The sequence below is a fragment of the Bacillus sp. IBL03825 genome, assembly GCF_024712505.1.
Lineage (GTDB): Bacteria > Bacillota > Bacilli > Bacillales > Bacillaceae_G > Bacillus_A > Bacillus_A wiedmannii.
The window spans coordinates 57,672-115,342 of sequence record NZ_JAMXKE010000003.1; the positions used below are offsets into that span (position 1 = coordinate 57,672).

51 protein-coding genes and 7 pseudogenes (2 of these 58 cut by a window edge) are annotated in these 57,671 nt (G+C 33.6%); 39 read left to right on the forward strand and 19 right to left on the reverse strand.

The features are described from left to right. The 8 genes and pseudogenes from tnpB to NHG49_RS29835 all read right to left on the reverse strand — a co-directional run. Positions 1 to 1,043, reverse strand: partial view of an IS200/IS605 family element RNA-guided endonuclease TnpB gene (gene tnpB, locus NHG49_RS29800; RefSeq protein WP_258127063.1) — the 5' portion only. Its footprint begins 79 nt before the window's first position; 1,043 of the gene's 1,122 nt are visible here — the first part of the coding sequence; the start codon lies at positions 1,041 to 1,043; its stop codon lies beyond the left edge, outside the window. 659 nt (positions 1,044 to 1,702) lie between these two features. Continuing rightward, positions 1,703 to 4,045, reverse strand: a complete 2,343-nt coding sequence (locus NHG49_RS29805; RefSeq protein ID WP_258127064.1) for a hypothetical protein — start codon at positions 4,043 to 4,045, stop codon at positions 1,703 to 1,705. A gap of 139 nt (positions 4,046 to 4,184) precedes the next feature. Further along, on the reverse strand, positions 4,185 to 5,639 hold the full coding sequence (locus NHG49_RS29810) for an S-layer homology domain-containing protein (RefSeq protein WP_258127206.1): 1,455 nt from the start codon (positions 5,637 to 5,639) through the stop codon (positions 4,185 to 4,187). 195 nt (positions 5,640 to 5,834) lie between these two features. Beyond that, positions 5,835 to 6,233: a DUF4320 family protein gene (locus NHG49_RS29815; protein WP_002166817.1), complete on the reverse strand. Its 399-nt coding sequence runs from the start codon at positions 6,231 to 6,233 to the stop codon at positions 5,835 to 5,837. A gap of 31 nt (positions 6,234 to 6,264) precedes the next feature. Further along, positions 6,265 to 6,714 (reverse strand): hypothetical protein, encoded by a 450-nt coding sequence (locus NHG49_RS29820; RefSeq protein ID WP_016102700.1) that lies wholly within the window; start codon positions 6,712 to 6,714, stop codon positions 6,265 to 6,267. A gap of 16 nt (positions 6,715 to 6,730) precedes the next feature. Continuing rightward, positions 6,731 to 8,224, reverse strand: coding sequence for a CpaE/TadZ family protein (locus NHG49_RS29825; protein ID WP_258127065.1), 1,494 nt, complete (start codon positions 8,222 to 8,224; stop codon positions 6,731 to 6,733). Between the two features lie 19 nt (positions 8,225 to 8,243). Continuing rightward, a complete protein-coding gene (locus NHG49_RS29830; protein ID WP_258127066.1) occupies positions 8,244 to 9,197 on the reverse strand; it encodes a hypothetical protein in 954 nt (317 codons plus the stop codon). 706 nt (positions 9,198 to 9,903) lie between these two features. Then, a pseudogene (locus NHG49_RS29835) lies at positions 9,904 to 11,046 on the reverse strand (hypothetical protein). A 1,007-nt stretch (positions 11,047 to 12,053) separates the two neighbouring features. Here NHG49_RS29835 and NHG49_RS29840 point away from each other — a divergent pair. Further along, positions 12,054 to 12,362 (forward strand): hypothetical protein, encoded by a 309-nt coding sequence (locus NHG49_RS29840; protein ID WP_002166822.1) that lies wholly within the window; start codon positions 12,054 to 12,056, stop codon positions 12,360 to 12,362. A 65-nt stretch (positions 12,363 to 12,427) separates the two neighbouring features. Here NHG49_RS29840 and NHG49_RS29845 read toward each other — a convergent pair whose 3' ends face one another. The 4 genes from NHG49_RS29845 to NHG49_RS29860 form a co-directional block, all read right to left on the reverse strand. Then, positions 12,428 to 12,649, reverse strand: a complete 222-nt coding sequence (locus tag NHG49_RS29845; RefSeq protein WP_002139742.1) for a hypothetical protein — start codon at positions 12,647 to 12,649, stop codon at positions 12,428 to 12,430. Positions 12,650 to 12,863: 214 nt separating this feature from the next. Continuing rightward, positions 12,864 to 13,745, reverse strand: a complete 882-nt coding sequence (locus tag NHG49_RS29850) for an IS3 family transposase (RefSeq protein WP_258127067.1) — start codon at positions 13,743 to 13,745, stop codon at positions 12,864 to 12,866. An 8-nt stretch (positions 13,746 to 13,753) separates the two neighbouring features. Beyond that, complete coding sequence (locus tag NHG49_RS29855) at positions 13,754 to 14,050, reverse strand: transposase (protein ID WP_002135468.1); 297 nt, start codon at positions 14,048 to 14,050, stop codon at positions 13,754 to 13,756. A gap of 87 nt (positions 14,051 to 14,137) precedes the next feature. Next, positions 14,138 to 14,743 carry a MerR family transcriptional regulator gene (locus NHG49_RS29860; protein ID WP_002166823.1) on the reverse strand — a complete coding sequence of 202 codons (606 nt, stop codon included), beginning with the start codon at positions 14,741 to 14,743 and terminating at the stop codon, positions 14,138 to 14,140. Positions 14,744 to 15,355: 612 nt separating this feature from the next. Here NHG49_RS29860 and NHG49_RS29865 point away from each other — a divergent pair. From NHG49_RS29865 to NHG49_RS29915, 11 genes and pseudogenes are all read left to right on the forward strand, one after another. Beyond that, complete coding sequence (locus NHG49_RS29865) at positions 15,356 to 15,691, forward strand: hypothetical protein (RefSeq protein WP_043314595.1); 336 nt, start codon at positions 15,356 to 15,358, stop codon at positions 15,689 to 15,691. 19 nt (positions 15,692 to 15,710) lie between these two features. Further along, the gene (repX, locus tag NHG49_RS29870) at positions 15,711 to 17,018 is read left to right on the forward strand and encodes a plasmid replication protein RepX (RefSeq protein ID WP_258127068.1); all 1,308 of its coding nucleotides are present in this window, start codon (positions 15,711 to 15,713) and stop codon (positions 17,016 to 17,018) included. 436 nt (positions 17,019 to 17,454) lie between these two features. Then, positions 17,455 to 18,741 carry a replication-relaxation family protein gene (locus tag NHG49_RS29875; protein WP_258127069.1) on the forward strand — a complete coding sequence of 429 codons (1,287 nt, stop codon included), beginning with the start codon at positions 17,455 to 17,457 and terminating at the stop codon, positions 18,739 to 18,741. Positions 18,742 to 18,930: 189 nt separating this feature from the next. Then, positions 18,931 to 19,322: pseudogene (locus tag NHG49_RS29880) on the forward strand (hypothetical protein). Positions 19,323 to 19,339: 17 nt separating this feature from the next. Beyond that, positions 19,340 to 21,019, forward strand: coding sequence for a type IV secretory system conjugative DNA transfer family protein (locus tag NHG49_RS29885; RefSeq protein ID WP_308665782.1), 1,680 nt, complete (start codon positions 19,340 to 19,342; stop codon positions 21,017 to 21,019). A gap of 671 nt (positions 21,020 to 21,690) precedes the next feature. Continuing rightward, entirely contained in the window at positions 21,691 to 23,565 is a 1,875-nt protein-coding gene (ltrA, locus tag NHG49_RS29890; RefSeq protein ID WP_258127070.1) for a group II intron reverse transcriptase/maturase, read from the forward strand. Between the two features lie 232 nt (positions 23,566 to 23,797). Further along, a pseudogene (locus NHG49_RS29895) lies at positions 23,798 to 25,654 on the forward strand (DNA translocase FtsK); the annotation flags it as partial. A 494-nt stretch (positions 25,655 to 26,148) separates the two neighbouring features. Then, positions 26,149 to 26,466, forward strand: coding sequence for a PadR family transcriptional regulator (locus tag NHG49_RS29900; RefSeq protein ID WP_002139689.1), 318 nt, complete (start codon positions 26,149 to 26,151; stop codon positions 26,464 to 26,466). After that, the gene (locus NHG49_RS29905; RefSeq protein ID WP_258127071.1) at positions 26,453 to 27,019 is read left to right on the forward strand and encodes a DUF2812 domain-containing protein; all 567 of its coding nucleotides are present in this window, start codon (positions 26,453 to 26,455) and stop codon (positions 27,017 to 27,019) included. The genes NHG49_RS29900 and NHG49_RS29905 overlap by 14 nt, the downstream gene beginning before the upstream one ends. Before the next feature lie 256 nt (positions 27,020 to 27,275). Next, the gene (locus NHG49_RS29910; protein WP_258127072.1) at positions 27,276 to 28,259 is read left to right on the forward strand and encodes an RNA-binding protein; all 984 of its coding nucleotides are present in this window, start codon (positions 27,276 to 27,278) and stop codon (positions 28,257 to 28,259) included. A gap of 9 nt (positions 28,260 to 28,268) precedes the next feature. Further along, a complete protein-coding gene (locus tag NHG49_RS29915) occupies positions 28,269 to 29,195 on the forward strand; it encodes a hypothetical protein (RefSeq protein ID WP_258127073.1) in 927 nt (308 codons plus the stop codon). Between the two features lie 65 nt (positions 29,196 to 29,260). Here NHG49_RS29915 and NHG49_RS29920 read toward each other — a convergent pair whose 3' ends face one another. After that, on the reverse strand, positions 29,261 to 30,655 hold the full coding sequence (locus NHG49_RS29920) for an RNA-binding domain-containing protein (RefSeq protein ID WP_258127075.1): 1,395 nt from the start codon (positions 30,653 to 30,655) through the stop codon (positions 29,261 to 29,263). A 318-nt stretch (positions 30,656 to 30,973) separates the two neighbouring features. Here NHG49_RS29920 and NHG49_RS29925 point away from each other — a divergent pair, with 318 nt between their 5' ends. The 23 genes and pseudogenes from NHG49_RS29925 (at position 30,974) to NHG49_RS30030 (ending at position 44,774) form a co-directional block, all read left to right on the forward strand. After that, positions 30,974 to 31,261: a hypothetical protein gene (locus NHG49_RS29925; RefSeq protein WP_258127076.1), complete on the forward strand. Its 288-nt coding sequence runs from the start codon at positions 30,974 to 30,976 to the stop codon at positions 31,259 to 31,261. A 439-nt stretch (positions 31,262 to 31,700) separates the two neighbouring features. Then, a complete protein-coding gene (locus NHG49_RS29930; protein WP_258127077.1) occupies positions 31,701 to 31,967 on the forward strand; it encodes a hypothetical protein in 267 nt (88 codons plus the stop codon). Positions 31,968 to 31,990: 23 nt separating this feature from the next. Then, positions 31,991 to 32,215: a hypothetical protein gene (locus NHG49_RS29935; RefSeq protein WP_258127078.1), complete on the forward strand. Its 225-nt coding sequence runs from the start codon at positions 31,991 to 31,993 to the stop codon at positions 32,213 to 32,215. 314 nt (positions 32,216 to 32,529) lie between these two features. After that, a pseudogene (locus NHG49_RS29940) lies at positions 32,530 to 32,946 on the forward strand (IS607 family transposase); the annotation flags it as partial. Positions 32,947 to 32,960: 14 nt separating this feature from the next. Continuing rightward, positions 32,961 to 33,065: pseudogene (locus NHG49_RS31780) on the forward strand (IS607 family transposase); the annotation flags it as partial. Beyond that, the gene (locus NHG49_RS29945) at positions 33,062 to 34,219 is read left to right on the forward strand and encodes an RNA-guided endonuclease InsQ/TnpB family protein (RefSeq protein WP_374987937.1); all 1,158 of its coding nucleotides are present in this window, start codon (positions 33,062 to 33,064) and stop codon (positions 34,217 to 34,219) included. The pseudogene NHG49_RS31780 and the gene NHG49_RS29945, both read left to right, overlap by 4 nt. A gap of 158 nt (positions 34,220 to 34,377) precedes the next feature. After that, entirely contained in the window at positions 34,378 to 34,662 is a 285-nt protein-coding gene (locus tag NHG49_RS29950; protein ID WP_258127080.1) for a hypothetical protein, read from the forward strand. Between the two features lie 66 nt (positions 34,663 to 34,728). Beyond that, a complete protein-coding gene (locus NHG49_RS29955; protein WP_258127081.1) occupies positions 34,729 to 34,980 on the forward strand; it encodes a hypothetical protein in 252 nt (83 codons plus the stop codon). A gap of 329 nt (positions 34,981 to 35,309) precedes the next feature. Then, a complete protein-coding gene (locus tag NHG49_RS29960) occupies positions 35,310 to 35,705 on the forward strand; it encodes a hypothetical protein (protein ID WP_258127082.1) in 396 nt (131 codons plus the stop codon). 22 nt (positions 35,706 to 35,727) lie between these two features. Further along, a complete protein-coding gene (locus NHG49_RS29965) occupies positions 35,728 to 36,576 on the forward strand; it encodes a Rad52/Rad22 family DNA repair protein (RefSeq protein ID WP_258127083.1) in 849 nt (282 codons plus the stop codon). 81 nt (positions 36,577 to 36,657) lie between these two features. Continuing rightward, entirely contained in the window at positions 36,658 to 37,770 is a 1,113-nt protein-coding gene (dnaN, locus tag NHG49_RS29970) for a DNA polymerase III subunit beta (protein ID WP_258127084.1), read from the forward strand. Between the two features lie 12 nt (positions 37,771 to 37,782). Continuing rightward, complete coding sequence (locus NHG49_RS29975; RefSeq protein ID WP_258127085.1) at positions 37,783 to 38,112, forward strand: hypothetical protein; 330 nt, start codon at positions 37,783 to 37,785, stop codon at positions 38,110 to 38,112. After that, a pseudogene (locus NHG49_RS29980) lies at positions 38,096 to 38,653 on the forward strand (hypothetical protein). Before NHG49_RS29975 ends, NHG49_RS29980 begins: the two are co-directional and overlap by 17 nt. Beyond that, entirely contained in the window at positions 38,650 to 39,462 is an 813-nt protein-coding gene (locus tag NHG49_RS29985; protein ID WP_258127086.1) for a hypothetical protein, read from the forward strand. The pseudogene NHG49_RS29980 and the gene NHG49_RS29985 overlap by 4 nt, the downstream one beginning before the upstream one ends. A 29-nt stretch (positions 39,463 to 39,491) precedes the next feature. Then, entirely contained in the window at positions 39,492 to 40,316 is an 825-nt protein-coding gene (locus NHG49_RS29990) for a hypothetical protein (protein WP_258127087.1), read from the forward strand. Beyond that, the gene (locus NHG49_RS29995; RefSeq protein WP_258127088.1) at positions 40,294 to 40,938 is read left to right on the forward strand and encodes a prokaryotic E2 ligase family D protein; all 645 of its coding nucleotides are present in this window, start codon (positions 40,294 to 40,296) and stop codon (positions 40,936 to 40,938) included. Before NHG49_RS29990 ends, NHG49_RS29995 begins: the two co-directional genes overlap by 23 nt. A gap of 116 nt (positions 40,939 to 41,054) precedes the next feature. After that, the gene (locus tag NHG49_RS30000) at positions 41,055 to 41,225 is read left to right on the forward strand and encodes a hypothetical protein (RefSeq protein WP_016102718.1); all 171 of its coding nucleotides are present in this window, start codon (positions 41,055 to 41,057) and stop codon (positions 41,223 to 41,225) included. Between the two features lie 65 nt (positions 41,226 to 41,290). Beyond that, positions 41,291 to 42,256, forward strand: coding sequence for a Mov34/MPN/PAD-1 family protein (locus tag NHG49_RS30005; RefSeq protein WP_258127089.1), 966 nt, complete (start codon positions 41,291 to 41,293; stop codon positions 42,254 to 42,256). Positions 42,257 to 42,307: 51 nt separating this feature from the next. After that, positions 42,308 to 42,709 (forward strand): hypothetical protein, encoded by a 402-nt coding sequence (locus NHG49_RS30010; RefSeq protein WP_258127090.1) that lies wholly within the window; start codon positions 42,308 to 42,310, stop codon positions 42,707 to 42,709. Positions 42,710 to 42,721: 12 nt separating this feature from the next. Next, positions 42,722 to 43,570, forward strand: a complete 849-nt coding sequence (locus NHG49_RS30015; RefSeq protein WP_215591489.1) for a ThiF family adenylyltransferase — start codon at positions 42,722 to 42,724, stop codon at positions 43,568 to 43,570. An 18-nt stretch (positions 43,571 to 43,588) separates the two neighbouring features. Then, positions 43,589 to 43,966, forward strand: a complete 378-nt coding sequence (locus tag NHG49_RS30020; RefSeq protein ID WP_258127092.1) for a hypothetical protein — start codon at positions 43,589 to 43,591, stop codon at positions 43,964 to 43,966. A 21-nt stretch (positions 43,967 to 43,987) separates the two neighbouring features. Beyond that, on the forward strand, positions 43,988 to 44,374 hold the full coding sequence (locus tag NHG49_RS30025) for a nucleotidyltransferase domain-containing protein (RefSeq protein WP_016102723.1): 387 nt from the start codon (positions 43,988 to 43,990) through the stop codon (positions 44,372 to 44,374). Beyond that, positions 44,361 to 44,774: a HEPN domain-containing protein gene (locus tag NHG49_RS30030; RefSeq protein ID WP_258127093.1), complete on the forward strand. Its 414-nt coding sequence runs from the start codon at positions 44,361 to 44,363 to the stop codon at positions 44,772 to 44,774. Before NHG49_RS30025 ends, NHG49_RS30030 begins: the two co-directional genes overlap by 14 nt. 262 nt (positions 44,775 to 45,036) lie before the next feature. Here NHG49_RS30030 and NHG49_RS30035 read toward each other — a convergent pair whose 3' ends face one another. The 5 genes and pseudogenes from NHG49_RS30035 to NHG49_RS30055 form a co-directional block, all read right to left on the reverse strand. Continuing rightward, positions 45,037 to 45,630: a hypothetical protein gene (locus tag NHG49_RS30035; protein WP_258127094.1), complete on the reverse strand. Its 594-nt coding sequence runs from the start codon at positions 45,628 to 45,630 to the stop codon at positions 45,037 to 45,039. A 26-nt stretch (positions 45,631 to 45,656) separates the two neighbouring features. After that, entirely contained in the window at positions 45,657 to 46,391 is a 735-nt protein-coding gene (locus tag NHG49_RS30040; protein ID WP_258127095.1) for an SAR2788 family putative toxin, read from the reverse strand. Between the two features lie 16 nt (positions 46,392 to 46,407). Next, positions 46,408 to 47,385 carry a S8 family peptidase gene (locus NHG49_RS30045; RefSeq protein ID WP_258127096.1) on the reverse strand — a complete coding sequence of 326 codons (978 nt, stop codon included), beginning with the start codon at positions 47,383 to 47,385 and terminating at the stop codon, positions 46,408 to 46,410. A 385-nt stretch (positions 47,386 to 47,770) separates the two neighbouring features. Next, positions 47,771 to 48,721: a tyrosine-type recombinase/integrase gene (locus tag NHG49_RS30050; protein WP_258127097.1), complete on the reverse strand. Its 951-nt coding sequence runs from the start codon at positions 48,719 to 48,721 to the stop codon at positions 47,771 to 47,773. A gap of 1,225 nt (positions 48,722 to 49,946) precedes the next feature. Then, positions 49,947 to 51,610, reverse strand: a pseudogene (locus NHG49_RS30055) (hypothetical protein). Positions 51,611 to 52,523: 913 nt separating this feature from the next. Here NHG49_RS30055 and NHG49_RS30060 point away from each other — a divergent pair. From NHG49_RS30060 to NHG49_RS30070, 4 genes are all read left to right on the forward strand, one after another. Beyond that, on the forward strand, positions 52,524 to 53,306 hold the full coding sequence (locus tag NHG49_RS30060; RefSeq protein ID WP_258127098.1) for a hypothetical protein: 783 nt from the start codon (positions 52,524 to 52,526) through the stop codon (positions 53,304 to 53,306). Between the two features lie 461 nt (positions 53,307 to 53,767). Further along, the gene (locus NHG49_RS31565; RefSeq protein ID WP_308665788.1) at positions 53,768 to 54,154 is read left to right on the forward strand and encodes a hypothetical protein; all 387 of its coding nucleotides are present in this window, start codon (positions 53,768 to 53,770) and stop codon (positions 54,152 to 54,154) included. Positions 54,155 to 54,202: 48 nt separating this feature from the next. Continuing rightward, on the forward strand, positions 54,203 to 55,228 hold the full coding sequence (locus tag NHG49_RS30065; protein ID WP_308665790.1) for a hypothetical protein: 1,026 nt from the start codon (positions 54,203 to 54,205) through the stop codon (positions 55,226 to 55,228). A 34-nt stretch (positions 55,229 to 55,262) separates the two neighbouring features. Beyond that, positions 55,263 to 56,987, forward strand: coding sequence for a helix-turn-helix domain-containing protein (locus tag NHG49_RS30070; RefSeq protein WP_258127099.1), 1,725 nt, complete (start codon positions 55,263 to 55,265; stop codon positions 56,985 to 56,987). Positions 56,988 to 57,115: 128 nt separating this feature from the next. Here NHG49_RS30070 and NHG49_RS31570 read toward each other — a convergent pair whose 3' ends face one another. Further along, positions 57,116 to 57,671: the 3' portion of a hypothetical protein gene (locus NHG49_RS31570; protein ID WP_308665792.1), read on the reverse strand. It continues 113 nt past the right edge of the window; 556 of the gene's 669 nt are visible here — the last part of the coding sequence; its start codon lies off the right edge, out of view; it ends in the stop codon at positions 57,116 to 57,118.

Below are 57,671 nucleotides of genomic sequence, written 5' to 3' on the forward strand. Positions count from 1 at the left end.
TCATGATGTGTACAACAAGAAGGGCAGTCCCATTTACGTAAGTTTAGATTTTTAACATCTTTGTTTTGATATCCACAACAAGAGCATAATTGGCTGGAAGCAAATGTTTTCGATACGACAATGACTTGTTTTCCGTACCATTTTGCTTTATATTCCAACATGGTTCGAAACTGTGACCATGATACCTCACTAATTGCTTTTGCTAGCTTATGATTCTTTAACATATTTGATACTTGCAAATCTTCTATACCAATAACATCGTGGCTTTTGATGATTTCAGTTGAGATTTTGTCCAAGTAATCTTTTCTAGCGTTTGTCATGTATTCATAAATTCTAGCCATCTTTACTCGTTGTTTATTCCAGCGAAAAGATCCTTTCGTTCTTCTAGAAAGAACACGCTGTGCTTTTGCTAACTTCTCTTCCAATGATCGAAAAAACTTCGGATTTTTATAGGTTGTTCCATCTGACAAAATGGCGAAATTTTTTAGCCCTACATCTATTCCAATGTAAGATTGTGTTTTCGGAAGTTCTTTCACTTCTGTTTCAACTAACAATGACACAAAGTATCTGCCAGAAGGGTTCCGTCTAACCGTAGCATTTAAAATACGTCCATTTACTTCACGACTTTTGGCAAATCGAACAAGACCTAGTTTCGGCAACTTTATTTTGTTTCCTACAACGGCTATATTTTCATTTGTTTGTTTTGTGGTGTAGGATTGTACATTGTTCTTCTTAGATTTGAAACGTGGGGCGCTGTTTTGTTTTTTGAAAAAACGTGTATAAGCATCCGCAAGGTTGCGAACAGACGACTGAATCGCAATACTATCCACTTCTTTTAGCCAAACAAACTCTTTCTTCATGGCAGGAAGTTTGGCAGAGCATGTACCATATGTCAAACCTCTTCCTGTTTCTTTGTATGCGTGATCCCATAGAGATAGGAAATGATTGAATACAAAGCGAGAACAACCAATAGTTTTGTTGATTAGAGTTGCTTGTGCTTGATTTGGATAGATACGAAACTTAAATGCTTTATTAACTATCATTCATTTCACCTCCACTTCGAAATGTATCTATCATACAACGAACGTACATTCTATAGATTTTAAAATGATAATGACAAATTGTTCAGTAACACTTTACATATTCCAAACAATTAATATTGCTTCCTGCCATCCCATGTCCGAAGCTAATTCATCTATCCCTCCTCACCGGAGTGTGCGTCTTCACGTTCCTTAAGGAAGGAATCTTATTGACTAAAACAACAGAATCATTATAACTTAACAAAACGATTAATTAACACATTCGTAATTTCAGTTCTATATGGTAAATATTACCATATAGAACTGGGCTTGTAAAGTATTTATATTTATATATATTTATTTTTAAATATTTTTTTCTAGTAAAAAAACTACACTTTTTAGCATAGTTTTCTTACTAGATTTAAATTATGTCCGCTCTATTCACAAAAGAATACTATTCCTGAAATTCACTTCCAATATACAAAGATCCAATCATTTGGACAACACCAATAAAAATCGCACGTCTCATACGTTGTTTTTTCTTTTTATCCATTTCAAATCCCCCTTTCTACGAAAAAAAGGCACCTCCCATTAAGGGATGTGCCTTTGGTTTGCCCATTCAGCTACTAGTTTAAGCTAGATATATTATTTGTCGATTCAACTTATTATACAATACTACTTAACTAATTTCTATTCTTCATATAGTACCAGTCTGACAAATCAGTGATAATATGTTCTTTTCCAACCCAGTTCCAACCTGGTGTTTGTACAGGGAATGGAAGATCTGCAAGTACATCTCTATCTACAAAATCATCATACGCTCCCCCCTTAACTTCCACTTCGTTTGTCAAACATAAACTCATTTCATTAATTCCCGCTGGGGTTGTTTCAACAGTAAAAGTATATTTACCATCTTTCTTTTTCAATGGCGAGTACCATTTGCGTCCCCCATCAATCATCTTTTCCTGCCCATCCCAATATAGAGACTTAGTAGGTCTTTTACTATCAAATACATGACCTGTTATTTCAGATAAATACATATTTTTAGGTAGGAATTTGGATGCCAGTCCAGTATTAGAAACACGCTCCAAATCTTGTGTAGTTTTTAATCCTTCATCGGCAAAAGGATATTGTGCCGTTGCTTCTGTAAATACACCAGGGTAATTTGCATTCCAATCATTTTTGTATTTTCCGTTTACTTCATAAGTGAATCCATATCCACTATGAAGCTTAGAAGGTGCTAGATTATCAATACTTCCACTTAATGTTTCATAATACATTTCTCCAACTGTATCATCTTTAGAAACACGCTCACTAACTGTTTCTACCACACCTTTTACGCTAGTTACACCACACATCCCTTTTTCATGTGACGGTGCATAGATAGCTGTTTTAATAGGATTATTTTTGTATGTGGTTTCTTCTATATCTATACGATTACCAGCAGGGTTAATTTCCGCTTGAATTGTTCCTTTCCCTTTATGCTGCCAGTCAAGGTTCAAAGTTTTCTTTTCTCCCTCAGTTAATCTTACCTTTTGTAATGATACTTGTTGTCCGTTATGCTTTAGCACGACTACTGTTTCAGGATTTGCATATTTCGCTTCTAGTACATCTAACTTTTTAATTTTATTCTTCTCTTTTTCTAGTTTTTGTCTTGCTGTATCTAGCCTACTTGCAGCATCATCTAATCTATTTTCTTCCCAAGAGCAGTCTCTATCAATATAGTAGTCATGGCCTTCTTCGTCTTTCTCATGAATTGGATTACTACGACAATAACTTAAACTAGACTGTGCACTGTCTCTACCTGATTCAGCACTACATACTTCTTGTTGAGATTTATTAATATTATTATTTACCTTTATTCTATATTGGTCACGCTCTGATTTAAAATTATCACGTGATACATCTATTCTTGTTTTTATATTCTTTCCTTCTCTTGCTGTTTCTCCTTCAATTCTGTCAGCAGAGAAATCGATTTTATATTTAAAATCATCTTCATCACCTGAATCTGGATTAGGTGTTACTTCAGTACCACAGTTACCATCTATAGTGAAATCAACGGTTTTCTCGTTTGATTCCCTCTGAACAGCATCAAGAACTTTTAATTTCGCAGTAAAACGACCACACATTTGTGGCTGCCACTTTAGTTCTTCTGACTTAAATTGCCCTGCATCACCTTCATTTGGTTTTTGATTATCTTTTTGCGGAGTTGAACGCAGATAATTTTCTTGATGATGCACGGTTTCGCCATCTTTTGTAATATCTAGCATCCACTTCACTCGATTACGTTCACCGGCTGCCGCTTGATATGGATTTACTGTTGTCCCATTTGGATCTCTATCATTGTATCCCTTATTCTTACTTACATATTCGAAACCGTTAAATGTAAATTTCACTGGTACATCTTTTTTCCCACTAGACGCTTTAAAATCTTTTAGTTCAGGCTTACTAGTTCGTACATACCATAAGTTATAATTATTAACCCCACTTACTCCACCAGCTCCCGCATATCCACCAGAAAGATATGCAATATCACGAATCCAATAGAATAACCCATATCTTGAACCTTTTGTATTTACAATTTGATGTGATTTTAAATTTTCTAAAACAAACTCTGAATTCCCCCAATATTTATTAGCGATAACCGCCGCATCAATCCGTTCTTTCTCAGTTATCATCCTATCCCCAACAATAACCAATGGATTGATATAACCTTCATTAGAAATTCGTACATACGGTTCACTTGAATCGGCATTTTGAACTAAATTTTCCCATGGATTCTCCCAATTAAAAGCCCCATTATATACAGCCGGATAATGCAAATCAGATAAATACATTAAGCGCTCAGCTTCATATCCCTTTCCTGGACGTAAGTATTTCCCCTCCATTTGCAATTGTCCAGATAAAAGATAAGTATCCCCTTTCCCATCGAAGAAGGGAATATCATTATTCTTAGCATCTACCGAAATAGGGAGTGTCAACAGTAGTGATGTACAAGCAAAGAATATTTTCTTTTTAATTTTCATGAATATTCCTCCTGAATATAAAAAAGGACACACCCGTACCATTGGCTGGTACGTAAGGTGTGTCCTTTACGTAATTTTAAAATCCGTATATTAAACTATATATTGATTCTAGCAAATTTTATTTCTCTTTACAATTACTTTATTTACTTTCTACTTGAATATACATCATTTTATCAGCAGTTGAATGCCCAATACGAACTTTATGATTTTGAGTAGTGTAATTATTAATCACTTGAGCATCTACTGTCTCTTGGATTTCTTTATCTAAATTTAATTCAGGATTTATGAAAGTAACCCATTTCTTAGTTAATTCGACTGTTGCTTTATTATTATATAAGAAGACGATTTCAAAATTATTTTTATCTGTTGCATCAACATAGAATTGTGCTCCAATTGAACCTGCTGGTAAATACATATCTTTATCAATGAGTTTAACGTACACTCCAACATCGCTATACTTTAAATTAGTATTATATTTTTGATTGATAGAGCTAACAATATCTTGTCCCTCTTTGGTTACTAGTTTTTGAACAGTAACGTTATTGTTAAAAGCTTCTTGATTAAATTCCATATCCTTAGTTGCTAAATTTTCATTTAACCCTACTGGCAATTTAATTTCTGGCTTTACTTCTGGTTTTTCCTCTGGTTTCGTTTCAGGTTTTGGGTCTGGCTTCACTTCTGGTTTTTCCTCTGGCTTCGTTTCAGGTTTTGGATCTGGCTTCACTTCTGGCTTTTCCTCTGGTTTTGTTTCAGGTTTTGGGTCTGGCTTCACTTCTGGCTTTTCCTCTGGTTTTGTTTCAGGTTTCGGGTCTGGCTTCACTTCTGGCTTTTCCTCTGGTTTTGTTTCAGGTTTCGGGTCTGGCTTCACTTCTGGTTTTTCTTCTGGTTTGGTTTCTTTTTCGATTACATTAATAGAGTTATATAGGAACTGACTGTATTGCTCACGAGTTACATGCATTTGTGGTGAATACATATTTCCTCCTGTACCAGAAGTAACACCATTCTCTTCTAAAGCATTAATTGCGTTATACGCCCAAGAGTTTTTATCAACATCTTTAAATGAAGTTGTAGTTGTCGCCTTAAATTTAAATGCATTAGTAAGTACCTGTGCCATTTGTTCACGAGTTAAAATATCATCTGGACCATATTTCCCTTCACCATAACCACTTACTAGACCCGCTTTCGCAAGTGCTAAGATTTCTTTTTCAAACATGTGTCCCTTAATATCAGTAAATGGATTTTTGAAACTAGCATCTGCATCTGCTGGTTTTACGTATGCGTAAATCATACGAGCAACCTGTCCACGAGTTACATTGTCACCAAAACCAAACTGTCCATTTCCGTATCCTGCTACTACTTTACGGTTTGCTAAATCATAGATTGCTTTCGTAGACCAGTGATTTGCTGGAACGTCATTGAATTTTAATGAATCTGTGTTATCAGCTGCTTTCGCTGTAAATGCTCCTGCTCCTAATAGTGATGTACCCATAATTGTTAGTGCTGTTGCTGTTTTTAAAAATTTGTTAGCCATTGTTTGTTCCTCCGAATATATTAGTTTTTTTATAGATTCTCTTATTGTACCTAAATTAAACATAAAATCTAGATGTTTTAACATATTAATTATTTGATTAGCGTTTTTTTATAACCGCTGTTCTATATGGAAAATATTACCATATAAAAATAGGCTTGTAAAGTATTTTTATATATTTATTTTTAAATATATTTTTCTAGCAAAAAAACTACACTTTTCTCAGCATAGTTTTCTTACCAGATTCATATTATGTCTGCTCTATTCACGAAAGAATACTTTTCCTACTCCTTCACGATTGCTCCAAATTGGCGCTTTTACTCCGTCAACACCAATCAATTTAAATATATAAAACTGATGCTCCGATTTAATCTTAAAATAAAGAGGTTGGTTACGATCTACTCGTCCTTTTGTAAATTCATATTTCCATCCATCCATATTATCTGCCTTCATCTTTTTCTCAATATCAGGGATTAAATCTACATTTTCCCCATTATAACTATATTGAAATCCGCCTGTTCTTTCAGCTAACTCTATCGTATTAGAAGCAAAATTATGCGCTTTGACCAATTGAATACCATATAGTACGCCTTCCGGGATTAAAGAGATAAAGAATAGAAAAAGAGTTAATAATAGAGCTGTTGTTACGGTATTTTGCATACTGGTTCACTCCTTACAGTTCTTGGCCCTATTATTTTATGTTTCCTCCAGGTTGTTTTTTATCAGAGGTAGACTCAAAAATATAGATGTTTCGTGCTTTACTTTTAATTGTTCCTTTGTTTTCATCAAATTGTTTTAGATAGCTCTTTGCATCCACATTTCCCTCAACTGCAATCATTGCTGGCTTGTCCTGGATAACATGAACAGAAAAATCACGCTTTGACGCAGGGTCTTTGAATGCCGCATTCTGCTTGTACGCCTGCTCGAACTCTTTCTTTGCTAGTTCTGGATCAATGGCTATTTCTTCCTCAGCACGTAAAGTACCGACTTTTACTGATTTATATAAGGCAGTATTGTTCCCTTTCTTTAATGCAGCCTTATTGTCAGTATGTGTTGTATCCCCAATCACCATATCTGTTACAAAGAAAAGACAGCCTATGAATAAAAGTAGCGCACCTGCAGCTATTATAAATTTTTGCATTTTTTATCATCCCTTCTTAATTTTCGGTCTTTCGGAAACGAAATCCACTTAATATAGAACTTTTCTTCTGGTTCAGCAATTCGTTTGGTAGTAATAACTCTGCTATCTTCTTCATTATTCCTTCTAACTCTCTATAATAGTTTCGACTTGATAGTAACGTACTACTATTCAACTGTGCTTCAAATACATCCTCAATCCCATAAGGTGGTATAGCTGCTAATAACTTCTGTCCTAAACATTCTTCCACTACCTCGTGTTTTAACAATGATGATGAAAATTTATTCCCAATTACTTTTGTTTTCTCTAATGCTAAGTAGGAAACTAACTTTCTTTCTTTTTGCGTAAGAGGGTGTGCTATCTTTAACATTTGATGAAGATCTGGTTCCGCTACAAAGAATATATAATCAGCCATTTCGCATATCTCATGGTATAAATCTTTGTCCCAATCATTCCCTGCATCAACAATAGAAATAGGTGCTTCTTGGTTCCCCAATAAGACCTTAATAAAATGGTCAAAGTCCTGCTCTGTTTCATTTTTTAATTCTTGGTCCACAATCGGATTCTTTACGATAAAGTTTATCTTTCCTTGCTTCCACTTTGGAATCGATAATATATCAGATTCCTTCTGTAACATCTCTTTATAGCGCTGTAACATGAACTCGCTGCGATAATTTTCTGGTGCTTCTGTGTAGCCCTTTAATAGTGGATACGTATATCCCTCATCGTATAGATTCTCTATATAGTTCACATCAATCTGTAGTTCATTCAAATAGGCAGCTAGGAGATGTGAAACAAAAGTAGCTCCACTTCTCCTATTCATACTGGCCACAACAATTGTTTTCCTTGGAATTGCTATACCAATCTGCTTCTCATATACAGGTTCAAACGATAATTTATATTGCTTTTTAATTATTGGTGCTTTTACCGTTTCCTCTTGTACAGACTTACGTTTTTGTTTGTTTTTAAATATTTTTGACTTAGAGACAGGTTCATCATTGCTTCCTTCCTCTAAGTCACTTGGCACTTCCTCTTCTTCCTCAGCAGGAATGTCCGGTAATTTCGTTTGTTGCGGTGCCTGACTTGCTCCAACAATCTCGGCTACATTCTTAATATCCGACTCCTGTAGCAACTGCGGGATGACTTTATTATCAATATCAATTCTACGAGAGTTGAAAATGTCATAGATACCTAGATAAATCAGTTTCGCCAAAAACTCATCATCATTTTCACGTTCTGTAAAAACTACAATACGAATATCTCGATTAAAACGTATATCCCTTAACTTCTGTAAGATAATCAATTCACGTTTATCTTCCTGTCCCGCATCAATATTTAATCGTTTGTCATTAATACATAGAATCTCGGGTTGTTCCGTATCTAGAATTTCATCTAGATATTTAATATGCATCACATCACTATCAGCCACTTCAAATCCCGCGCCAACAAAATCTTCTCGTAAATATGCCGTATATACAGTATCACTGATGGCTAATACAATTTTTTTGACCATGGTAGACCTCCTTTAACTTTTAGCGTTGGATTAAAATCATGTTTTCAATTGGAATTTGCGCCTGTTGATGAATCTTCCCAAAAATCTCATTCAGAATATACTCCACTTCAACTTGTTCCAATGGTCGTGGTGCCTCAAAATCAGAATTAAGTTTTATTCGTATTTCCAGTCGATCTTGAATTTCATTTAATGGTGTATCAAGATAAAGAATTCTGTAGTATAAAACACCATCTTCAATGCTTTTTTGAATCATATCTCTTGTTTGATGAATAAATGTAACCTCTGCAAGCTCAATGAAAGGATTGTCTATCGTTACTCCGCTATTCCAAGTTAGATTCCAAATCTCACAATGTTCTTCCGCATGCACAACAACTCCATTTACTGAAGGCGTAATTGTAAAAAGACGATCTACAGGAACTTTAGTTAAAGTAGTAGTATCCCCATTTACTAGTTCCAATCCTTTTTCCAATCGTTCGTGTTCAAACGCGCATTCAGCGCCAGCAAATGCAATTTCGCAAAATACTTGTTCTAGTAATGGACGAATCCCCTCAAATGTTCGTATTGCAAATACACTAAATTCCTGTGTTTCATCTGTTCGAATGATTTCATATAATTCAAACTCAGATGCATTTACTAAAGCAAAAGGAATATCTTTAATAAGATTCGAATCAGTATATAGCTCCTCTGGAATGTGGGTTTCAGGATGATGTACAAACTCAAAGCATAATTGATATCCTTTTAAAAATGCATTCTTGGCTGCTGCTGGGAATAGAGTTTCAAAGCGCTTTACATTGTTCTTACATTTCTTTTCTTCAACTTCGTTATTAAACTCCCTTTCTTGTAGGATATTAGCTTTGTTACCTAACAATAAAAAGTAATGATTAATGATACGACTAATACTTTCTTCAAACGTTGAATTATCCTCACAATACTTAGCAAATCTCTCTTTACTCATGCTTACAATTTCATTCATAGTTCTGATTTCTCCCTTTCAAATGTTATTAATACATAAAAAAAGACACACCGATGGCAGGTTATGTGCCTTCGGTGTGTCCGTTTAGCTAAAGAATGAATCTATTAATTTGTATATTCCTCTTAGCGAATTGTTGTTCATGTACAAGAATACATCTCTCAATTTTAAAAGTCAACAGTTTCAGAAAATCCTAATGCTAATATATTCATTTGTATTTTTCTTATTTTCTAAGTATCTAATCTAAAGAAAACAATATTTGAAATAAAAATATATACAAGTATTTTATATAAATAATACAAGAATGATATATAACTAAACTCAATTATTATATATAAAGAGAAAATACAGGTGCCTATAAATCCTTATATACCGCACGTTCTTTTATAATAAACCTAATTACATATCGTACTATCCCCATTACATACAAGTAGTGAATCATAAAAAACACAAATTAAGAAGCTAAATATCATATTACTAAGAATTCACAGGTTTTAATATATAGTATTAAGATAATCACAAGTATTGAATCGAATTATAAACAAAATGAATCGTATCCAAAAGCAGCATAAACTGTTTATATATTTACGTAAAAGCGCCGGTAAAGACATTTCCTTAACAAAAAAACATATCCTCAAATTAAAGAACATGCCAAATAACCCTTGCTTTTATGTGATTTTTTAACAAGGGCTGCTGCTTACTATATTTTTTAAGATTTTATGAAATCTGGATAAGCACCATTTTGATTATAATAATTCATCATTACATCGTTTCTTTCTTCTACAGACAAGCTTTTTTCCGTAAAATTAGACCAGGATTCTCTAAATTGTACTCGCATAAATGCAGGAATAGAGAATATTTCTTGCTCTTTCGTATAATTTTCAACCTGATCTAATGCATAAGTCATTGCGGTAATCAGTAATTCGTTTTGTTTTTCCTTTGTTGGCATGTATGCAGCAACGTCCACAATTTCCTGTTTAAATGCAATCATCATATTTTCACGATCTTTCTTTCGTAATGATTGTCCCATATATTTTAAACGAGATACTGCTTCCTTTCTGCATTTCGCTACTGGTCTATGTAAATCTTATTTATCATTCTCAATTACACAGTTTAAAGAAAATACCACATTGAACTTTTCAATGATGACTTGTTTCACCTGTTTTCTAACACGCGCTATGCGAGAGTCGCTAGACTTCTTTTCCTTAGAATCAATTGCTGTAAATTGCACAATTGGTTTTACAATTTCTATGTATTGTCGTACCTTCTTTGCATTACGATTCAATTTGTCCTTTAAAAAATCCATTCTTCTTGTAATCTCGAATTCTTGAATCTGGTGCTTATAATGCTCCATACCAATTTTTCTCGAAAAAGTGTTTATTAATCCTAATAGGAACATAATTCCTCTGTTATCACGAGCCTTTACAAGACTACTAAGTATAGTTGTTTGAATAAGATGAAATGGAATTCGGAAATATGATAGTGATATATCTGTAGTTTTTGTAGTTTCTGCAGCAGTATGGTTATACAAGGCATAATCTACAACCTCATATACAGTACGATTTCCAACAGGTGTCTCTTTTACGAGCCTACGCTCCAAGCAAACTTGAAACCCCGTATAAATTGTTGTGTAGGGAATCCCACTTTTCTTAGCAAGATCCATGATTTGAAATTCACGTGGTAGCATACCAATATCATTACATTCAAAGTGAAGCAAGATATAAGTAGCTAAAGCTGAAGATGGTAATTCTTTTCGTTCATTTTCTAGTTTTACAATGTTCAATAATCCATCGAAAAACTTAACCCCATGTACTTTAAAGTTCTGTTGGGAAAAATTCATTTGCGTATTCATAATGTTGCTAACTCCTTTCAAAATAGCACAAAAAAGGCACTGTCATACCACGTATACAAAAATACTACTCTTTAAAAAAGCAATACATGTATAACCACGGTAAACAATGCCTAAAAATACGCAAGAAATTCCCTTTTTAAGTTGCACAAATACATAAGATACAGTAAAATTATCTTATAATTTCATGCAAATAAAAAAGGTTTAGAAGCTTTGTTTACCGCGCTCGAGAAAAAGATTTAGGGTTTCAGTGATTCGCGGTTAACCACAATGAGATAGTTGGCGCTATTTCATTGGGCTGATGAACCTTTTTTTGCTTTATTATATTTTATTTTTACATTATATAAATGTTCTATTATTAATAAATCTATATCTAGAAAAATATGAAATTATCAAAGTAACTACATCATATATAGTTTTTTTCATGGTTGCAAGCTGATTTTCAAAAGTAACAACCTGGTGAACTTAACACGAACGAAAATCTGCACATTAAACATCTACATGATCGCCTCTCAATCAAAAAACAACTAAATATGGTTTAAAATCCAATCATTTCCACATCACTCACCTAATCAATTGTCGCTCAATCAACACACCACCTTGATTTCGACGCCATTTCACCTCTAATTAGTAAGAGTCACTCAGCTAATCACCGGTCACTTAATAATAATACACTTAATTTTCCTTAATAGATTGAGTGGTGATTGAGTGAATGATTTTATTATATTAAATATAGTTCCAATCAGTCAATTAATCGCCAGTCACTTACATATTTTTTTGTTCGCATTTTAAAAAGTGAACGACCAGTGATTGAGTGGTTGAGAATCAATCATAGGTTTTTTAGTTACAAAATTAACTCTCGAATAAACAGCAAAGTATACAGTTGTAGTAATAAACATGTTTATTAAACTATTGTTCTGAGAATTAACGTAAATTGATTGGCAGAACAATAGTTTAATAGTACTTAATTTGTATAATAAACCTATGGTTATTATAAAGGGGATGTTTAAATGAGAAGAATTGATTTGATACCAAAACCATTTTTTGAAACTATAGGGGAACATGGTACAACTTATTTTGTATATGGATATAGAACCGCTAAACCAAAGTTACATTTAGGAGAATTTAGTTCACTAAAAGAAGCTAGACAATTCATCTACAAATATGCTTATGAAAATCCACAATGGCTTAATGTAGACGGAGATATTAATGAATATAACAAAAAACCTTCTAGACCTGAAAGTAAGAATAAATGGTATAAAGGAATAGTTAAAAAAGAATATATGAAGTATGCCAATTTCAAAGATTGGAAGAAATAAAAGTAGCGAATTCGTTACTTTTTTATTTTGTAAAGAAAAAGGAACCCATAAGGATTCCATTTGCATCACGTTGTTCTATAGTCTTTGTTTCTAAGTTTCTTTCTAATATCCATAAATGCTAGAATCATTATGATCGTGCATAATAATTTGAGCCAACGAAACTCCTGGTCGAACATTATACCAGAGAAGAATTCATAAGCATATAACAAGCCAATAGCGGGAAATAGCCAAGTCATGAATTTTAAATCTTTTAGGTGATATTTATAATTATTAATCTTTTTCCACATATGTATCAACTCCTGTAAATATATGTTAATTCTATATATTATGATTTTACATAAAAATATACAGAATTAACATAATAACTTTGAATTAATCATGTTATTTATTAATGAATTTAGTCTCAGTAAAAGATACTAAGTGTCCTAAGGATTTAGAAAATAAAAGAGACTATCAAAATGCAGTGACCCCTGTCAAGTAGACAGTATTTAAAAAGCGCAACTAAGCAACCTGAGTTCTATATTTATATGGACTCAGGTTATTTAATTTCTTTTGAAATCTTTGATGATTATAAAAGTGCATATATTTACGCACGGCAAGTTTGACCTCATTCGCTTTACGTAAGGAGTATAAATGAAAACACTCTGCCTTAAAGTGACTGAAGAAGTTTTCCATACAAGCATTATCCCAACAGTTGCCTCTTCGAGACATACTTGCCTTCATCTGATATTTTTTAAGTAATTGATTATATTGACGAGATGTATACTGGGATCCTTGATCACTATGTAAGAGGATTCCCTTCACATTTCGTTTTTTCTTTGCCTTTTTAAGCGTATCTAACACAAGCTTTAAGTCGTTTCTACGACTAGTTTCATAGGCAACAATTTCATTATTGTATAAATCCTTAATAGCGGATAAGTACAAGCGCTGTCCATTGAAAATCAAATAGGTAATATCGGTTACCCATTTCTCATTCGGTTTTGAAGCCTGAAACTCCCTATTTAGATGGTTCTCTGAAATCACATAAGCTTCTTTTTTTCCGTAATAAGGTCGTTTTTTCCTAATTACGGCTTTGATACCTAGTTCACTCATCAATCTTTGGATGTGCTTATGGTTCAAATGAAGGTTATATGTGGCTTTCAGCCACACTTGTATTCTTCTATATCCATAAATTCCTCTTAATTTTTTATGACACTCCAATATCTTTTTCTTAATTTCGATATCCTCTGATTGTTTTTTAGAAGGCGTCGTATGCCGTTTTAGCCATTTGTAGTATCCACTTCTGGTTACACCAGCAATATCGCATAGAATGGTCACTGTATAACCTGTTTTTGTCATTTCATGGATGACTTCGAATTTTTTTATTTTGGATACGACTTTCATTCCTCCTTTTACATCCCTAAGAGCTTTTTTAACATTTCATTTTCCGCTTCTAATCGTCTGATCTTAGCTTCAGGATCTTCGGGTCTAACCCTTGGTCTACCTAAACCTGGTCCTTTCGCTTTACCGCGTTTTTCTTCTAGTCCTTTGATTCCTTCAGCTTCAAAGTGTTTCACCCAACGACTTACAACCGAGTGATGAATACCTAATTCTTTCGCAATGGTTTTATAGCTCATGCCTTCTTTTAAGTATAAATCTATAGCTTGTTTCTTAAATTCTACATCGTAAGTGACTCTAATTTTTCCCATGAAAAAATCCCCTCCATAGTAAACAGGTTAATGTGCTTTCTTTTTCCTGTCTACTATAAGGGGATCATATCAAAATGATAGTCTCTTTTATTTTTTCCCGAAAAACTTAGAGAAAAATCCGCCTTTTTGTTCAGTATTTTCTTGTTTCTGAGCATTTGCACTTTTTTGTTCTTGAATTAATCGTATAGTGCTCATTAGTTTTTCGTCACGTTCCTCTAGACGTTTATTAATTCTATCGAAATTGTCCTGACTTTGTTTAGCTACAGCAGCGAAGAATTCCATATTTTGCTTTGTTAATTCGGCGGTCACTTTAGCTGTAACTTCCTCAGTGATTTTTTCTGTCAAAGCCTCAATCAAGTCTGTATTTACCTGTTGTGCTTTAACTAGCGATGTTTCTTTTTGCTCATCATCGTCATCAATCTCTTCAGCATAAACATTACGAATAACAGTGGGATCCATATCTAAAAGCACTACAATTTCGTGCTTTTTCTTTGACTCTGAATAATAATGTTTTATTTTTTTTACTGTATCAATACTATCCTCATGAACATATTTAAGTTGCCGTTCTTTTTTAATGTTCAAGTACTCATCAAAATCATTCAACCATCTGCGAAGAGTACTTTCGGGTATATCAAGCATGGTTGCTACTTCAGATACACGATAATAACCATCGCTTAACTGTTCATCAATCATTTGCTCACCACCTAACTATATGTTGCCTGTCCTATAGTACATTATATAGAAATTCTATAGAAACTAAAAGGACACCTTTATAGATTACTTAAAATATCATGAGTTTTTATACCTGATCACTCAACCAATCATTGCTCAATCTTTGGGTTATGTATCAAAAATACCTATGTTGTTGAGCGGCGATTAGTTGGATGAGCGTGATTAATACTTCAATATGTACAAAATCAGCTCAGCATATCGTAAATATATCTCCTCATATAACAATGAGTTTTTGCATATGTGCAGTTACATCCGATGGTTATAAGTTACATATAGCGGAATACATTACCGTAGTGAATTCGGAAGTATAATCCGTATATACTTCGGTGCATAATGCGGTTTATATTACGGAATATATTTCGGAAGTATTGGAACCCTTGATTTTAAAAGGTTCTTGATTAAATATCAGAGATATATTATAGTTAATACATACGATACTTCGGAAGTATATGCCTAAGTATATACGGCGTTTATTACGGGAAGAATTTCCGTAATATTAATTTTTCTTTTTTGTATCTATACATAATTTTAATATTTATTAAAGGTGGTGTGGAATTAGTGTCAAATATATCAATGAGTAGCCAAGAAATTATAGATACTCTGTGTGATACCTTAAATGATGGCATCTGGGCCTTAAGAGTTTTAGATTTGGAAGGAACTATGCACAAAGAAGGCTTGTGGGAATTTGTAAATAAATTTCATAAAGAATACCAAATTGAACATGAGGGGAATTATGAGGGGAAGAAAATACTTCCTTCAAGATATTCACTCGACATAATGACAGCAAGATTAGAGGGTGCTGGTTTAATAACTTTTAGGCAACTAGGTAGAGTTCGTATTTATCAGGTCAGCAAACTAGGTAATGTAGTCATTAAAGAATTAGAAAAACGCGCTAAAAATAATAACTAAATAAAGGGAGGATATACATATGGCAGGCAATTTTTCAGAAATCGAAAGCCAAGGAAATATTAGTTTAAAATTTGGATTCTTAGGACTTGGTATGGGAGGATGCGCAATCGCAGCGGAGTGTGCAAATAAAGAAACACAGATTAAAAACAATAAATACCCATATCGTGCGATTCTTGTTAATACAAATAGCCAAGATTTTAATAAAATTGAGATTAAAAATACAGGAAATGTCCGTAAAATTCAGTTAGAAGGATATGAACAAGGTGCGGCTCGTAATCCACAAGTTGGTGAGGAAGCATTTGTAAAGCATGGAACAATGATTTTCGAAGCAGTTAAACAGGAATTTGAAGATCGTGACTTCATTTGGATTACTTGTGGTCTTGGTGGTGGAACAGGAACTGGAGCACTTTTAAAGGCAATCGAAATGTTATATGAACATGATTACAATTTTGGATTGTTACTAACTTTACCTCGAGATGCTGAGGCTTTAAAAGTATTAGAAAATGCAGCTTCACGTATTCGTAGCATTGCTATGAACCAAGACGCTTTCGGTTCAATTGTATTAATAGATAATGCTAAACTATATAGAAAATTTGAAGAAGAAAACCCAAGTGCATTAGCGAACGAATATACTAGCTATAGTAATAAATATATTGCTGATGCATTACATGAGATTAACTTAGTTACTTCATCATTTACACCGTTTTCAGATACACATTTTGATGCAAGTGAATTTGCTCAGGTAATTAATACACCAGGCGTTTTATCTTTAGCAAAACTAGAGCTAAAATCAAATCAATTAGACACTGAAAACCCACTAGGTTACTTGACTCAACTAGGGAATGCACTAGAAAAAGGAGTTTTATACGATACAGAAAGAGAAGAGCTAGAAAGTGCCAAAAAAAGTGCACTATCTATCGTTACATCACCGCTACGAGCTAGTCGATTATATAACTTCTCATTCCTTAACCAGATGGAAAACTTCTTAAAAGAAAGAACTCCATACGTAGATGAACGTCCTATAGCTCCATATGTAAATAAACATACAGCGAAAAAAGAAGAGGATATAGTTAAATTCTATTCAGTTGTTGCAGGGCTACCATTACCAAAACGTGTGAGTGATATTATTGATGAGATTACAAGAATTAAAGAAGAGCGTGAACAAGCTAATTCTAAGAAATCAAATGCTGTTTTAAATAAACTTTTTGCATTTGATGATTCAGTACAAGAAGAAAAACCTAAAAAGAAAAAATTGAATTTTGGTGCTGAACCTGAAGTAGAAGTAGCCGACGATTCACAACCAGCAAAAAAGAAATTATCATTCTAAACAAAAGACCGACAAATTAAATTTTGTCGGTCTTTTTCTATTTCAATCGTTAATGACATTAATTCTCCCCCGCAAAAAATCCGTTATAATTCTTGAATAATTGTAACCTTTAAATCTTTTTGTCTACCATCCTTTATTCTGTTTGGGCGTCCTAACAATTTTTTATCTTTACTTTACCCTTCAAAAAAATGTTAGAGTCAAACCTGTACTCTGTCCTAACAATTTTAAAAGAGTAATAAAGCTATATAAATCAATATTTATAGCGGATTTTTAGAAGCAAATTTGATCCAAACTTCAGCGTACGAGTTTTAGTATCTATATTAGCTCAAATTTAGTTTGAATTTTTCATAATTTACAACCTAATTCTTCTGTAATAAGATATATAGAAATGATAGTTATTACACGAGAAGAAATTTAAATTATGGAGTTGTATATTATGAACAGTAAAACGTATAAATATAAAAGCAAAGGCGTGCAAAAATTTTTTCATCTAAAGGAGGCTGACATATTTGTATTCACAGTTTTATATCACAAAAGGTATCTTACTACACGACAAATTACTCAACTCTATAGCGCGTTTGAAGGTCGAGATTTTTCCGAAGCTAGTGTGTTTACAAAACTTAATCGTTATTCACAATACGGTGCTATTTTAACGAAAAAAGTTGAGAAGCGAGATGATAGTATAACTAAACGTGCTACATTCTCTTTAAAAGAAAGAATGATTGAATACCTTCAGGAAATCGGGAAGATTCCTGAAGGATCTTCAAAACGTAGATACTCTCATTCAAATTCATTACATACACTCTGCTCACGAGAAGTTTTAGTACGTACGCTTTTAGAAGTGACGAAAAAGACCTATAATAACGAGACATTATATGAGTTAGATATTCGGTCTTATCATCAAAAGCTTAAAAAAATTGAAATTGAAGATGCAGGCCTGGCAATGGTTCCTGATGAACACATTTCATATCAAGATAAAAATATCTATATTGAAATGGATATGTGTAAAGAAACCAATTCTACCTTAGTTGAAAAAGTAGGGAAGTATGTAGAATATGCTCAAAAAACGAAGGACAATGTTTCAGTTGTTTTTGTCATGTACGACAAATCAATGTTCCTTGCAGAAGAAGCAGAGCCACCATACGTACGGATGAAGAATCTATTATTTTCTATGAGGGAGTATCACGAACTTTTAATGACAATACCTAATCTAAATATGTACGTCTGCTCACTTAAAGATGCTGGAGACGTTATTTCAGATATCATTCTTGGAAAAGATGACAACCAAAATTTTGAACAAGATATTCTTGTGCCTTTATCTCAACGTATAGTAGGAGATGCTGAGTGGCGTTATGCATTTGTTGAGAACGTACAAACATTTAAGGAACCAATAGATGGCGGTCTACGTCGAACTTATAGGAGAGACAAAGACGTTATACAAGATTTCTTCTTTATTTTTGGGAACGAAAATGATTACCGGATGATCTCTAGATTAGATGACGTCGTGTTTTCAAGAAGAAAAGGGGATGACGGTGTTCCACTTGTAGTTATCTATCCTAAACGTGAAAAACCCAGAGATATTCTTCTGATGGACACTTATGAAAATGTACGACTGCTATCAATCCAAAATGAAAGTATCCATATAGACATGGATGAACAGATCATGGTACGTACTGCAAATAACGTTCATCCGAAAAGACGTAAACTTGTTGAGTTATATTAATCTATTATTTTTTATATAACACTATATAATTTTATTGATTTTCATTATTCAAAGTGGTAGAATAGCGTTTGAACATATAATTAAAACTACAATCAAATCAGAACATATGAATTAAGGCAAGCGACACACGCTGTTTTTACAGTGGGTGTCGCTTGCCTTTTTTTATTTGGAGAAAGGTGGAAAATGAAAATGAATTTGCAATTTACAACTGCATCAACAGCCAATGGGGAGTGCTTTCTGTGAGAGAGGCATTAGCAAATCCAGAACTAGTACTTGAACATATTACAGAAGAAGGTGCGGAGTTCAGCGTTTCACTACAAGATATTCAAATACCTGGTAAGCCTAATTATTATTGGTACGACGTATTGATTGAAACTGCAGCTGCTAAGAAAATAGAAGTGAATATTGCTGTACTTTCTCAAGAAGAATATGACAAGCTTTGTGAAAAAGCTAGTATCGACCTATATTTAAAACAGACTGAAGATACAGCGAAGTTCTTTCTAGAAAAATCAAAAGAGCGATTTAATCCAGAGTTACAAGATCGTTTTACATTCCGCCATAAAGCTCAGCTGTTTCTGTAAGGAATAGGTGAGCCTTTATGGATACGTTTAAGCAAAGGTTACCTTTATTTACAACTATTACACTAATTAGCGCATTTATTATTTCTTTTGGAGTCGGTTTAATAAACTATATAAAGTTACTATACTATGCATTTGAACCACCGTCTTATCCTATAGAAATTACATATGTACCACTTATCTTAATGTTCTTCTCTTTATTTCTAGGAGAATTTAGTTTTCGTTTCTACAGCCGTATTCCAGCTTTACATGTGAAAAATGGGAAACTTTTCATTCTAATTGCTTCACACATCGCAGTTGATATCCAATTCTTATGGTTTGCAACTGCTCCTATTCACGCAAAAGTTATCCCTTATCTCACGGATAAAGCAACGCATGTTAATTTTGGTGAATATGAGGCAGTAGGACATGTATTAACGGGGAATTTCCACACATTAACCATGATATTTGTGTTTTTACCGACTGTATTTATGATTTTGTTTACCCTTTGGTATAGCGGGCATATTGTTCGTTACCGAGAAGAAATTTTAAAATGGGTACAAAAATATGAATACAAAAACCACAAGTTACAAAAATGGTTTAATAGTCAAGAACAACAAATATATCCTGATGTAGAAATTGGTCCTCATATTGAGCATAAAGAAATGGTTCGTATTAAAGGGAAAGATCGAACACTAAACGGAATCATTATTGGTCCGATTGGCTCTGGTAAAACATCTAGTTTAATTATTCCAATGATTAATCAAGATTTACACTGGATGGTACGTTTCATTAATAAGTTCGAAAATGCTTATAAAAAAAATGATTATGATACGGAAGAAGTAAAAGGGACCTTTTTAAATGGCGTTACTGTAATTGAACCTAGTAATGATTTATGTCAGAAAGTAAACAAATTAGTTCAAGCACACAAAATTCCTGAAAGCTCTGTTTACTATATTGATCCAACTAATCCAGATACAAAAAACATAAACATTCTGCGTGGGCCAGTTGATAAGGTAGCAGAAGTGTTCGCGATGGTTATTCAAGGTTTATCTGAATCAAACAATGCATTCTTTGAGCAAGCACAACGTAACCATCTTAAACAGCATATCTATTTATTAAAAATGCATAACCCACAAAAAGATGTAACCTTCGACGACTTGATCGAAATGTATGATGATGTAGAACGTGTCCATCGTATGCATAAACTGTTAAAAGTACAGGTGGAAAAGTTATATGATTTTGTTCAAGGTGGAGCTGCTTCGCGGGACCAGAACAACGAATATAAAATTATAAAAGGGATAGATGAGTGGTTTGATAATACCATTCGAGAAAAAACAGATTCTCAAGGTGAACCAGCGGTTTATAAAAAAGGAAAATACCGCGGACACCCCATGCATTATGATAGAGAAGAAGAATATGTAAAAGGATTACGTAACATCTTAAAAGACCTTGCTTCAAACGTACTCATACGACGTGTTTTATTTGGGAAATCCGATTTTGATTTCGATGTCCACCTAGAACAAGGTGGTATTTTACTAGTGAATACGGCAAAAGGGGAATTAGCCGACCTTTCTAACGTATTGGGAAAATTTATCTTACTTAGTATGCAGAATGCTGTATTCCGCAGAGAACCAAACGTTTCACCATACCACCATATAATTGTCGATGAATTCCCAGATTACGGTACGCCAAGTTCTCCTATAAACGTAGCGGCGTGAAATGGAGGGGCTGACTCTTACACAGCCTAACTATTTGTTCGAATTTTATGGGTGAAACTCCCATTCTAGGATAATAGCTCATTAATCCTAGCCATGATACCCCTACATGCGCTAACTTACACACGAGTTAGGGTCTGAAGTTAGGTAAGGTCGTAACCTGATGGCACAACTCACTAATGCCTATATGGTGCGGTGGTCTTTAAAAACATTCCAATGGTGACGAAAGGAATCCATGTTTTGAAGCGTCGTGAGGGAATCCCTTCTTAACGTGAGCAATCGGAAGGAATAACGGGAACAAGGAGAGGTTCAAAGTTCTAATCCTTGCACATAATCGGTTTCGTAATTACCAATTATGCTGAACCAGTATGTTAGAGCTACTCAAGACTGGTGAGTACCGTCGGCGTAAAGTGGGCACCTAAAGGAATGTAAAATAAGGGATAGAACAAATGGAACTTGGGAAGCTTGCATTGCCATAGGGAGTGTGATCCTGCTTGAAACAATGCAAGTGGCAGCGGTCTCGTAGTAGTGAGGAAGCGGAGTAATGTCCGTGGAGCGAAGGGGACCAGTCGATTCAGAATAACAATGGATATTTCAAATGTCTATATGAACCTCTTCTAGAGTGGGAATTAAACAGCACATCGTTACAATCGCTTGAATAATGGGGAGACGTAATGAGGATTAAAGGACATTTGATAGATAATGAAGCACAGCTCCAAGATAAGTTAGACCTAATATACAAAAAGGCCAAAGAAGATAACTCTTCTTTTCATGGCATGATAGAACTAATGAAAAACAAGCAGACTATTAAAACGGCAATTCACAACATTAAAAGCAATCGTGGGAGTAAAACGGTCGGAATTGACAAGAAAGACGTGAACTACTACCTGCAAATGGAAACGGAACAGCTTATCAAACTCATTTGGGAACACATAGACAACTACAAACCTAAACCCGTTCGAAGGTATTACATTGACAAGGGCAATGGTAAAAAGCGTCCTTTAGGAATCCCAGCCATGATAGATAGGATAATCCAAGAAACAGCAAGAATGGTGTTAGAACCCATAGCGGAGGCGAAGTTTTTCAACCATAGTTACGGTTTTCGTCCCTATCGTTCATGTCACTATGCGATAGGCAGAATCTTGAATACCATTTCTAGGTCAAAAACATACGTAGCCATCGAAGGTGACATCAAAAGTTTCTTTGACCATATTAACCATAATAAACTTGTTGAAATAATGTGGAATATGGGCATAAAGGATAAGAGATTCCTAACTATTATTAAGAAAATGTTAAAAGCAGGTGTACTAGAAGATAATCAACTTTTCCCTACGGAGTTGGGAACTCCACAAGGTGGAATTATATCTCCTCTGCTAGCGAACATATACTTAAATAACTTTGACTGGATGATAGCTAAAGAGTTCGAAGAACACTACGCGCGTTATACTGTTAAACACGCTTTCAGTACAGGACTTAGAAAAGTAGTTAGAAAACATAAGAAATGTTCTCTTGTTAGATATGCAGACGACTGGATAATTCTATGCGAGGATAAAGTACAGGCAAGAACACTCTTGACTAAAATCGATAAGTATTACAAACATATACTCAAATTAGAATTATCAAAGGAGAAAACATTTATTACCGATATGAGAGAGAAGCCAGCCCAATTCCTAGGATTCGACATCAGAGCTGAAAAGATGAGACTGAAAAACCGTATTGCAGGAAAAGCTATACCGAACAAAAAGAAATTAAACTCTAAAATGAGAGAAATCCTTCGAGATACCTACAATGTTCGGAAAACAACCAGCTCTCACGATGTTGCCGCCCAAATAGAACTTATTAACACCAAAATTATTGGTATTAGTAATTATTTCCGTATAGGAAATTCTGCTAGAATTTTCGTTAGATGCGATGACAAAATACGCTATACATTCTACAAGTCTATTAAGAACAAACATGGTGGAGGAGTATTCGAAAAAATGCTTACTCCAGCTGAAAATCTTGATAATCGTAAAGATAGGCATAAAGGGCATAAAACCAAAGTTCCCTTCGTTGAAGTTGATGGAGTTAAGATAGGATTAACCAAAATGAGTTTTACACCTAGTACTAAAGCACTCCTATACAATTATGATACGACCCCCTATACACAGATAGGAAGGATAATTTATTTGAGAAGACATGGTAAGGTCGATAAGAAAATGAGACCAACCATTTATTCGAACGACCAAATCAACCAAATGGTCTTGTATCAGATGCTTAGACAAACTAAAAATAAACGACTCTATAACTTTGAATATATACTTAATCGCGATTATGCATATAATCGCGACAAAGGAAAGTGCCGAATATGTAAGACAGGGTTGATTCCAACTAACATCCATTGCCATCACGTTAATAATCGACTACCTTTAGAGAAAATCAACAAACTCAGCAATCTTGCCACCCTGTGTATAAGATGCCATAAGCTTATACATCAAAAGGACTTAGAAGACAGTATCTTATACAAACTACCGAAACTAAAGAAATACCGTGAGCTGCTACACATTTGAAATATATCTCATTGTTCACCTTATCTTAATCGCGAGGCAAAGAATAAGGATGATACTAACTAAATTTGTTAGGGGTTATCAATCTGAACCGATGGAACGCCGTGTGCGGTGAAAGTCGCACGCACGGTGTGGGGCGGGGGAAAAAGTAGAGATAACTTCAAAGCTTTACCTATCGCGACCCGTAAGGGTTAGTAGCTACCCCAGCCCTCTCGGGCTAGGATGCTACACATTTGTACGCCCATTTAAAGAATTCCCTGCACAATCTCGTAAATATAAAGTAATCCTGACAATTGCAAGTCAAACTCTATCTCAATTAGCTCTAGATTTCACAGAGCAGTACATGTTTACCTTGCTGGGTTCATTCCGTAACAAAATGATATTTGGGGATGTAACACCATATGATGCAAAGATTTTCTCTGACATGTTTGGCGAAAAAGAGGAATTTAAAGAATCTCAATCCGAACAAGGTATTTCTCCTATGCAAGAGAATCCCGTTAGTCGTTTAGGATCAACCTATCAAAAAACAAAAGAAGTGGTTATGTCGCCAGGGGATATTATGGCACAAGGTGCATTTATTTGCGCTGCTCGTATCGTACAAGATAATCATGTGCAGCCTGTACAACAAATCACAAGTAACTTTGTACCTAAAGAAGAGTTTGCTAGAGCGATTATTCAAGTAGACGAAAGACTAGGGCAATATTGGGAAAATGAGCGTCTCCTTCTAATCAAGGATTCTATTAATAAAGCAAATCCAATGAAGCACGTAGATGCAAAGAATATGGAGAAAATAGAACCACTACCACCTATACAGAATGATACGATGGAGCAGAACAATTCCCTAGAAACAGACAGTGAGCAACAACATATTTTATCATTAAATGATTATAAGGATCATAAATCTGAACATGAAACAAAATTAGTCGAAGATATAGCTGTATCAAATACATCCATTGCTAGTGAACAACAGACAAACCACAATGAGGAAGAGGAAGCTGAAAATGAAGCTGCTCTATATGAAGAGATTAAAAACTTCGTAATTGAAGCACAGCAAGTCTCGCCATCCCTTCTGCAAAGAAAATTTAGGATTGGCTATATGAAGACAGCACGATTAATTGAAAAGTTAGAACAAAATCTAGTTGTAAGTTCCTATACAGGAAAAGAACCTCGTAAAGTTCTAATTTCAAAAGATAGTCGTGTTCCATTACCGATTGAAAAGTCTGATATAAACTCTCCCGTTTTATTCGAAACAAATACCGGTGAGAGTATTCAGCAAGAATCAGCCATGCCAAGCGAAGACAAGGAAGCCGCGCAAGAGGAGACAAGCTTCTTTAAAGATGTCCTGTATGATGATGTGGTAGCTTTTGTGAAGGAATCCAGGACTGCCTCCATATCTGCACTGCAAGATAAATTTAATATAGGTTATACCCGTGCAGCACGCTTACTAGATGGTTTACAACGTAATGGAGTCTTGCAGGATATAGAGACAGAACAAAAGTTGGAATTTGTGACACCTGCAATACAAGATACAGTAACAGAAGAAACAATTGAGGAAGTAATTAAAATGAATTCTGCCGATATAGAAGATTATCATGAAATACATATGGATGTATCAGAGCTTAACAAGGATTTATCCATTTCTATATTGGAACAAGATTGGAACTCAGATGCTTCAATTGAGACGGAGCTTTCAGTTAGAACCGAACCATTCCAAGAAGAGTCACAAGAAGAATTAACTACAATTGAAATAGAAAAGGAATCAGAAATAAATATAGAGGAAGATCCAACACTAGTAATAGAAACAGCATCCCTTACTGAAGAAAATAAACTTGATGCAGATGTAGCAAAAGTTTATGAATCAATTAGTACTACTGTCTATAAAAACTTAGAAAAAAATATGCTAGGGAATCCTAAAAATAATGAAGAGCAACGAGAGTATAGCGCTATGAACTATAAAGAACGTCAAGAACGTCTAAAAGCTCAACAGAAAAATAAGTATAGTGATACGCAGCCACTGCCATATAGAAATGAACAACCTAAGAAGAATACATCTAACGTGATGAGCAAGGATTTAAACGATATATTTGATTAATATTTCCTTTCAATTAGAACGATACTTTGAAATTAATGAGAGATTTTGTAAGTTAAAGCATAAACTGTCCGGACAGTTTATGCTTTATTTTTTATATGCACAGTTTATGGCTAATTTATTGTCTCTTTTAAATCAAGTCACGGTGTTTATAAAAAAGGCGCGATGTTTTGCCCCTTTAGATCTGTTTATCTAAAGGGGTGTTTTTTATAGTGAAAAGTGAAAAGAAGATCTGAACTGAAAGGCGGATTAAGAAAATGTTGAGTAGCAATAAAGTTACTCCACTAAAGGGCCATTTAATTGAATAAGACTACATAAAAAGTCACTTTCCCTTACGTAAGGAAAGTGACTTTTTAGATTGATTTTTCCCCTTGTTATCAAGCTATTACTTTAAGTTCCTTTGACCAATTTTGAAAATGTTGTTGACTATTCAGTTGAACTGCATTACGTTATTATTAAGTTGAACTATACAGTTGAACTGAATGGAAGGTGAGGATATGAAACATAAATTATTACCATTGTCTGAAACCATGCATTATATTTTATTAGCTCTGCGTGAGCCACTCCATGGCTATGCCGTAATGCAGAAGATAGAAAAGATAAGTAACAGTACTGTTATTTTAGCAGCTGGTACATTATACGGTGCGATTGAAAACTTGAATAAGCATGGTTGGATTGAACCTGTTGGAGAGTCTGGTCGGAGAAAAGTTTATATGATAACTGCAGAAGGAAGCGCCATTTTGAAAATGGAGCAAAATAGGCTATTGCATATTTTATCCCTGTACGAAGGAAGTGAATCCAATGAAGAAATTTAAGATGTTTTTTGATATTGAAAAAGAGGAGCAATGGCTGAACGAGCAATTACAAAAAGGCTATCGTTGTACAAATATTAGTGGATTAGGAATATACACTTTCGAAGAAACTGACAAGAGATATATTATACGACTTGATTATCAAGATTATTTACCTAAGAAAAAGTTGGTTGAATACAAAGGAATATATGAGGATTTTGGTTGGAACTATATAAAGGGGCCCTGGCTTAGTGGAATACGGTATTGGCAAAAAAAAGATGATGATCAAAATGAAATCTTCTCGGATCGCCAATCTAAGGATAATCATTACAAAAAATTAATGAATTATTCATTTTGGTTGGTTATGCTGTGTTTAGCTTATTCTTATATGTTTTACAAGGATTCGGGATTATATCATGAAGGTCTTTGGAGTATGAAAGGTTCATTATTTTGGAAGGCATTTTTATTTGAAACTCCATTTGTCTTTTTGAAGTTGTCTTCCACAATTCTGTTTGTTTTTTTGGGTATCAATTTCTATAAAGCTTATCGAAAGTATTCAATGTTAAAAGAAAAATAAACGTTTTTTAATTTTTCCAGAATCGGGCGCGATTGTGGAACAACATAGGTAGAAATAATCAAATGGGGAACTGTAGTTGAATATGCCAGAAAATATTTGAAGTTGAACCAAATAACACTTGCATAAATCTCCAAATACCATTATATTAAAATTAATAATTATATTAATGAAAAATAACTTACGTGAAGGACACACCTTACGTACCATTCCAACGGTACAGGTGTGTCCTTTTTTACGTTCTAGGAGGCAAAATAGGATGACAGTAAAGAAAGAAACAACACACGTTGCAGAAGAACTAGGGATGGCTTTTGAACAAGAAATCACAGTAGGAGACACACAAGTAGAAACAAACTTTACTCAATTTGAGCGAGTACGTGAGCATGAATTAGAAGAGTTAGCTCGTATGAAACGCGAACGCATTATAGGTAAAGGCTTAATTACAGTAGTCTCTGAAAAGTTGTTCCCAACTAAAAATGGTAAATCAGAACGCATACCCGTACTTACGATGCAAATTGGTACCCATACAACTGCATATTGCCCAATTACAGAGGCAGGGATAACAATTCCTAAAAATCCTCAATGGCTAGTTGGTAGAACAAAACCTGTTATCATTGAGCATTTCCAAAAGACAGAGGAAGGGAACTTTGCTGTTGTATCAATCACAGCAGGAGAGCTCGCATTACAAAAAAGATTATATGATGAAGTAACCTCACAAGGTGGGAATAAAGTATACACAGGAACAGTTTCAGGTCATATTCCAACTGCACAAACCGTTCTGGTTGAAGTCCATGGTGTAACTATAGGGGTAAGGTACTCACATTGGTCACATTCATTTGTACGTCCGGAGGATATTATTATTGGTGATGTTGTAGAGCTCATTATCGATAAAGTAGTAGAAAAGAACGGCCGCTATGAATTTAGAGGAAATAAAAAGAAACTAGAAACAGATCCAATGGAAAAGTTATTAGAGCTTAAGAAACGACGTGACCGTTTTGTAGGTAAAATTGTAGGTGTTGATGCGATTGCTGGTATCTTTGTAGAAGTTGCACCAGGTATTCAATTCAAAGGATTAAAAAGCCGCAATCTTGCCAATCCAACTGAACACGATGCAACTAACCAAACCATTGTTACATGCGAGCTGCTTAATATTGATCCGAAAAATAGAAAAGGAACTGTACGTATCTTGAATTATCCGCAGGGACAAAGTAAAAAATCTAATTCGCCAATTTACCAATTTTAATGAATGACTATGCGTACAATAGAGAATCAAATGTCTTCATATTTCCCTTCAATTCCACATTTAACAAGTGAGGATGCACAGGGACTTCAGGTATATCGAATACATAGTCTGGATAAAACCTATGTATTCCATTCCTATGACGAATTAGTTACGTTTAAGCAGCGTTTAACAGAAGAACAGCAGGTAATACTAACTTTTATTGGTATTCATACATCTGTTCGTTTTAATCATTTATTATATCTATTCAAGGATAAGTTTTCGCGTAAGAGAATTAATGATGCACTTCAAGTACTACTTTACTATCGTCTCATTGAAAAATGGCAAGTAGAGATTTTTGATATGGAAATTCTTGAGGAGGCATATACGTTATCCGATAATGGGTTTAAGATCTTAAAGTACTGGCAAGGAAATATGTTTTACTTTGCTCCGGAGCGCCTTGATAATCACGGCAAATACGTTCACCTACGTTATTGGCATGATATAGACTTACTCTGTCACCTGCGTTATGCTCCGTCCTTTATGGGGCATATTATGCATCCATCTATAAGTAAAGGGGTTTCTACCCCCCCTTTAAGTTTTGTAGTAAGCGGTGGAGAAGATCGTAAATTTAATTTTGTTGTATACTCCACCTTATTATCAGATACACAGGATCGATTAAAGCGAATTATCGCTAGATGGAAGGCTTTTGTAGAGTCAGGGAAAGATGTTATTATGCAAGACTTAGGGAATAATCCTACAATATTAGTTATTTATGTTTCTACTGAAAAACAGGCAAAACAAATTAATAATGAACTACTACTTGATTTAATCCATGGTAAAGTATTGCTTTGTATAGGAGAAACCTTACATTCACAAGGATTACAACATGCTTTTTATCAGCCTCTTGCAGAAGGGGAGATTAAGCAATTAAATACAAAGCTATTCACAACAAACTAAGCCCTCCTCACAAGCTCTTCCTTTATAGAAGAAGGGCTTAGTCTGTCTTTAACAAAGCATAAAGGTTACTTAGGATTAAATCGCTTGTGTTGATTGCGTAATAAAATTTCTTGCTGAATTTGAATATGGTTTAACTTTTTTTTACCACCATCAGTTTTGATATACACTTCATTTTTAGCTGTTGCAAATAAATCATTACCAGTAAGCGTATCAACAATTATCTCTACAACATAAGTATCTTCTATGTGTTTTAAACTAGAGTCATAAACTTCTTTTAAATCTATTTTATAAGAACTAGGTGGAATTGGTGGTTGAATTTGATCAAGACGTTCCACAATACTTCTCCTCAACTCATCGCGGTCTTTAGGAACCAATTTTGTACCAACCACTTTTCTCTCTTCATCCGTTATTCCCCAGATGATTCTCCCAGGGAATTGTTTTTTACGTTCATTTAAATACGCAACAACATATTGATCAACAACACTTAAGATAGATCTTATAGGATGATTGCCTTTAACCTCTTTAAACTCCATATATCGATATTCTTCTGCATCTAATGTTGCCCCTTTAATATATCTTACAATTACAGGACCTTCATCATCCAACTTATCCTCTACAGATTTTTTACTAGGTATGAACAAAGAACTGCTATTGTATCGAGTATCATAAGAAATTGATGAGTATAATCCCCTCCTGTTTTCAGGGAGTTTTGCAACTAAATAACTATTAGCTATTTCTATTGATGATTGGGCAAAAAGTATTATTTGTGTGCTTTTTGAATAAGCAGATAGTATTGAAAAAATTACCTTTGAGGCATCACTACTTAATGCCATAAATGCACCATCAATTACAATGGGTGTATTAAGCTTATTTTTAGCATGAATGCAAACTACCTTAATTAATTTTAAAATCTGTTCTAGACCCTGTGAAATATGTATAAAGTTTTTATCTCTTTCTTTTAAGTATTTAATGAGGTAAGTATTAACAATATCATTCCACATTTTTAATGCTTCAGTATCGTCCATTATAAGATGAGTAATTAACTCAATATCATTAACATCTATAGATAGATTTACCTTTGTTTCTTCAGGACTTAAAAACAAAGGCGCAAAAGCATGATAGTAAGAAATATTCTCTTGATGTTCCATAGGATTTTTATTATTAAAGGAGCCAAGACTATTAAATTTATACAAGAAATCGTCTTGAATATAATTTAATTCGTTTGTTTGCGTAACATTTCTATGTGTAGTTGTAATAGAAATAGTAGCATTGGGGAAATCTGGACTTCTATGTTTTTGCACTACTTTTTCACCTAATAACGGTATTAATAAAGCACCAAATAATTGCGTTTTTCCATGTCCATTTGAGCCTTGGATAATATTTAAGCAGTTTGGTTTAAAATTAACTTTAAAGTTTTCAAGTGGCCCATAATTAATTACTTGTACAGAATTTATATGCATAGTATCCCCCATTTTTTATTCCTAACATTTTAATAGCATTATATAAATTGAAATTTTATAAATAAAAAATATCTCAATCATTTATTTTCTCATGAACTTTATGGAATATCATTATAAAAATTCATGTGCAAATAAAACTTCAAAGAAGACATTTATTAAAATTCATAAAAAAATACTTAACTAAACAAAGATAAATATTGCCCCCCCTATACAAAGTAGGAATTTTACGAAATAATATTAATTGATGAGTCTCCTATAAATATTATATACAAATATACACTATTTATAGAAGAGAATATACAAGAAAGGAGCACTACATTGCTACGTATACAAAGAGGGTACATGTACGATCCAGATGATAATGAGGTAATTGTTAACGAAATTTTCTACAACGCTGCATCCGAACAAAAGCTAGGAAGTAAAATGGGAGTGTTTGCTGCAGACAAACTACCTACTTCCATTTTAAAAAAAGTCCAAGAAAACGCAAGTATGTCTTACATGGAAAGTATGGAAGTAGAAGAAGAAACCATTCAAGAAATACTTTGTTATTTAGACCAAAATCAAAAGCCAGAAAAACTTTATTTTGAAATGCAGTACATGAAGTAACACCAAGAACTGAAAATAAGAAGGGATTTATAGCAGGGGAAACAGGGGCACTATTATTCAATACATATAACAGCTGCATAGAAAATTCCTTCTTATATTCGTTCAATTAAAAACAATTGAATATCATATAAAAATAGATTAATATAAACGTATATTTATTGTTTAATTGATTCCGTTTATTCCCACACCTTTTTGTGTTGTGGTTGAGTTGTAGAAGCAAGTTGCGTCTTGTTTCATTTATGAAAGGGCTTCTTTGAGCCGATTATTGGATATAGCTTATTTTGCTATACACATTTTTAATCGACTTAAAGAAGCCCTTTTTGTGTTGTCTTTAAGTTAGGAAATACTTGTATTAGACCATTTAGGCTAAACAAATAATATGAGTGATTAAAGCACAATTTTTAAGGTGCTTTTTTCTATATCGAAGGGGGAAGTACAAATGAAATTTTATGAGGTTAGTTATGGACCAAAACTTGCTATAAAAATTATTGCAGCCAACAGTTCTTATGAAGCAGTAGGGTTTTATTTAATGGAAGCGCAAAGTGATTATGGTGAAGTCGAGTACGTTAATGTTCAACGATTAGGTTTGCGTGATCGAGTAAAGGTAGACTATGGATATATAGCAATCTATGAAACCGTAGAAGAAATTTACCATCGCCAAAAAATTGTAGATTTCCCATGCGTTATTGCAAATTTACTACCATGAATTCAATAAAGTAGGTGTATATTATGGATATTGAAAAAGAATTAAAAGAGATTTTATATTGCAAACAACTTATGAGGGATATGTTCTCTTTATCAATTGAGGGAATTAAATATTTAGGTAAAGGGACAGTGTATATGTATTTTGCAGTAGTTTCAGAGCATAAACCGAATGTTTTCTACCGTATAGATAAAGATCTTGATACATTCAGGTTTGAAAAAAGCTCATGGATCTACGTCATCACACTGTAAAACATCGAATCTAGAGAATGTCGTATATTAGAAGAGAAAAGAAATTATAACCAAACCCAGGAATTTATCATATCCTACTTTTGTTAAAAATTTTTGAACTCTCAGTTTTTAAGAACAATTTATAAAAGGGACATAGTACAGTAGAGAAAGAATGGAATGGAATGCAACTAAAGTAAAATATGAGATTTATATATATGTAAGGAACTTGTTGCAATACTAAAAGCACAAGGAATTAGAAAACGTAAATCTGAGAAGAGGAAACAACAGCAAGTTAAAACATGGACAAATGTAGACACATCTGGTGAAATATAGAAATTAAACAATATAAGCCAAAAGAGTTTTCAGAGATGATTAAAGTGTCTGTTAAGACATTACAAAGATGGGACAATCAAGGTGTTTTAATTGCTTACCGAAACCCCAAGGGAAGAGGATACTATACCGAAGAACAGTATAGAGAATATATGGGTATTCAAGAAGAAAATAAAGTAGGTAAAACAGGTATTTACACAAGAGTATCAAAACAAGGACAAAAAGATGATTTAGAGAATCAGATTGAGTTTTTAAAAACATTTGCAAATGCACGAGGGATGATAGTAGATGAAGTTATCAAAGATATTGGTAGCGGATTAAACTACAAAAGAAACAAGTGGAATAAATTGCTTGATGACTGTATGGAGAGACATGTTTCAACCATCATCATCACACACAAAGATAGGTTTGTTCGTTTTGGTTACGCCCATCTTATGAAGAACTTGTTCAAGATTTGATATCTATCATTCATGTATTTAGTTGTAGAATATATGGATTGAGGAAATACAAAAAGAAAATGTCGGAGGATGAAGAGCTATGAAAAAAGCATACCTAATAGAGATTAAACCGACAAATGAACAAATAACCAAGATAAATCAAACTATTGGAGTATGCAGGTATGTTTACAATCTATATATCTCTAAAAACAAAGAGATATATGAATCCGAGGGAAAATTTCTTAGTGGTTATGACTTTTCTAAATGGCTAAACAACATCCATACAAAAGAGTGCGACCAGTGGATTAAAGAAGTGTCGAGTAAATCTGTAAAACAAGCCATTATGAATGGAGATAAAGCTTTTAAGAAGTTTTTTAATGGTTTGTCTAAGTTTCCACGCTACAAGAAAAAGAAAAATGAAGATGTAAAATGTTATTTCCCTAAGAACAATAAAACAGATTGGGCAGTTGAAAGACATAGAGTAAAAATCCCTACGATTGGATGGATGAGATTAAAAGAGTATGGATATATCCCAAAAGATTCGGTTGTAAAAAGCGGAACTATATCTAAACAAGCAGGAAGATATTTTGTATCTGTGCTTTGTGAAGTAGAGGAGTTAACAGCAAAATCAATACTTAATAAAACAGGTTTAGGCATTGATTTAGGAGTAAAGGATTTTGCTATTCGCAGTGACGGTATAGTTCATAGAAATATCAATAAAACATTAAATGTAAGAACAATAGAAAGAAGATTGAAACGTGAGCAACGCTCTTTATCACGTAAATTTGAAAATCTAAAAAAGAGAGGTGGAAAATCTGTTACTAACAAAAGAGCAAATATAGATAAAAGCATTCTTAGAGTACAAAAGTTACATACTCGATTAGCAAATATCAGATTAGAGTATGTAAAGTCTATTGTAGATGATGTGGTAAAAACCAAACCAACATTTATTACAGTAGAAGACTTGAATGTGAGAGGTATGATGAAGAATAGACATCTATCTAAAACAATTGCACAACAGTGTTTTTATACATTTAAAATATGGCTATTGGCTAAATGCAAGGAATATGGAATTGAATTACGTCAAGTAGACAGATTCTATCCATCGTCAAAAATATGCTCATGTTGTAATCAAAAGAAATTAAATTTAAAACTATCCAACCGAGTATATAAATGTGAATGTGGAAATGTAATGGATAGAGATTTAAATGCTTCTATCAATCTTTTACAAGCAAAAGAATATACACTGCTAACTTAAATAGATTGTATATATGTACGGTGGGCTACATCGGAATTTACGCCTGTGGAGTGTTATATCAAACTGTAGTAGCAAGTTATTAGCGAGACAGGACACATAGAAGCAGGAATACTCTAAGAATATATATTTGTCTATATTTTTAGTAGCAGTACTACAATATGATTACAGTTAACCGAGGATATATGTATGATCCAGATGATAATGAGGTCTTAATTACCGAAATTTATTATGAAGCTGCTACAGATACTAAATTAGGAAGTAAAATGGATAGCTTATCTTACGCAGTTATTCCTAATGAAATTAAAGAAAAAATAGCAGCAGCTGCTTCATTATCCTATAAGGAAAGCATTGAGATGTCTCAGCAATTAGCTGTCGTATATCAAAATGAAATTAATATGTATGGAAAACCTGGAAAATTGTACTTTGAGTTAAAGAATATATAAGAGGGAAAAGACATTGGACGAATTTGTTCAATGTCTTTTTTATTAATCTGCAGAGGAGCATATATAATGAATGTTGTAACTGAAATTGAAACGAGTCTTTGGACAATTTGTGTAGGGGATGTTTTTAGCAACGGTCGTATGCCGTACCATCTAAAAGTTGTAAAAATTGAAGTGGAAGATATGACAAAACCAGACGATGCGAAGATATATAGTATACCTGTTCATCCTAAAAATCATAGAAGACGTATGAAGGTAATGGATGTATCAGAACATATTTCTTATAGAGCATGGTATTATAATGAATTTTGGAGTATATGATATACTATCGATGAAAGAGTGTTACGGTCGTTTCACTCTTTTTTACTTGCATTCAAAATAAAGATAGTATAATATACAGATATATTTATTGTTTAATTGATTCCGTTTATTCCCACACCTTTTTGTGTTGTGGTTGAGTTGTAGAAGCAAGTTGCGTCTTGTTTCATTTTTGAAAGGGCTTCTTTGAGCCGATTAGTGTATATATAGCTTATTTTGCTATGCACATTATTAATCGACTTGAAGAAGCCCTTTTTGTGTTGTCTTCAAGTTTGGAGTTATTGTATAGCCAGCACTTTAGGCAATTATTTTATTAATTAGGGGGAAACATCATGAATTTAGTCATGGAAAAATCACAAGGGAAATTACAAAATGATGCTCATTTACATGACATTATTGAAGAAATTAAAGCACTAGCTAATCCTTTATGGATCAGTTCTTTATCAATGCTGCAAGCGCACAATCAAAACTTCAATACGAAAGCTACGACATTTAAGGATATTACTGTTTCTGATTTAAGGGATTTGAAAGTAAGCTTAAGTCTCATTTATGCAGCAAGGAATATCAGTCGTGCAAGTATAGAAGAGTTGAATCAGCGCTTATCCATTCAATCCGGAAAGAATATTACTTCCTATGAGGATTGGCTGCTTCATGAAAACAGAGGAATTATATGTGAAATGATTGATGAATTTCGAAAGAAAGAGTGGATACACCCAGATTCGAAATAACAATTAATATAGGAGGATTATTATGACGAATATAATGGAAAGTTTACAAGCCGAATTTCCATTCGAACAATTAGGATGGAAAATTACACATGCATTCGAAAGCCAAGGGCGTTTTTTCGCGTATGTAGCTCCATTTGTTGACGCTCGCGCCATTCAGGACCGATTTGATGAAGTCTTTGGTATCGATAAATGGCAAGTGTCTTATGAAAAATGGGGTGAGAACGCAACGAAGTGTACCATCTCAGTGTTTTTGAATGAACGCTGGATATCAAAAGAGGATGGAAGTGAAGAGTCTGACTACAGTTCTGTAAAAGGCGGCTTTTCGAATAGTTTAAAAAGAGCCGCTGTACTTTGGGGTGTAGGAAGATATATCTACAATATAAAACCTTGTAAAGTAGAACTTACTACACGTAGTAATGGTCCAAATAGTATCTATGTTTCTTATCAAAAGAAAGGATATTATTTCACACCGCCTACTATGCTACAACTAAAGAATAAACAAGGAAGTTCACAGAAGGAACAATCAAACAGCCAAGCAAACCTAGAATTTTTAATTCAAGAAATGCAAAAGCTAGCCAAACCATTAGGAATCACATCTAAGGATATTCTGCGTGCTTATAATTATAATCATAATGCACAAGCAAAAACATTCGAGGATACAACGACTGGTGGATTAGAGGACATTATAACTCGTTTACGGTTGGTTCATGAGGCGATAGATATTAGTCATGGGAATGAGGAACAGCTTAATCGCTGGTTATCTACCTATATACCTAGCGATATCACGTCTTTTAGAGAATGGTTACTTCATAATCATGCAGAATCCATTCATCAACTTATAGAACAGTTAAAAAAACAACAAAGCGCGTAAAGCTTTGTTTTATAGCAGGGAAACGAATGAACAGGATATGAGGTCTGTTCTTTTTTTATTACATTTTTGGAGGGAAACATTATGAAATTTACTATTAACCGTACTTTATTTATTGAAAAATTAGAGAAAGCTAGTGCTACTGTAGACGTTAAAAACCCAATGCCAGCATTACAAGGTGTTTTATTAGATTGTAACCAACAGGGAATGATTCTAATGGGTTCAGACGGTACAGAAACAGTGACATTAGTAACTCGCTTTAATGTAAACAGTGGGGATTGTACTGAACCGGGGAAAGTGCTTTTTTCAGCTGCTCCGGTCCTTAAAACGATTAAGAAATTCAAGAGTGAATTCATTGGTTTAGAACATAAAAACAACGAGCTGAAAATTGTAGAAAGTATGAAGAAACAGTTTAGCTTTTGTACCATGGATCATGAAGAATATCCTGAAATCAAAATTGAAGCAGGGGAAGACTGGATTTCACTTTCGCAAGAACAATTTGTATCAATGGCCAATGGAACATTACATGCTATTCCTGCAATGGATACACGTAAGATCCTAACCGGTGTGAACTTAAAATCAGTAGATGATAAGTTCTTTAGTACAGCAACTGATGCTCACCGTTTGGCCCGTTTACATTTTGATTGTACAAAGATCACTATCGCAAAAGATGGTGAAGTCGTGTTACCAATTAAGTCTCTTAAAACAGCTCTTAAGCTCTTTAATCGTGAAACAAATTTACATTTAAAGCTCATTAGTGATACACAGCTGTTAATACGTGGCGAAAGTATTATCTATCAGTCTAGATTACTAGCTGGTACATATCCTGATACGGCACGTATGGTACCCGACCAGTTCAAAAGTGAAATACAACTATCACGTGAAGAATTTAAAAACACGTTGGAACAGCTTTCTGCCTTTTCTTCACTAATCGTGCTTACGTCAGAAGGAAAGGAAAGCATTCACCTTAAACCACAAAATTCTCAAGTAGGTACTGCAAGTGTAGAAATTCCATGTAATCAAGTAGAGGCATTTACATTTGCTTGTAATGTGGAATATCTGCTGCAAGCATTACAAACGATATCTTCTGAAACAATCGCGATAAAAATGATTAGTAATCAGAGACCTATCGTGGTAGTGGGAGCAGAGGATACAACTCACTCTAATCTGCAGTTAATTCTACCGGTTCGTGTGTAAGGGGGAAGCAAAATGAGTATGAATCACAGTGACTTCTTTGACTTATTACAGTCAAAAGAAGTCCTTCCTAATAATCAAGAACTTCGTCAATCTTTTGAATCGCTTATAAATGGATTTATTACGAACGAAATGCCTGATTTAGAAAACATACTATTAGAACATATAGATGAATTTGAAAAGCAATTTGAGCAGCTACGACATTATGTCACGTTTTATAGTGGTAATTCATTTCGGATAAGTGGCCCAGATTGTGTATTAAAGGAAATGCTACATTTACATCTTTTCACTGAACAACTAGAAGATGTAGAAAAGCAGGGGCTAGAAGATGAGATATTTATTTAATCAGGGAAATGAGATGAAAGTATACATTCGGATACTACGCATACAAAAATTAATTCGCAAATATAACATCCCAATCTTAATCAATATCAATGATTTTCACAGGGACAAGTTGCATATAACAAGTGAACTATTATTCGATTCTCTTGCGCGTTTTAACGAGCAAACACGTATATTTTGTCACTTTGCCTTCGGAACGGAAGAAGAGCTTTTAAATGGGAAGTTACATAGCTCAGAAGACATGTATTCGAATTTAGCTTCGGATATTAGTTCTATGGCTGCGGAAGGATGTTACTTCGACACAGCTGGTTACTATCTATGTATAGGATCGAAACATATAACACAATCCGATTTTCAATTCGTGTTACATGAATTTTCGTTTAACACCTATTAAAGCGAAGCGTATCCCAGTCATATTTTGATTGAATTTCTAGAGGATGGTTATGAACAGTACTCATTTGATGAATGGGTACTTTCTTATTATGAAATTATAATCCGTCTTGCGGCAATGATCCGAGAAAAGACGAAGGGGAACCAGGTATGAAATTATTATTTACATACAATCAACAGAAAGTAAGAAAGTATCTACTTTCGTTAAAAATACAAAAAAATGAACACTTACTGCATGAATTACTTGCAGATAAGAAACATCAAGAAGAAATCTATATATTAGATTGTTTAGAGAACTCAAGAGAAATAGACTTCAGCAAGATTTCAGTACGATCCATTCATCATGTAATGGCTGCTGTCTCCTATTTAGAAGAAGACTCGAATTTCTCAAATGATTTAATTGATTCGAAAACTCTACTTGAAATAATTATGATTGCGGAAAACTCTTTAGATACTGATCTTTCCTGCTTCTATACATCGCAACTGTATCTTATGGAGATATTTATGCGTATGTATAGACTAGGAATTCCCGTATCTGCATATTTCCCAACGTATTTAGAACAAGATAATTTCGAAGAATACGATTGTGAGGATTCATTTAAAAGTTGGGGTGATGACTTAATTCAAGATATGAAATTACATCACGAAGAGGTAGATAGCGACGATAAAGATGACCTAATCAAATATTCGAATTTATTTCATATATCCATGGATGAGTTAAACAACATTGTTGATAATGCATGGAGTCCAATTGGCGAGATATTTTCCAATATAAAGATAAAGGAGCAAAGTTTCTTTCGTTCAATCCAAAATCAGTTTGATATATGTATGCTTTACCAAGCTGAAGAGGAAAAACTTTACCTTTTCTATGATGATGATACATACTTTCCAGCAATCAAACGAATTGAAATGTTACTTTGTATCTTTGAAGAGATACAGATGGTTAGTAAGAGGAATGTATAGATTAAGAAACCTTTAGAGGTGATATTATAATGCGAAAATTATTTGGTTTTGAAACGCATATGTCAGTTCCGTACTATTTGCTATGGATTAAGTTAAATAAAACTTATAGCATCGTAAATTTGGAACAAATTAAACAGAGATACCAAGAGGAAATATATATATTAGAAAGTCTTTCTAAAGATATAGAGATAGATTTCAACAAAATATCTCATGAGGCAATTGGTAAAATCCTAACTTGTGTGGACTTTTTAGATGTAAACCAAACATTAAGTTGGGAGGACGTAGAATCTAAAGATACGATTGTTATCTTCTTACTTTCTATGAACCTGTTACACATAAATCTATCTTGCTTTTATCCTTGTCAATTTCATTACTTACATTACTTTAAAAGAATGCATTCGCTTTCGATTAATGTAACACAGTATTCTCCCGTGTACTTAGAACAAGAGAATATTTATGAATTAGACCATGAAGAAGGATTTGTGGAATTAGGGACGGACATGATCGAAGAAATGGGCTTAGAAGCTTTTCCTATTGAAGAGGAAGAAGAGTATGAAACGCTCTCTACACTATTCGACATACCATTAAAGGAAATACAGGAAATAGCAGAGGGAACATGGGGTGCTATCGCTGAAACAATAGACGGCATATCAACAAAACATAAAGAAGAAATTTTTAAAATACTAGATTGTTATCCAGTAAAGTATTCTTACCAAATTGATGAAGAATCACTTTATCTCTATTATGGCGATGAACCATTATACGGACCATATAAATTTGAGATGTTACTAGATTTAGTGGAAACAATTTATACACAGGGGGAACCAACACATGAAGACAGTAGCAATATTTGATGCTTTAGAGCCAAAAGGAATTGTAACCATTCAGCAATTTAACAACGAATTATCGCGTGGTGAGACTGCCGTTACTTTTAAAAACTTTTATTTAGCTTTAAAAGAAGTGATGGAGCAAGGTACACAAGATAATACTCATTACTCTAGTGGCGTACTCCCAAAAGGGTGTGTAAAACATGAGGTGTTATCTAAGAGTGGTGATAAGCAAGCTGTTTGGATTGAAGTACCAAAGGCACAGTGGGATATTCAATTTTTTGAACGACCGTTTCAACAGGTGGGCTTTCCGCGTCTGTTATTCCGTTATACGGTTTATCAAAAACGAGTTACGAATATCTCTGTCTTTGCTGTAAAAGAAGACATGGAGTTAGAAGAAGGAATGAAGTTATACCAATTTCCTTATTCTAATGTTCATGCTAATGGATCTGTATGTACGGGTAGAGTTATGATTCCTGAATTCCGGACTTTAAAAGATTTAGAAACATTTCATGTTTTATTCTTTGCAAGTTCATTCAACCATGACCTTACAAACACTCATACGGAACCAGTAGGAGAGTTATTTAAACGATTTGAAAACCAAAGTTTTGATGATTCTATTTTAATAGAATCGGAAATGACTTTTTAATACACGCCCTTTGGAGTGATTGGTTATTAGAATTTGGGGAGTATTTATTAAGAATAATAATTTTGTTGGGTTTTAGGTTATAAACCTCAGAACCAACATGCTAAGGAGGAAATACGGTGTATTTAGATTATGAAACACGATTGAGAATTGAGAGAGAAAGACAACGAATTATTGAGTTTTTAAACGAGAAGGGTATTACACAAAATTCAGATGGCAAAAGAGTCAATGATTTACCGCTTTGGCCATTAACTTTAATGGAAAATAAGTTACTGGCAGACAGTAATTAGGTAAATCCAATTTCTGAAAATAGCAGGACTATATATAAGCAAACATACTAGGAGGATTTTTTATTATGACAAACTTATTCGATTTTTTTGATATGGAAAAACAAGTAGAGGAAACAACAGTACCAGTGAAAAAAGCTGCTTCAGAGCAAGCCACTGCTAAGAAGGAAGAGAAGAAGGAAAAAGCAAAAGATAAAACAAAGAGTGGTAAGAAACCTAAGGCTTCAAAAGCTACAGATTGTCTAGATAAAATCAATACAACAACGGTAGTTCGTCACGTAGTATTTGGAGATATACCGTTAGTAGATTGGTTTACAGAAGAAGAAATTACACATGGAATTGCTGTTCAAAATGGAGATTCCACAGATGTAAGAAAAATAGAGGCAGAGGACATTCGCGTGAAATTAGAGCAACGTTATCCTTCGTTCGTTAAAGACTTAACAGTCATTAAACATCACGAAGATACAAATGCACTAATTCCGATTTTAACTGTCGGCGCAAAAGGAGCAAGTACTGTAGAGGGACAATCCATTTCAGATTGTCCTTTTTCTTTTCTAAGTACTTGGCGTGATCACTTTCTACCTGGGGATTTTATTCCGAGGACTCTATTAATGGACTTTATTATTATTGCACAGTCCATTTCTCGTAAATGTGATTGCGAATTGCATGCTGATATCTATTTCAATAAAGAGCGTGGTTATTTTATGGATTTTCCACCACAGCAGGTAGCGACTGAAATTGTAATCCCAGAAACGAATATAGGGATGCAGTCTATTGCTATGAAGGTAATGGAGATACACAGTCATCATCATTTCTCTGCTGAACCAAGTGATTTAGATGATCAAAGTGAACGGGCTCCTATTCTCTATGCAATAATCGGCAGAATAGAGGATGTTTTCCCTGAACTACGTGTACGCACTTGTATCGATGGGGAATTTCATTCTATTAACCCTAACTTTATATTTGCAGGAGAATATGCAACGAAAGGGATAAGCCAAAATTACGATTTAAGCGGGATTACACTTTTAAAATAAATAAACAAGGGGGGCGTAAAGGAGACATATTATCATGTCTCCTTCTTTATTATGACAACATTAAAAACAATTCACGTATCAATGTTTACAAAGATAAAACATTTCATGTTACTTCTTCCAAAGAGTGAACTAGTAGTAGAGGAAACACATCATGACTATGAGCTATTTCAATTTATGTGCAAGTTAGAGATGAATCACATATATGAAGCACTAGAAGGACAAGGGAATGATACCTATATTGATTTAAACGCGCATCAAGTATATGTACATACACTTATTGAGCAGGTGAATTCACTTCAATATGCTGTATCCATTGTGCAAGAGAAAGGAGTCGTTCATGCTGCATCGATACTATTGATGCATTCATTTGACTTGTATACCGTGCATAGGATTACAAATTTATCAATTCCATTTCTAAGAAATTTAGAGAATACACAATTAAAAGAAAATTAGGGGGATATAAAAATGAGTATTGTTATTGATGTTGCAGAAGGAAAGAAGATTGTACCGCATATTGTATTAGTAGGTGCTGGAGGAAACGGAGGCTTAATTTTACAACATATTGCTCAAATGATGAGTATTTTCCAATTAGATGGAGAAATTGTAGTTGCAGATCCAGACATAATTGAAACCAAGAACCTTGGAAATCAACTCTTTATTCGACCTGATGTTGGTAAATACAAAGCGGAGGTACTTGCTCGTCGATATAAAGCTGGCTATAACGTTCCTATCTCTTCCTACACGTCACAGTACATAGAAGACACAGAAACAATGCAGCAGTTGTTTGGTAATAAATACGATTTATTAAAAAAACAACATAAAGACGACTATTTGTATCTGCCAATTGTGATTGGAGCAGTAGATAATATGTTTTCTCGTGAGGTCTTTCATCAATTCTTCCATCAATCGGATAATCTTATTTACATCGATGTAGGGAATACAGCTGTAACAGTTCCTGATAATTGGAGAGAAGTAGATAAAAGACACTGGACACCTCAACAAATAACCGATTATAAAAGCAGTGGTTATAACGGTCAAGCAGTATGTGGGATTAAACTGAATGGCGAAATTATTCTCTCTCCGCTTGGCGACTTATTCCCAGACGCTTTTATGAAGAAAGAAACGGCTCCAAGTCAATTAAGTTGTTCCGAATTAGCTGCTTCAGAACCACAGCGCGTTATTACAAATAAGTTCGCTGCCATGACTGTTGCACAATTCGTAAACGAGCTCTTTGATGAAGGTACTGTATCGAATCACTACATCATTTTCCAAGCTCAAAAAGCTTTTATGAAGGCCGCACCAATTGGGGAGTAGTGGTATAGGAGGGACAATATGAGGCTGTATCAACTAGACAACACTCAATTACAACATACGTTAACACCGACAAACATGTGTAGTGGTGTTCTTCAATACTATCAATATAAGAATTATGCGGTTGTATCTGTACTTGATTTATCAAAGCATGATTCCGAAATGATCCCCTTGCTTCTGGCTTGTTTAGCAGAGGCTTTGATTCATTTAAACCCGGACTCTTTTTTAGCTAAGGATGAATCCGACTTCTTATATTGGTGTAGAAAGAACTTCAAAGGATTTCATAGTATCTCTGATGATGGATTCTTACAAGACTTCAAGCAGGTATACGAATGTTATCAAGCATTACAGAACGTTGGAAAACAAGAGAGCGATATAAAAATAAAAATAAATATGTAATAGCAGGGAGCAGAGAAACGCATGTATAATATAATCAAACGTCAATATAATTCAATTATCCAAGAGGTGATTCGGATTAACGAAGAAGTACAAAGGGAATTAAACCTATTAGTACAAAAAATTTGTGAAACCGTGTCTTCTGTCCAAAAAATTATCCTTTTTGGCTCTCATGCTTATGGCACACCAAATGAAGATAGTGATTTTGATCTTTGTATTGTTGTGGATGGTGTAGGAGCAAGAAAAAGGGAAGTCATTAACCGTATTAATTGGGGTATTTACGATGTAATGGAAACACCAGTTGATATTTTAGTGTATGGACCGGAAGAGTTTCAAGAACGTGCTAACCGCAATGTAACCATGGAGCACAAAATTGCACTAGAGGGGAAAGTTTTATATGAAAAATACTGAGGATCTAAAAGAGTGGCTATTCATTGCAAAATCTGATTTAGATTCTGCTAGGTACTTAACTCACATGAAACCTTTCCCTACTGCAATTATTTGCTATCATAGTCAACAATGTGTGGAGAAACTTCTAAAAGGATTTCTTGCACTAAACGGTAGAACAGTCCCAAAAACTCATAACCTTTTAATGCTGCATAAATCGTGTCGGAAATTAGATGAGGAATTCTCATTGATATTAGATCAGTGCGTGCAGCTGAATGGTTATGCTACAGATATTCGTTATCCGTATTTTGAAGCACTTACTGTTCAAGATGGATTAATGGCTATACAACATGCTCAAAAAGTAATGAATTTTTATAATAAAAAATTAAACAAGCTAAATATACATGAAATCGTAATCGACTAAAAATAGAGGATATACATAAGAGAGTGCCTATAGAGAGGGACTCTCTTTTTCTATTTAAAAAAGAGGAGGAATGCCCCTTAACAAAATAAAATTTCATTCTATTAAGGGGCTAACAATATAACTCTGAATATTTATCAAGAAATTAAAGAGGAATCACCAAGTCATAAAGTTGCAATGCAATGTTTCAAACGTGTAATATAAATTTAATTAGAATCAAAAACATGAGTTTAGTACAGTACTAAACTCATGTTCTAGAGGTTATTTATTTTTTATACTTATTCTCTTTAATATTCTCGTAATCAGATACCCAAATGACACTATCCTTAATTAAATATTCATTAGATGTTTCATCATCGTAGGAGGTAACCTTTCGGACCTCTAGTAAATTATTTAATAATAATTCTTGTTCTGTTGCAGATAGCGTATTTATTTCATCTTCTAGCCAAATAGAAACTAAATGATATGCCCGCCAGTTGAGAGCGATATTATTTAAAAATAACGGCTTTTCCAATTGAGTTTGATATTCGACGAATTTATTTTTATACTCTACTATTTGTTCCTCTAAAGCTATAATTAACTGAGAATCTAATAAATCATTTTCATTTATGTGTAATCTTAAATAAAAGTGATTAAACTTAGATTCGGCGGCCAACTTCCAACTTTGAAAAACTTCAACTAATGCACAAATCACTTTATTTTTATACCAAATCGGTAAATCATGTGTGTCTAGATAATTAAAAGTTTTTACATAATCAAAATGGTTAACCTCTAAAAATTTATTATCAAATTGACTATTCTCTACTTTCCATTGATTCAGTTTCCTTACTCTTCTTTTCCAACCTCTAATTTTTTTCAAGAAATAGTACACCTCTGTTCAAACTATTATATTTTTATAGATCTACCTTTAACAGGACCTTTAATCATGTCACCAGTAAGGGGATCCATACTTCCTAGATGCTTACCTTTACTATCATAAACCTCAATGTCATTATGAGTATGATCCCATTCATAGTATTTCTTTTTTGAACCTTTACCACTAGCTTTGGTTTTTCCTTTATGTGGTGATAGACCTTTCCACACTGGGCTATTTGATTTTGTTAGTTGCTTAGAAACCTGTCTTAAAGCAGCTTGGATACCTACTCTGGCTACTAAAGCTAATACCACTGGAACGGCTGGTATTACAGAGGCTTGAAGTTTTGTTGTATCGTACTCATATATTTTACCAGTTTTTTGATCTTTAAAGTTGGCGATGAATACTTCTTCATTTGATTCAATTACTTCAACATCAAAATTTACTTTTATTTCTTCTCCATTTTCATCAATAAAGTTTCCATTAACCTGGATATCACCTGTTTCTTTATCTAAGGAAACATCCGTTGATGCGGTAAAATCTTCAGCATGTACTGCACTTTCTACTATGATTTCTGCACTATTATCTGTAATAACCTCAACGTTCAACCCTTCTGAAACGCTACTATCAACTTGTTGTTCTACATTTTGATCAATTAGGTCTGTTTCTTGTGTTGCAGCATTAGCTTCATGAACAATAATCCCTAAATTAGGAATTAAAGTAATAAATAAAGTCAATATCATTATTTTTAGTAACCATTTTTGCATCTTTAGTCACTCCTAGTCATTTTTGTATTAAACCATAGCCAAATTCATTATCATAACCCGTACTTCCTAGATCTATTGAACGCTCAATTAAAATTTTTTTAATTTGGTCCAAGTTAAGCGTATTGTCACCCTCAGCTAATAATACAGATATAACACCAGTTGCAAATGCAGTTGCAAACGATGTTCCACTATATATGGAATCCCCCCCATCTTGATTTGTTGACAATATATCAACTCCAGGGGCTGCAAAATCTATTTTTCCTTTGGCAGATGAGCTGGCACGTTTAAATTCTTTATTTACAGATGATATAGATATAACATTTTCATACTTAGCGGGATAGTCTACACCCAATCCATATGTATTACCGGAAGCAGCTACTACAATAATTCCAGAATCTACTGCTTCATCTATTGCTTTTTTTAATTCAGGACTTTCAGATTGTAACCCAAAGCTAATGTTTAATATATTCACTCGTTGTTCTATACACCAACGTATACCTTTAATAAGATGGTCAACATCGCCTTTACCTTGCTTATCAAGGACTTTGACGTCATAGAGTTGAACGTTTGGAATTACACCTAAAATTCCTAAATTATTATTTTCAGCGGCTATGATTCCAGCAATAGCAGTTCCATGGCCAGTTTCATCAGTAATAGGATTATTTAAATTAATAGTATTGAATTCTTTTACAACTTTACCTTTTAAATCTTCATGTTCTTTATTTATACCATTATCCAAAATAGCAACCTTGATTGTATTTTGAATACGAGTAAATCTATCTTCTATTACAGCCTTTCTTCCCCAAGTTACAGATTGTCCTTCTTTTTTGTAGGGAATGTTAGATTTTGTTTTTGATAATGTAGACTCACTATAAAAAAGAAAATAAAAAAGTGAACTACACAAAACTAGTACTGTTAGCATAAGAATTAAAATCTTTTTAACCTTATTCACCTCTTTTCTACATGTTTTCAAGGTAAGTATTGCAATAGACACCATATAATCCAGATATAAAGATATCATTTATGAAAACGTTTTATAAGACTGCAAATTATTTCTTTTTTATGTTAATATTTACATATGGAAATTTATATAATTAATGTGATTTACTATACATGATATTAATGATGAAGAAGGTTTATTTGTCGTAAGGTAAATGAACAAAAGGCTCGAAATCTTTTTGTTATAAATAGAACAATTAATATACCTGTATAAGAAATAATTAAACTCCCTCTATTATGATTTAAAGAGAGGGAGTTTTTTCTTTAATAGTAAATCCTATAGAGCCAATTAAGATACGAATCAAGGTGAAATTTCACCAATAAATCCCTCAACATGATTAATTGACATAAATATTTTATACCCAACTTCTGTATATAACTTATAAATTTAAATATTGATAATATCTTTTCAATGATATTTTGGTTTTAAAACCAATTCTATCAATTAATTCACTTTCAGTTAGTCCTTGCTTAATAAGACGGAGAATAAATGTGTTTCTCATCTGCTGTGCAGAAATACGCCTATTTAAATCTGCTCGTTTCACTTCAAGTCGTATCATTTTTTGAATAGCAACCTCAGACAAGGCCTTTGGCTCGTCATTTTCGTACACCCAACGATAAGTACCCCGGTTAAAATCAAATGCAACAAATAGGGGATTATCAGTATGTTGTCGAGGTCTTACGGGTTCTGGAATGGTCGTATAATATTTGTAAAGTTGCTTTGTATCTTCATCAGTTAAGAATACAGATCTAGTTACTCCATCTTCTCCTGGAACAATTAAACTATTTCTAGCAAACTGTATATGGCTCATATTAAGCGATACAAGCTCTTGCAAGGATAAACCATAGTTTACTACTAAATTTATTATACAAGCGTTTCTATCCATAATTAGAGGTCGATATTTAGCTTGTCTGTTTGTTAACCCCTTTGTCGAAAGTATAGTTTGTTTTAAAAGCTCTTCTTCCGCTTCGGTAATAAAATCATTATCACTAAGTGATTGATCTGGAATTAAAGAAAGTTGGATGTCATCTATTGGACTATTTATCCCTAAGAACATGTGAAATTTCTTTAGGACAACCCATATTCGGTGCCTTGTTTTAAGGGAATACTTACGTTTGTTTTCTAACTCCGAAAAATATGCTTGATAATCTTCTCCAGATAGTTCATGCCATGATTTGATATGTGAAAGTATCTCATTTACTTCTAACCATCTATGAAAATCCTTAATATCGTATGAATAACGTTGGATCGTAGAGTCTTTTCGACCTTTCTCTGTTAAATAAGCAGAAAAAGCTTCTAATGTTTCTTCTAAGCTAATTGCCTCGTTCATTATAATCACCTAATTTCTTTGGGTATATTATAACAGAAAATAGGTGAAAGACCTGCAACCGCCCTCTGCTACGCACGGTTGCTGGCATATCAAAAACGCAAACGGACAAACAACCCTTTGCATTTTTGATATGTTGATTATTATTTACAATGCCAAATAAATAAGGCTATCATAATACTCCAAAAAGGGAATACAAATAATAATCCCCAAAAAACTCCTTTAAAAAATCTAATTTCGTTATATTCATTCATTGCTATATTAGTTGTATTCTTTAGTACGATCATGTTTTATCCTCCAATTATTAATTGATTATAAAATGAAAAAAGGACAAACCTCGTCCTGGTAGGGATACGTAGGTTTGTCCTTTTGTATGTGGGTAATGATATGTTTAATTACCATTATTATAACTGAATTAACAAATATTTTCAATTAAGTCTGACATCTTATTAACAATCATACTAGTAATAATAAAATCTATTTTTAATATATATCTTATATATTAAAAATAAATAAAGATAAAACTTTTATAGGTTATCAAAAATAGGGAAAAGACCTACTCCCACAAGGGGGAATTTGATGTTAGAACATAAAAAATCATAAATGCTAGAAAATGTATCCGTAGATTCAATGATTATTAGACTTTCAATTCTACAAAAAAGCAGAAAGAAAATTATATGTTTCTACATGAAATCGGAAAGAAAATGATACAAATCACATTATATTTATTCAACCATGTAAACAGGGCTTATTTCCTTTATTTTGGTAAATGGAGCAGTATTTTGCGTCCACTTATCCACAATTTGTTCAGATAATGTAGCTATTTATTAACATTACTCAGTATTTACACATAACTCACATTATTATTGATGATTTTTATTAGATAAATGCAAAGACACTAGTATTTTCAAGGATATTGGGGAAATATTATTCACATTTGATCATATTTGTCCTCATATCCACTATTTTTATAAATATCTTTCTGATTTCTTGTAGATATAAAATCGGATGTTTTACTACACGTGAAGAATATTCAATGTGTAGTGTGGAGATTCTTCTATAGGTAGAAGAATAGTTGTATAGAAATGTATAAAAAAAGACCCCATTTTTACATGAAGTTCTTCTGATTTGGTATTTATAAATAGAGTAGTAGAAAAGGGGTGTTAATGAAACAAACACGAATAGCCCTCCACTTTCGATTTTTTCAAAAATAGAGAGCTCGTTGCTATTATTTTATGTCAATTGCGGTTAGCACCTGATCTGGAGCTGTTATTGTTACACCAGCACGTACTAAACGTTCGAATGTACGCATAAACTCTAGTAAATTAAACTGTTTTGGTAGCTCAATAACACGAAGTTTTTCTTGTGGCAGCTTATCAATTGCCTCGATAAACCATTCACGTACATCACTTGGAATCGTGCGTTCTTTATGGCCACTAACTTTTAATTTTTCACGCATTTCAATTTCTAAAGCGATATATGCATGGAGATTCACTCCCTGATCATATGCATATTTTCTAAATAACGTTTCTTCCTGGTATTTTAGATAATTACGGTGATAAGACTCTTCCGTCACTGGTACCGCAAACTTCTGCTTCAGTAGTGCATGCACATTTTTAAACATCTTCTTAATGTTGCCAAGAGAGTACATTGAATAATGTAGACCGAAATGAAAGACAGCTTGTTCACGGTCACTATTTCTCTCTTTTGGTATATGCTGCGCAATAAGAGGGTAGATGCCTTCTTTCGCCGCTGTATCAAGAATTTGATATTGAGATGTTTGATGTAATAGTTTTTTCAATGTATATACAATTTTCGTTGGATATCCTTCTTTTCGATCAACCATGTCACGAAGCCCACGAATTACACTGCGAATTTGACGATGACAAGTATGCTTTAATACATGAATGAATTTATTCATGTCTGAAGACAGTTCACCGATATTCATTTCTTGTAGAACTGATGCGATGAATTTTGCTTTACGAGCATAGGTAGCTTTTGGTGTAAATGGATCCCTGTGTTGTTCTTCTCCAGATTCTTTCGTACATAAGAAGTCCGAATGGATAGAGAGATATAATGTTGTATATCGTTTGGTATGCTTTACACCTTTTTGCATTTTACAAATTTTGAATAGGGCATTACCCGTACATGGTAATGCAGTAGTTAATTCTTCGATAACCGCACGGATCTGGTGCGGATATTTTTTATGTAAGAAACGATACATCCCGCCAAAGTGAGTTTTGTTTCCTCTTTCGTCCTGCTTGTCCAAAGAGCGCTTTAAAGTTGTTTCTGTATGTTGTTGCATTGCGATATCTAAGAATAGCTTCTTAGCTGCTACAGATAGCTTAAAGAAAGCCTTTGTAAATACAACTGGACTAATATATACGTACGGATTTGCTTTTTCTGTTTCCTCATTCATAAAATGAGTCAGCTTGATTGTATATCGGCCATCTACTCCGTTTTCAATTGAGAGTGTTGGATATAAGCAAATTCTTCTTTGTATTGCTTGTAATCTTCCCACATCATATGTATTGTTACATTTGGAATGACACCATTAGTAAAGCATTTCTTATGTAGATATAAGAAAACTTCGAGATCAGCATTCGTAATGCCATATAATTTATGTTTTCTTCCCGTTTTTTCTGCAAGTGCAGACAATGCGCGACGTGAAAAAGATGGTTTGGCTTTTTCGACAAATCCTTCTACATCCGCAATACGTTCTTCGTACGTCATGTGCTGCAGAATATCTTCTAAATATGTATCTTTATAGCTGTAGTATTTCTCTTCAAATGTTTCCACAAACTTTTGCCAAGATTTTAGTGTTACTAAAACTGCATTTGTTGTTTCCCCATTTAAGCTACGTTGATTTCGTATTACAAATGACTTTCCCATCTTTTTCACCTCCGTTCTACAAATTCAGAAATATATGCCAAAAGACTATAAAATATTCCAATTTTGATTATATCAAAACGAATTTTGTAAAAATGTGCCCTTTAAGAGAGTTTTTTAAAAGAGGAAACACATGCTAATCCCTTGAGCTACAAGGCTTCAAAAAAAAGTTATAAAAAATTTCATGTGCAACTTTTGTGAAAATGTGTTTCCTGTTTCAATGCTAGAGGAAACAGGGTAATCACAATAAACCTTGATATAATCGCATTTCTTATTCATTGTTCTTTAGTTACGCGCGCGACTTGAGAAAAATGTTTCCTGTTTTTCGTTTTTTTACGCGCACGACTTGGGAAAAAAGTAGAGTTTATTTATGTGTTTAAAAAATAAAGATACGATAGAACCGTTGATATAAAAGGATTTTCGGAATGATTATAAAAAAATTACGCGCATGACTTGGGAAAAGTGTTTCCTGTTTTGTGTTTTAAGAAGAAATTTGTTTCCCAAAAGTAGTGTATTTTGTTGCAGGTGTTTCCTCTTTTTTCGTTATACGCGCAACTTGGGAAAAGTGTTTCCTTTAAGGGGTCAACATATTATTTTGAGAAAATTGTACTTCTGGACAAAATTTGGATACAAATTAGAAAGATAAATGTAGATGATTATGAATTTGAGGGATTCCTAAATATAAATTTATATTTATAATCACGTATTTTTATATTGCAATTAAAATTGTAAATACCAATGAATTATCATTTTTTTAATACAGTTTTATATGAAAGAAATTTTAAAGAGACAATATTGGAAATTGAATTGGGCGTAACTGCCATATTGATAATTGATTGTTAATGTATACATTTATCAAATTTGAGAAATCTAATCGTTGATTGTATCCATAATATATAAAACGGGGGCCATTTTGATGAAGAATGAACTAAATGATTCATTTAATGAAAAACCTATTGTAGCAGTGAAAAACAACAATAATAATCGAATTGCTATAATGAACTTTTTGAAATTCCCAGATTGGCTAGTAACTATAGCCGTAGCTGTTGCTGAGTATGCAGCAAAAGAAGTTTTAGAAAAATATGTAGAAACGGATCCTGTTGATGTAAGCCATGCAACTTTAAATGAAATAGAGAATTTAATGCGTTATTACGTAGAAGAAAGTGTAAGATTAGAATGGGAAGGGGTAGTTTCATCTTCAGTAGAAAAATTTACGTTATACGAAAGTACAAAAGAGCCCTACTGGTTAGAAAGCATTCTCACAAGAAATGTTGAAGCACTTTATGTTTTAAGAAATGCAGGCCCAAGTGCTGTTATTGCATGGATGGCTGCTGCTCAAAATATAATATCAGCATTGCTGATACAGTATGGTGAAAATAATCAGGCTATGAAGGAAGCTGCTGAACGATATATTCCATTTGCTATAGATTTTTTGGATGAGGCTTATGAGTATACTAAAAGCCGCGTTTCAGACTGTAATGACCACTGTGAGCAAGGTCAAGATTCAAAGTGGAAGTGTTGTTATATATTCGATGGGGCTGAACATTGCACAAAAAGGCAACATAAACCTGATGCTAGAACAAGATGTAACCAGGATGCTGATTCGACGAGAAATCGAGTAGTACAAGAGTTTGAGTTGGCAATATATAATCCAGCCTATGCTGTAATTGAAGAATGGGAAAAAATTAGAGATAATTGATAGTATAAATTATAACTTTTTTATCACTATCTAGGGATCACTATATAAAAATACGTATAGAAACAAATCAACCGGTTCCCTGTATATTAAGGAACCGGTTTTATATTCCTAATTAAAATGAGTATCATATCTTTACAAAAATATCCTTATATAATGCGTAGGGGATATGATTCAAGAAAACACAACATATCTTTAGAACTTGTTTTTATAATACCTATCTTTAATTTCCAGCACTGAATAGACCCTTTTTAATTGGAAAAATGGGCTTAGCGTATACCCAACACTTCAAAGTTTGTCTAAAAGTACAATTTTCTTTTTTGATATAGTGAGTTCTTTAAACAAATGAAGAAACAAAATTGAATCAAAAATGTCAGTAAGATAAGATTAGATATATTGGTAAAAATGCAAAAAGATAAGATTAGATAAAAATATATAGTGTAGTTGTTTAGGGGGAATTACTAATGGAACAAAGGAAAGAACAAGCTATACACAAATTAATAGAGGAAGGATTGTTTTTTAATATTAATAAAAGTGTACTTGCACGTCACTTTTTAAAGGATGTTCTTGAAATAAATGTATTTCAATTAAGTACAGAGGAAGTTTCTAAGGAGATTTGTGAGAAATATGATTATAAATTAGAGGAATTACCAAAGGAAAAAGAGGAATTATTTAAATTTGTGGCAGAAGGTATAATGGGGATCGAAGCTGACCTGGAACCGTATCAGGTTTTCAATAATGAAGTCTTACAGGTAATGAAAGACTTAAAGAAAATTAATTTAATGATACAAGAATATGAAAGAAAGCAGCAAGTTAAAGATATTGATAGATATGAAAAGATAAAATATTAATACTTAGTTGAAAAGCTTAATAAGGCAAAAAATGAAGTTTGTGATTATATGGCTGAAAACATAAAATCATACGTATATAAGAAAATAAAGAGTAAAACGAAACAATATAAAGATATTTTATTTTCAAATATCTTATATGATATAACCCATCTTCCATATCCTTTTAGAGGTAATGAGAAAGAATATGAAATAACGGTATTTGCTGGATTGGACTATAAATTTAATCACATGACAATTAGGGATCACATGGTATTAAAATTTCATTACATACATGATAAAAAAAAATTTCATGAACTCGTGGACAAATATATAAATTCAAATAATTTTTGTAATGATATTTTATCAATTATAGAGGAAAATCATGTTCTTAATAAGAGGGTAATGATTAAGAAAGCTATAGAGATATATAGAGAAGAAAGAATGGAATTATTTTGTCAAATTATACCTCTTCAAATTGAAGGAATAATATATGATTATTGTATAGAGTTAGGAATTTCTCCCTCAAAAATAGAACGTGTTCCTTTTGATAAAAAATTAGAAGAGTTTGTAGCAATAGATAAAAATTTTAAATGTCACGAATACTTTATGTATGATTTTATTGAATTGAGAAATACAGCTGCACACGGAAGGCTACATGATGATGTGAATTATAAAGATACAGCAAATATGTTAATTTTAGATTTATTGTATTTATGTGAGTTTGTGAATAGTTCTAGTGCCACACCTGTTAATAGGATGAGAAAACTAGTAAAGGAAGTTGAACGGGAATATACTCTAAATGATGAATGGTCTGCTGAATACAAAGTAATTGAATTTATAAATGAATATAGAAAAGAGCGGCTTCCGACTTTTTATAATACAAATGATGGAATACAAAAAATAGTTAAAAATGCTCATAGTGCGGACTTTATAAAATACATAGAACTAAACGTTATGTATCCAGCATATTTATCACAGGGACAAATAGATGACATAAGAGATATTCTTATTTATTTAAAAAAATCAACAGAATTAAAAGAGGAATGCACGCGTTTATTAAAAGAATTACCAAAGAACGCTAATTATAAAGAATAAATTTACCATTATATTATAGGTATTGGAGGGACATATGGATCAATTAAAACAATTGTTTCAAAATACTTTATTAGTGGCATACCCACTTTTTCAAAATTTTAATAACAACGAACGTATTTTCCACAAATGGAAAGGACTTTGTACATTAATTAATAGTGACGTAACTTATATAGATGATCCAGTGTATACATCTGCTTCCTTTAAAAAACTAGCAAATTGGATATCGTATAAGGAATCCCAAGGTGTTGGTATTATGGAAATTGTTGCGCAGATAGAAGGGTACCGACCTGAAGTGTTTGAATTGCTTGCTAATGATATAGAAGAAGAATTTGAAATTTCATTAGTAAAACATAAACAAGAAAAAAAACATACAGAAGAGCAACAGAGCTTTATTGAACATAGTAGCGCTGGTTTTATGTATCATTTAACGGACACAATTTCAAAAAATAATTTTACAGAAGATAAGGAATTAAATGCACATATTGCTGAGCTACCAGATAAAAGCAATAGTCTGGTAGTGGTATCGTCACGTTTTAATGATGGAGATATGAAATTAAGAGGTGCAGGGGAGTTAAATAGGTGGAATACATTGGTTGATTCTACTTTTGTTGATCGAGTGATGGATGATTTAACTGCAGATTGCTTGGATATTGTAACAGAAATATGGGTGAAGTCTGCAAATACAGAAAGTAGCCCAGTGCATATAGGTTATGAAGAGATATTAGAAATGTGTAGCATGAAGCAGGTGAGAAATGGTAAGGCCTATTACCGAAAAGAGGACCGTTTAAAGATTATGGAGCGTTTAGCTGCACTGGCAAGTATTTTTATATATGTAAACGAAGATAATGAAATCGTAATATTAAATGATGATGAGAATCCAAATGAGTCGCTTGCTTATAAAAAGCAACGAGTACGAAGACTATTCGTAATGGATGAAATAGTATTTGCTAAGGATATTGATACCGATGAAATGTTAGGTATTGAAAGTATGAATGTTGCACCTGGAACATTTTTATCTAAGTATTTATACGGATCAGAAAAATTGACTGGTTTGTTATCGAAAAAGGCCCTTGAATACAACAGTAAACAACAGCGGTATCACAAAAGGTTGACCAGGTATTTAAGTTGGAGATGGCGAATTCAGCAAGCTTATCAGCATTTAGTACATCCTTATTCAATTGGGGGCCCTAAAGGTCTTTTAAGTGTTATGGGTGTAAGCATGGGGCAAAATCCTGCTAGAATAAGGAATGTATTCGAAAAAACGCTTGATGATCTAATGCGTGATGAAGTAATAAAGGAATGGCAATACCAAACACCGATTGATGAGGGGAAATGTTCTGGGCGTAACTGGCTTGAGAATTATTGGTTAAACCTTAAAGTAACGGTTACACCTACTGATGAGTTAGTATCGTTACAGCAAGAGCTTTTACAAAAGAAGAAAATAGCTCCTAAGAACAAATTAATGGGAACATTGGTAAAAGAACCAGTAATAGAAGTACAGGATATGGAGACTGAAGAAATTCAACCGGCTCAATTAGAACATCAGCAGGTAAATAAGGATATTAATTGGTATCAGCAGAAGATCCTCCAATATAAAGAAGAAAATAAATGTAGTTTAAGAGATATTGCAAAAGAAATAGAGATATCACCATCTAATCTTTCGAAATTGTTAACAGGTAAAAGGAAAAGGTTAAGCGAAGAAACACGTAATAAATTAGATAAGTGGATTGAGCGTCAAGAGGTAGTTAATTTGCTGTAAACAATAGTTAAAAATAAATTAACTGGTATAAAAGGACTTAATTAAAGTAATAATTAAGTCCTTTTAGTATGCATTTTTTTACCATAGTGTATTTTGAAGTAAAAAAACCATACCTGTTAAGTCAAATTTTATGGGATTTGAAGAAATTGATCCTTTCCTTTCGCCCCAACCGCTCCATTACCTAAACTTGATTTCTCGGGATCTGGATTTAAACCAGCTCTTCCAAAAATGGGCTGGAATCCCATACGAGGACAATCGCTACTAGTGACGAAATAATCAGTTGTTGTGCCGGGATCACCAGGTGGGCCTGCTTGACCAGGGTCGCCTGGTGTTCCTCCTCCACCAGCTGCCCCTCCGGATGAATCTAGAACTGCTTGATTACCATCTGCAATGTTTCTAGTTCGAACAACGATTGTACCTCCATCTCCACCATTCCCACCTTTACCTCCAATACCTGCATCTCCGCCATTTCCGCCAATCGCTCCTAATTCGCAACCATTGCCATTTCCGCCATTTCCGCCTTTCCCGCCAGATCCACCTATGGCTGACACAGCTACAAAGGCAGAAAATGAATTTACTTCAATATCAATCGTACTACCATGACCACCATGACCACCAGGCCCTCCCGTACCGCCTTGTGCACCGTTCCCGCCAGGTCCTCCACTTTGCGCGCAATCATCATCA

Coding starts and splice junctions, on each gene's coding strand:
- NHG49_RS29910 (WP_258127072.1), top strand. CDS start 27,276: ATGACAGTAAAGAAAGAAACAACACACGTTGCAGAAGAACTAGGGATG.
- NHG49_RS29935 (WP_258127078.1), top strand. CDS start 31,991: ATGGATATTGAAAAAGAATTAAAAGAGATTTTATATTGCAAACAACTT.
- NHG49_RS29995 (WP_258127088.1), top strand. CDS start 40,294: ATGAAGACAGTAGCAATATTTGATGCTTTAGAGCCAAAAGGAATTGTA.
- NHG49_RS29975 (WP_258127085.1), top strand. CDS start 37,783: ATGAGTATGAATCACAGTGACTTCTTTGACTTATTACAGTCAAAAGAA.
- NHG49_RS29875 (WP_258127069.1), top strand. CDS start 17,455: ATGAACAGTAAAACGTATAAATATAAAAGCAAAGGCGTGCAAAAATTT.
- NHG49_RS29885 (WP_308665782.1), top strand. CDS start 19,340: ATGGATACGTTTAAGCAAAGGTTACCTTTATTTACAACTATTACACTA.
- NHG49_RS29805 (WP_258127064.1), bottom strand. CDS start 4,045: ATGAAAATTAAAAAGAAAATATTCTTTGCTTGTACATCACTACTGTTG.
- NHG49_RS29860 (WP_002166823.1), bottom strand. CDS start 14,743: ATGATTGATGAACAGTTAAGCGATGGTTATTATCGTGTATCTGAAGTA.
- NHG49_RS29855 (WP_002135468.1), bottom strand. CDS start 14,050: ATGGGAAAAATTAGAGTCACTTACGATGTAGAATTTAAGAAACAAGCT.
- NHG49_RS29865 (WP_043314595.1), top strand. CDS start 15,356: ATGAGTAGCCAAGAAATTATAGATACTCTGTGTGATACCTTAAATGAT.
- NHG49_RS29815 (WP_002166817.1), bottom strand. CDS start 6,233: ATGCAAAATACCGTAACAACAGCTCTATTATTAACTCTTTTTCTATTC.
- ltrA (WP_258127070.1), top strand. CDS start 21,691: ATGAGGATTAAAGGACATTTGATAGATAATGAAGCACAGCTCCAAGAT.
- NHG49_RS29900 (WP_002139689.1), top strand. CDS start 26,149: ATGAAACATAAATTATTACCATTGTCTGAAACCATGCATTATATTTTA.
- dnaN (WP_258127084.1), top strand. CDS start 36,658: ATGAAATTTACTATTAACCGTACTTTATTTATTGAAAAATTAGAGAAA.
- NHG49_RS30050 (WP_258127097.1), bottom strand. CDS start 48,721: ATGAACGAGGCAATTAGCTTAGAAGAAACATTAGAAGCTTTTTCTGCT.
- NHG49_RS30005 (WP_258127089.1), top strand. CDS start 41,291: ATGACAAACTTATTCGATTTTTTTGATATGGAAAAACAAGTAGAGGAA.
- NHG49_RS30015 (WP_215591489.1), top strand. CDS start 42,722: ATGAGTATTGTTATTGATGTTGCAGAAGGAAAGAAGATTGTACCGCAT.
- NHG49_RS29915 (WP_258127073.1), top strand. CDS start 28,269: ATGCGTACAATAGAGAATCAAATGTCTTCATATTTCCCTTCAATTCCA.
- NHG49_RS29830 (WP_258127066.1), bottom strand. CDS start 9,197: ATGAATGAAATTGTAAGCATGAGTAAAGAGAGATTTGCTAAGTATTGT.
- NHG49_RS30070 (WP_258127099.1), top strand. CDS start 55,263: ATGGATCAATTAAAACAATTGTTTCAAAATACTTTATTAGTGGCATAC.
- NHG49_RS29950 (WP_258127080.1), top strand. CDS start 34,378: ATGATTACAGTTAACCGAGGATATATGTATGATCCAGATGATAATGAG.
- NHG49_RS30030 (WP_258127093.1), top strand. CDS start 44,361: ATGAAAAATACTGAGGATCTAAAAGAGTGGCTATTCATTGCAAAATCT.
- NHG49_RS29845 (WP_002139742.1), bottom strand. CDS start 12,649: ATGTGGAAAAAGATTAATAATTATAAATATCACCTAAAAGATTTAAAA.
- NHG49_RS29990 (WP_258127087.1), top strand. CDS start 39,492: ATGCGAAAATTATTTGGTTTTGAAACGCATATGTCAGTTCCGTACTAT.
- NHG49_RS29985 (WP_258127086.1), top strand. CDS start 38,650: ATGAAATTATTATTTACATACAATCAACAGAAAGTAAGAAAGTATCTA.
- NHG49_RS29825 (WP_258127065.1), bottom strand. CDS start 8,224: ATGGTCAAAAAAATTGTATTAGCCATCAGTGATACTGTATATACGGCA.
- NHG49_RS29840 (WP_002166822.1), top strand. CDS start 12,054: ATGAGAAGAATTGATTTGATACCAAAACCATTTTTTGAAACTATAGGG.
- repX (WP_258127068.1), top strand. CDS start 15,711: ATGGCAGGCAATTTTTCAGAAATCGAAAGCCAAGGAAATATTAGTTTA.
- NHG49_RS29905 (WP_258127071.1), top strand. CDS start 26,453: ATGAAGAAATTTAAGATGTTTTTTGATATTGAAAAAGAGGAGCAATGG.
- NHG49_RS29945 (WP_374987937.1), top strand. CDS start 33,062: ATGAAAAAAGCATACCTAATAGAGATTAAACCGACAAATGAACAAATA.
- NHG49_RS30065 (WP_308665790.1), top strand. CDS start 54,203: ATGGCTGAAAACATAAAATCATACGTATATAAGAAAATAAAGAGTAAA.
- NHG49_RS30060 (WP_258127098.1), top strand. CDS start 52,524: ATGAAGAATGAACTAAATGATTCATTTAATGAAAAACCTATTGTAGCA.
- NHG49_RS31565 (WP_308665788.1), top strand. CDS start 53,768: ATGGAACAAAGGAAAGAACAAGCTATACACAAATTAATAGAGGAAGGA.
- NHG49_RS29960 (WP_258127082.1), top strand. CDS start 35,310: ATGAATTTAGTCATGGAAAAATCACAAGGGAAATTACAAAATGATGCT.
- NHG49_RS29820 (WP_016102700.1), bottom strand. CDS start 6,714: ATGCAAAAATTTATAATAGCTGCAGGTGCGCTACTTTTATTCATAGGC.
- NHG49_RS29965 (WP_258127083.1), top strand. CDS start 35,728: ATGACGAATATAATGGAAAGTTTACAAGCCGAATTTCCATTCGAACAA.
- NHG49_RS30020 (WP_258127092.1), top strand. CDS start 43,589: ATGAGGCTGTATCAACTAGACAACACTCAATTACAACATACGTTAACA.
- NHG49_RS30040 (WP_258127095.1), bottom strand. CDS start 46,391: ATGCAAAAATGGTTACTAAAAATAATGATATTGACTTTATTTATTACT.
- NHG49_RS29930 (WP_258127077.1), top strand. CDS start 31,701: ATGAAATTTTATGAGGTTAGTTATGGACCAAAACTTGCTATAAAAATT.
- NHG49_RS29955 (WP_258127081.1), top strand. CDS start 34,729: ATGAATGTTGTAACTGAAATTGAAACGAGTCTTTGGACAATTTGTGTA.
- NHG49_RS30025 (WP_016102723.1), top strand. CDS start 43,988: ATGTATAATATAATCAAACGTCAATATAATTCAATTATCCAAGAGGTG.
- NHG49_RS29850 (WP_258127067.1), bottom strand. CDS start 13,745: ATGAAAGTCGTATCCAAAATAAAAAAATTCGAAGTCATCCATGAAATG.
- NHG49_RS30010 (WP_258127090.1), top strand. CDS start 42,308: ATGACAACATTAAAAACAATTCACGTATCAATGTTTACAAAGATAAAA.
- NHG49_RS29810 (WP_258127206.1), bottom strand. CDS start 5,639: ATGTTTAATTTAGGTACAATAAGAGAATCTATAAAAAAACTAATATAT.
- NHG49_RS29920 (WP_258127075.1), bottom strand. CDS start 30,655: ATGCATATAAATTCTGTACAAGTAATTAATTATGGGCCACTTGAAAAC.